Below are 44,989 nucleotides of genomic sequence, written 5' to 3' on the forward strand. Positions count from 1 at the left end.
AAGTTTTGACAATACGAAATCCTACTTAGGGGGCTAATTTATGAAAAGAATTGTACAAGAAGATGTACAAGCATATTTAAATACATTTCTAAACAAACCAGTATATATTCATTTAGAAACAACTACTGGCTCTTATTCGGCACATAAAGATGAAAAAAGCATGACAGTAGTTGCGTTTATTCGAAATGCAAAGGTGAAATATCATCAAGCTAAAATTACGGGTAATGGACCATATCGAATTGGATTGAAGCTAGAAGAAGGTTGGATCTATGCTGAAGGGTTAACAGATTGGGTGTATAACGAAAATAACCAATTGTTAACAGCAGGACATAATTCAGAAGGACAGTTAGCGATATCATTACAAATAAGTGAAACACCGTTTAAAAATTAAGATGATCGGCAAAAGGAGTGTATTTAATGAAAGAACATGTTCTAGTAATCTTACCACATCCTGATGATGAAGCATTTGGAGTAGCTGGATTAATCGCGCAAAAAAGAAAAGCAGGAATACCTGTTACATATGCATGTGGAACTTTAGGTGAAATGGGCAGGAATATGGGAAACCCTCTATTTGCCAACCGTGAAACATTACCAGAAATAAGAAAAAAGGAATTAATGGATGCTTGTGCTGCTATGGATATTCAAGATTTACGAATGCTCGGACTACGTGATAAAACATTAGAATTTGAAGATGATGAACAATTAGCTGATCTTTTTGAGACAATTATTGATGAAGTAAAACCAACATTAATTGTTACATTTTATCCAGGTCATGGTGTTCATCCTGATCATGATGCATGTGGTGCAGGAGTTATTCGTGCATTAAACCGTAAACCTATTGCAGAACGACCAATGACGTATTGTATGGCGATTACAAAAAATCGTTTCGAAGTGATTGGTCATCCTGATGTACAGATAAACATTACAGATGTAGCAGATATTAAATTAAATGCTTTAAAAGCTCATCGTTCTCAAACAGAAGGTATGTTAAAAGCAATGGAAGAGAAGTTCCTTAACAAAGATCCAGAGGTTATGCATTGGTTTGAAAATGAAGTCTTTTATACGTATAAGTGGAATAATTAAGTAGAAAGAAAAACCCTCAAATTTCTGAGGGTTTTTTGTTATGAATTGCCTAATGCAGATTCGTTTCTACGTTGAATAACAAATAATCTTGCTGAAAGGCCTACAGCACCTGCTGCTAGGCCTGATATTAAGCCGATCCAATAGCCGAATGCATCAAGAGAAGTAAACGTTGCTAAAAGATATCCTATAGGTAATCCAATGACCCAATATGATATTAGGGCCATAATAAATGTTACATTAACATCTTTATAACCTCTAAGGACTCCTTGTATTGGTGCTGCTATTGCATCAGAAAGCTGGAAGAAAATTGCGTAAATTAAAAAGTCTTGTGTTAGTTTTAAAACAGCAGAATTTTCTGTGTAAATTGATGCAACTTCAGGTCTAAAGAAATAAATAAGCGCAGCTGACAAAACGGATAAAAAGATAGCCATGCTAATTCCTAAATAACTATATTGTTTAGCATCTCTAATTCGTTTCGCCCCAACCTCATGTCCGACAACAATAGTAAGGGCCATTGAAATACTTAGTGGAATCATATATAGAAATGAGGCGAAATTTATTGCTGCTTGATGTGAGGCAATCGTAATTGTATTATATTGACTCATTAAAAGAGTAACAGCAGCAAAAATACTTGTTTCAAAGAAAATTGATAAACCGATTGGAACACCGATTTTTAATATTTCCATCCATGCTTTTATCGAAACAGAATAAAACGTTTTAAAAATACCGTATTTTTTAAAAGGAGATTGCTTCATAACAATGATCACTGCTATTGCTGTGATACACCAATATGTAATAGCTGATGCGACACCTGCACCGATTCCACCTAGTTTAGGAAAGCCTAGTTTACCGAAGATAAATAAGTAATTAAATACAAAATTAATTGGTAAAGAGCAAAGCGTAACGAACATAGTTATTCTTGTATATCCTAGTGCATCAATAAAACATCTTAATACGGCGTAAATAAATAAAGGTAAGATGCCAAGTGACAACGAAATAAGGTACCATTTTGCAATATGTGAAACAGGTTTATCTAATCCCATATTATTCAATATCGGATCTAAAACAATAACACCAAGTATAGTAACAATGATTGAAATCACAATACTGACGTATATTCCTTGTACAACCATATAAGGAACATTCTTTGTCTTTTTTGCACCTACTAACTGAGCAACAATCGGTGTAATTGAAAGTAAAATTCCACTTAATCCTGTGTAAACAGGTACCCAAAGGCTTGAACCAATCGCAACGCCGGCAAGGTCGTTTGGATGAACTTTACCTGACATTGTTGTGTCAAAAAAGTTCATAGCATAAAGTCCAAGCTGAGTAACAAGAATGGGAAATAAAATGCTCGAAAAATAAATAAGCTTTTCCCGTTTTAAACTGTTATTTTTCATTTATACATCCTCATTTCTACTTAATACCTTGAGAATTATATCATGAAAAATTCGTGGTATGTTACTTTGGTTGATTATCAGATTTTCTTGATTCACCTTTAAACATTTGATAATAAAAAAATCCTAATGAAATAACACCAAGAATGCTAAATGTATACTGCAAAATTTTATGTGTAATCATGTAAAACGCCTCCTATTATTAGTATGGTTTTTCAATTGGAAAAAATACACATGGACTTAGTTAACATAAGTTTTTTATCAATGAAAAGACTAAAGAAAAGGAGGCTTGATTACATATGCAAAATGAACACAACACATTTTCTTCTATTAAACATCATATTTCTTTTCACCTTGAACAAATTATTGAAGAAGCCGAGAAAATGCGATTATCTATAGGAGAAAAGGAGTATTGTTTATTATGTGAACTCGCCCAAATAAGGGATCGATTTAATGAAATACAATCAACTGCGTCTTTTTTCTATTTAAAGGCATATATTGCGGAATTTACGAGTCAGTACATAGAAATTGCTAAGGCGATTAAAAATCTATCGGAACGACGACATGGTGCGCTAATTGTTGTTGAGCGACAACAAAATGTAGATCATCTAATTCAAGAGGGAATACAATTAAATGCAACATTATCAAACCGACTAATTGAAAGCATCTTTTATCCCGGAAATCCCCTTCATGATGGTGCTGTTTTGATTAAAGGGGATTATATGATATCTGCTGCAAATGTTTTACCTCTATCTTCACAAAATTTTGGTCAAGAAAAGGTTGGGACAAGACACCGCGCAGCTATTGGTCTATCTGAATTAACAGATGCTTTAATATTAATTGTTTCTGAAGAAACGGGGAAAATGTCATTTGCTCTAGAGGGAACATTATATCCGATTAGCACCCCTGATTCGAATCTTCAATAAAGTATTTATTTCGTATAGCGAAATAAAAATATCGGTGTTATAGTTGACTTATATTGTGAATTATATTGGAAGAAGCTGAGAGCATGTGGAAAAATAAAAATGTTTGGATTTTGTTGGTTGGGGAACTTGTTGCCGGTCTTGGTTTATGGCTGGGGATTATCGGTAACTTAGAGTTCATGCAAAAATATGTTCCTTCAGATTTTATGAAATCAATGATTTTGTTTTTAGGATTATTAGCGGGTGTTATGGTTGGACCACTTGCGGGTAGAGTGATTGACAGTTACTCAAAAAAGAAAGTCCTAATCTATGCTGGAATAGGCAGAACTTTAAGTGTAATATTTATGTTTTTAGCACTAGAGTTCGAATCGATTATCTTTATGATTTGTTTTATGGTTTGCATTCAAATTAGTGCGGCCTTTTATTTTCCTGCCTTACAGTCTGTTATACCTTTAATAGTAGAAGAGAAGGACTACATTCAAATGAATGGAGTTCATATGAATGTATCGACTATCTCACGTGTTGCAGGGACAGCTCTTGGTGGAATTTTATTAGTAATTATGGATATTAGTTTTCTTTATATAGGGTCAATGATGGCTTATGTTACGATTTTAGCAACAACATACTTGTTATCATTTGAAGAACCTGAATCAAACAAAGTGAAGGGGAAAAAATCAGCAGGATTTACAGAAATAATACCAGTCTTGAGACGTACACCGATTGCCATGATGGCACTTGTGTTAACATTTGTTCCAGTATTGTTTCTAGGTGGCTTTAATTTAATGGTTATTAATATTAGTGAAACGCAAGGAGACGCTGCAATTAAAGGCCTTCTTTATACAGCAGAAGGTGTTTCATTTATGATTGGTGCTTTCTTCGTCAAACGAATTACACATCTTGTGGAGCCAATTAAACTAATGTTTATTTTCTCCTTTGTTATATCTTTGGCCCACCTTTCATTATTTTTTAGTGATGTAAAAATAATGTCACTTATTTCTTTTGGAATTTTTGGCTTTGCAGTTGGTTGCTTTTTCCCAATTGCTGCTACGATCTTTCAAACGAAAATCGATAAAGAATATCACGGTCGTTTCTTTTCGTTTCGAAATATGTTTGACCGCATCATGTTTCAAGTAGTTTTATTAAGTACAGGATTATTTCTTGATACAATTGGTCTAAAATATATGGTTATTGTTTTTGGTGTGATTTCTTTAGTGGCAGTATTTATTTTTGGTGTGCAGCATTTTAAGATTGGAGCAAATAAGAGATTACTAGATAATCAGAAAAAAATAGTTTAACAATTGGGTATGGGTCTGGAATGGACCCGGCCTTTTTTATTTAAATAATTTATAAATTTTAAATAAAGATGGTTCTTCATAAAAGAAATGATTGTCTACAAGTGTAATGTTTTGTATGATAAAAATAAAAGTTTTGTCTCTTTTTTCCTGTTATTCTGTAAAACTACTATTCAATGAAATTTTTATGTCATTTATTGTTGTTAATCTATTTATATATAAGATCTAGGAGGTACCTTTAAAGATGAAGCATAAGATATTAGGGTTAACAGCAACAGCTGTAGTTAGCTCCTCATTATTTGCAACTATGGCAGAAGCCGAAAGCATTAGTATAAAGAGTAATGATACTCTTTGGGGATTATCCCGCCAATACAATACGACAGTTGATCAACTAAAAAAAGCTAATGGACTAACAACTGATGTTCTTAGGATTGGACAAACTCTTCAGATTCCCGGGACAAATTCTTCTAAAGAAATTACTACTCCAGCACCAGAAAAATCAGTTTCAAAAACTGTTAGTAATGTACAATACATAGTTAAGGGTGGTGACTCCTTATGGGTTATTGCCAGATCATATAACACAACGGTATCAGAATTGAAGAAAGCAAATAATTTGAATAGTGATGTTATTTATGTTGGGCAGAAGTTAAACGTAAAACAGGAAACAACACAAACTAAACAAGAAGATGTTAAACAGAGTGAGCCCACAAAACAGCAAGTTATATCAAATCCGAACACATCTACATATACTGTTTCTGCTGGAGATTCTTTATGGAAAATCGCCAATAAATTTAACATAACAATTGCTGAACTAAAAGTATTAAATAATATGAAGTCAGATGTAATAATCGTTGGACAAGTTTTGAAGGTGACTGGAGAAGCTATTATTGATAACAGTACTGAAAATACGGCACCTCAAAATCAAAACAATAAGGTTGAAACAATGATTTCTGAGGCAAAGTCACTTTTAGGAGTACCATATCGTTGGGCTGGTAATACTCCTAGTGGTTTTGATTGTAGCGGTTTTATTTATTATGTATTAAATAAGGTTACTTCTGTATCTCGCCTTAGCACTGCAGGGTATTGGGATATGATGAAAGTAATAAATGAACCTTCTAGAGGTGATTTTGTTTTCTTTACTACATATAAAGAAGGTCCATCACATATGGGAATATATTTGGGGGATAATCAATTTATCCATGCCAGTAGTTCAGGTGTAAGTATTTCTAACTTAAATAACTCTTATTGGAAACAACGTTACTTAGGAGCTAAGCGATTTTAATGAAAAGAACCAAATTGGTTCTTTTTTGCTCTATTAAACTTTAGGAAATAGATCATTCTAACTGTAGAACCTAACCACAGCGTTTATTTCTTTAGAACCTGGCAAGAATGACTTATAAGCGCCATTATCTAGGAGGAACTAACGTTGAAAGGATTATCTATTGTTTTTATATCACTTATGACTCTATCCATTTTTATTGTTTTAGTAACAGAAAAAAATACTAATAACAACACTCATACTAAAAAGGAGTCAATTACTGCCTCTGAGCCTGAGTTAAATCAGCAAAAATTAGAATTAATCAACCAAAAAGGAAAAAATGTAGGAAATATCATTCTAAACGAAACAGCTGAAGGTGTAACCATTCGGTTAATTGGACAAAATCTACCACCAGGCAAGCATGCTTTTCATATCCATTCAATAGGAATCTGTGAAAAACCAACTTTCACTTCTGCTGGCAGTCACCTAAGCTTCTCAAATCATGAACATGGCTTCGATAATCCTAAAGGACAACATGAGGGAGATCTACCAAATATTGAAGTTGGAGCCGATGGGAAAATTGATATTGAGCTTCTTGCATCTTCTGTAACATTAAAAAAAGGAGAACAACTTTCTCTTTTGGATAAAGATGGGAGTTCCTTTGTTATTCATGAAAAACCAGATGATTATGTAACTGATCCTTCTGGAAATGCAGGGGATAGGATTATCTGCGGATCAATAAATACCAATAAAAGCATATAACTAAGAAAAAGCTACCTACATTCTTTAAAAGGGTAGCTTTTTGTTTTTATGATTAAAAGATATAAGACCTTTAATTATTTGTTTTCTTTGAATCTCAATATACTTTTTAGTATACTCATGGTTGATATAAACCGTATCAACTTAACTTTATATAGATGAAAGAAGGCGTACAATGAATAATTTACTAGCTTATCCATTACCGGAAGAAATTAAAGAAAGAATTCAAAATAGATCATTAAAACGAAAAGATGAACAAGACGCTTTATTAATTGGTAAAGGTGGTTATACTCCATCTGATGAATCGATTCTACTAGATGCAATGATCGCTCTTGCTCTTGGTAAAAATGTCTTATTAAAGGGTCCAACAGGTTCTGGAAAAACAAAGTTGGCAGAAACGTTATCATTTTTGTTTAATCAACCTATGCATAGTGTGAACTGTTCTGTTGATATGGATGCTGAAGCACTTTTAGGCTTCAAAACAATTGAAAATCGAAACGGTGAAACATCCATCGAATTCATTTCAGGTCCTGTTGTAAAGGCAATGAAAAAAGGCCATTTATTATATATAGACGAAATAAATATGGCAAAGCCAGAAACATTACCGATATTAAATGGTGTGCTAGATTACCGGAGAATGATTACAAACCCATTTACAGGTGAAGTTATCCGTTCACATGAGGATTTCGGTGTTATTGCGGCTATTAATGAAGGATATGTGGGAACGGTTCCATTAAATGAAGCACTCAAAAATCGTTTTGTTGTTATTGAAGTACCCTATATCCAAGGGGAAGAGCTAAAAATAGTTTTAGAGAATCAATCACAACTGTCTGATCAACGCTTATTAGAAACGTTTACTAGTCTTTCGTCAGATCTACTAACTCTCGTGAAAAATGGCCAGGTTTCAGAAGAGGCAGCATCGATCCGAGCGCTTATTGATACATGTGATTTAGCTTGCTATATGCCACCAAACCGTGCTGTAGAAAGAGGAATTGTTAATAAGCTTGAAGATGAAAGAGAAAAAGCCGCCATTCGAAATCTAGCAGAAACGTTATTCGAGTGAGGGTATAAAATTGAGATTTATAAAATTTAATGATCAACAGGTAGATTCTTTTTTATTTATGGCATTATCAGATTTAGCAAAGGGATTAACGAAAATTCCAGACATTGAGGTTGATTACAGCGTTCACTCATATCTAGATCCATTTGAAAAAAAAGTTTATATTAGTCATTTCTGGGACCACCGGGAGAAGGAAGAAACAGAACTAGCGTTAAAAAGCGATATTTATCTTAGAAGTATTGGTAATTATTATTATACTGATTTTAAAGAATTAGGTGTTTTTATTGAAAAGTCTTCAAAATTAAAGCTAAAGAGCTTTGCGAAGCAATTATGTATGCTGTTGGAGGACCTTCGATTAGAGGAAAAATGCAGAAGAGAAAGACGCGGTACGAAAAAAGCGTTTAATATTCGAAGAGAGCTTTATCGAAAACATTTTCAAAGTCAGTTAATTATTCATCAAGAGCGAAGTATTTTAACGGATGCGCTTTTTAATAGTATGTATTTAATACTAACTGCACAATCCACAATCGAGACTATCCCATCTTTATCTGAGAGTATTGACAGATCGATTCCTTATATTGAGTCAAAGCTTTTTCAAGTGTTTGATGTAGGTTCTACTAAGCAGGTTATTGATATTGTCTTAGAAATTGTTGATGTTTTAGAAGAAATATTGGAAAAAGATATGCTAAATACCTATTTTTATTTAGCGGAACTACCTTACAATAACTTTCTGTCTGGCAGCCTATATGATGAATTAAAAAGAAAATCTAAATTAAAAAACAAAGATGCGTTAGAAGATGCTAAGCAAGGCGATGAAGATGTACATGGTGACAAATTACCAACATGGCATAGTGAAACAAGCAAGCCTACAAAAAGTTTTCTTCAATTCGATTTAGAACAAGGAACAAATACGACGATAAATGGAGACGGTGCTCTACGTGAGGGAGAAGACGGTGACCAGGCTCTAGCGATGGTTCAAGGAACTTCAAAAAAAGCAAAAAGAAATGATTACTCCAAAATGGAAGCATTGGAAAATCAAAAAGAGGATCGAGCTAGTAGTGGGGATGCATCTTATGGTAAGGAAAATAAATATGCTGTACCTGTGTTTCAAGAAGCTAAAACTCCAACAATATCAGATATTGAGCAATATCAAAAAGATCGAATGGATATTCAGTTATATCAAAATAAGCTGAAGCTAATGATCCAAAAAACGCTGGAACATAAAAGAACAATGCCGAGGTCCGATCTTCAAATTGGAAGATTAAACAAAAAACTGCTCCGAATTATAACAGATGACAATCCGAAGCTTTTTTATAAAAAACAGGAAAAGTCTCCTGAGATTGATGCTGTTTTTACTCTATTAGTTGACTGTTCTGCATCCATGTTCGATAAAATGGATCAATCAAAGCTTGGGATTATCTTATTTCATGAAACGTTAAAATCAGTAAGAGTCCCACATAAAATTGTTGGATTTTGGGAGGACACGAACGAATCGACAAAAACACGACAGCCAAATCATTTCTATGAGGTAATCTCTTTTGAGACCTCTTTAAATCAGCAGTCAGGACCTGAAATTATGCAACTCTCACCAGAAGAAGATAATCGTGATGGATATGCTATAAGACATATGACAGAACAACTAATGAAGAAAAATGAAAAACAGAAATTTCTCCTTGTTTTTTCAGATGGTGAGCCCGCTGCGACAGGTTATGAACGCAATGGTATTATTGATACACATGAAGCGGTTTTAGAGGCAAGGAAACTGGGTATAGAAGTAATCAATGTATTTTTGTCAAATGGCGAAGTTCATGAAGCAACACAAAAAACAATACAAAATATATATGGAAAATATAGTGTTTTTGTCGACAAAATTGAAGAGCTCCCAGAGCAGTTATATCCACTACTGAAGAGATTGTTATTAAAAATGTTATAAAAGGATGATAAAGGTTGATCCGAAACGAGTATGCATGTCTGTAAGAGTATTTGTATAGATGTGAGAAAAGAATGAGTATCTCTACTATATAAACACTCACTGAAATTTCATATTGTGACAAAGTTTGCGAAATAGTAAAAACCTCTAATTTATTTATAAAAATAGAGGTTTTTATTGAAATTACATGGAGAAAATTAACCTGAAAAAGTAGGAAAGACATTAATAATAATTTCAAAATAAACATAAATTTCATTAATACTAAAAAAATATAATTAATTTACATTAAAATAATAAAAATTGTACTTTTTTCCTTGGTATATGTTGTATGATTGGAGTAAAGATAGTGATATATTTGTTGGATAATTCCAATTATTCCGAACAATTAGACACTCTAAGGAAAACCACAAGAAAAAAGATACATTTTTTTTCGATTTTTCTATTAACTATCTTGGAATGTGAAGGTAGCAATGTTAAAATAGCATTGGAAGCGTTTTAATATCATACTACTATACTCGTAAGAGTGGTTAATATCGTAGGATAATTTTATCCTTCCTACGTATCAGGAAAATCATTTCTGATCACTTATGAATCGTTGGGGGTAATGTTAGATGGCACAAGGCAATAGCAAGAAGAATTTCCCTTGGGAAGACTTCCATGGTCCTAACCTCGGCTATGTCATGGAACAATATGATCAATATAAACTTGATCCAAATTCTATTGATATAGAATTAAAAGAAATCTTTGATACCTGGGGTTCTCCTTCAATCACAACAAAAGACACGACAATGTCAGCTGAAAATGAAACAATCAGTACTGATAAAATGAAAAAAGTTGCTGAAGCAGTTCGATTAGTGACAAATATTCGTAGATATGGTCACTTAAACGCAGCAATTTATCCTTTTGAGGACCGAAATGAGAAGAATGAGTTTCTTCGCCTTGAAGAATATGATTTAACTGAGGAAGATTTAAAAGATATACCTGTAAACCTATTATGTGAAGATGCTCCTGCACATGTGACCAATGGGCTTGAAGCATATCAATACTTAAAAGAAGTTTATAAGAGAACGATCGCATTCGAATTTAGTCATGTTCATAACTATGAGGAAAAAACATGGCTTGTAAAAATGGTGGAATCAGGAGCGATCTTTGAAAATTTATCAAAGGAAAAACGTGTTTCTATCTTAAAAAGACTCACAGAAGTTGAAGGATTTGAACAATTCCTTCACCGTACTTTTGTTGGTCAAAAACGTTTTTCTATTGAAGGTTTAGATATGCTAGTTCCGGTACTTGATGAATTAATTTCAAATGCCGTTCAAGCGGGCACTGATACAATAAATATAGGAATGGCGCACCGTGGCCGTTTAAGTGTTTTAGCTCATGTACTTGGAAAACCGTATGAAATTATCTTTTCTGAGTTTCAACATGCACCTAATAAAGAATTGGTTCCATCAGAAGGTTCTATTGGAATTAACTATGGCTGGAGTGGTGATGTTAAGTACCACCTTGGTGCCAATAAACAAATAAAAGATGAAAGTACAGTGCGTGCTAAAGTAACATTAGCTAATAATCCAAGTCATCTAGAGTTTATCGATCCAATTGTTGAAGGATATACCCGTGCTGCACAGGAAACTCGTACAGAAAAAGGCTATCCAAAACAAAATGAAAATAATGCTATGGCTATTCTTATCCATGGGGATGCTGCATTCCCGGGTGAAGGAATTGTTGCGGAAACATTGAACTTAAATAAGCTGACTGGTTATCAAACGGGTGGCACAATACATATTATTGCGAATAATATGATCGGTTTTACAACTGAAAGTCGTGATTCCCGTTCAACCACATATGCAAGTGACCTTGCAAAAGGATATGAAATTCCTATTGTACACGTTAATGCAGATGATCCAGAAGCATGTATTGCTGCAGTGTTCATTGCAATGGAATACAGAAATAAATTTAAGAGTGACTTCTTAATCGACCTTATTGGCTATCGACGTTTTGGTCATAATGAAATGGATGAACCATCCATGACACAACCAAAACTTTACGAAAAAGTTCGTAAACATCCAACTGTACGTGAGCTTTATGCAAAATCACTACAAGGCGGAGGAATTGTAAAGCCAGAAGATGTTGAAAAGATTAGTGATGAAGTTCAAACAGTACTAGAAAAGGCATATCAAAAAGTTCCTGATAAAAAGGTAGCTCAAACACATGAAATTCAGTTACCGGAATTCGTTAACAGTGGCCTTCCTAAGTTAAAAACAGCTGTTGATAAGGATAAGTTACTTCAATTAAATGATGAGCTTGTAAAATGGCCGGAAAGCTTTAATGTGTTTTCTAAGCTTCAGAGAATTCTAGAAAGAAGAGCAAAAGCGCTTAAGGAAGATGGAAAAGTGGAATGGGCTTTAGGTGAAGCGTTAGCGTTTGCATCCATTTTAACAGATGGAACTCCTATTCGATTAACAGGACAGGATTCACAGCGTGGAACATTCGCACAGAGACATATTGTTTTACATGATGTTGATACTGGTGAGTTTTATTCACCATTACATCGACTAGATGACGCTAAAGCATCATTTGCAATCCACAATAGTCCATTATCTGAAGGATCTGTTATTGGTTTTGAATATGGTTACAATGTATTTGCACCAGAAACTTTAGTTTTATGGGAAGCGCAATACGGAGACTTTGCAAATGCAGCACAAGTATTCTTTGATCAGTTTATTGCTGCAGGTCGTGCCAAATGGGGTCAAAAATCTGGTCTTGTTATGTTATTACCACATGGATTTGAAGGACAAGGTCCTGAGCATTCCAGCGCTAGGTTGGAGCGTTTCTTACAGTTAGCTGCTGAAGATAGCTGGCAAGTTGCGAATTTAACAAGTGCAGCTCAATATTTCCATATATTACGTCGTCAAGCGGACTTGCTAAAGCGTGAAGAAGTAAGACCACTTGTTATTATGACGCCAAAGAGCTTACTAAGAAATCCACAAACTGTATCAGATCTAAATGAATTATGTGAAGGAGAGTTCAAGCCAGTTATTGAACAACCAGGACTAGGCACTTCTCCGGATAAAGTAAAAAGACTTCTTTTATGCACTGGTAAGGTTGCTACAGATTTAACTGATAAGTTAAATACGATTGAAGGCGATCTTGATTGGGTTCACATGCTAAGAGTTGAGGAACTATATCCTTTCCCTAAGTCAATTATTACATCCATTTTGGATCGTTTACCAGCTCTTGAAGAAATTGTTTGGGTTCAAGAGGAACCTCAAAACATGGGAGCATGGACGTTTATTGATTCAAAATTAAGAGAAATTGCACCAGAAGGAGTTCCGGTGAACTATATAGGTAGAAGAAGAAGACAGAGTCCAGCGGAAGGTGATCCGAATATTCACAAAAAGGATCAAGAACGGATCGTTACGGAAGCATTAACTTGGAATAATTAATTATTTGACCATTAATCATCATTTAAATTGAAAAAATGCGAGACTTGCTGTTATCATATTATCGCGTTAAATTGATATAGATGTAATAAAAGTGATTCTTTTAACAAGCAAGTTTCTCAAGGGGGAACCAACAATGGCTGAAATTAAAGTACCAGAACTAGCAGAATCTATTACTGAAGGAACGATTGCACAATGGTTAAAACAACCAGGTGATTTTGTTGAGAAGGGTGAGTACCTTTTAGAAGTTGAAACAGATAAAGTAAATGTTGAATTAACTGCTGAATTTTCTGGAGTTTTAAAAGAGCTACACAAAGAATCAGGTGATACTGTTCAAGTTGGAGAAACAATTGGGATAATTGATGAGAGTGGTGAAGCTTCTCCTTCACAACCAGAGCAAGCAGAGACTAAACAAGTAGCACCAGCGCCACAAGAAGCTCAACAAAACAATGTTGAAGTAACGGAAGATGATAAAAAACAACGTACAATTGCCTCACCAGCGGCACGTAAGTTAGCTCGTGAGCGTGGAATAGATTTACAACAAGTTCAAACAGTTGATCCACTTGGCCGAGTACGTAAACAAGATGTTGAAGCACACTCGGGTCAAGAAGCACCAAAACAAGAATCGAAACCAGCTGCACCAAAAGCTGCTACACCAGCCGTACAGGACGATAAACCTGGTAAACCAGTAGAAAGACAAAAAATGTCTAGACGTAGACAAACGATTGCAAATCGATTAGTAGAAGTTCAACAAACAGCTGCTATGTTAACAACATTTAATGAAGTAGATATGACTGCGGTTATGGAAGTTCGTAAACGTCGTAAAGACAAATTTTTTGAACAGCATGATGTTCGTTTAGGCTTCATGTCCTTCTTTACAAAAGCTGTTGTTGCTGCATTAAAACAATATCCACTTCTTAATGCCGAAATTCAAGGCAATGAAATTTTGGTGAAGAAATTCTATGATATTGGAATTGCGGTATCAGCTCCAGATGGATTAGTTGTACCAGTTGTTCGTGATGCAGATCACTTAAACTTTGCAGGTATTGAAGGAGAAATTCTTAATCTTGCTAAGAAAGCACGCGATAACAAATTAAGTCTTTCTGATTTACAAGGCGGAACATTCACGATTACAAATGGTGGTGTTTTCGGATCATTAATGTCAACACCTATCCTAAACGGACCACAAGTTGGTATTTTAGGCATGCATAAAATCCAGCTTCGCCCTGTTGCTATCGATGAAAATACAATGGAAAATCGTCCAATGATGTACATTGCCCTTTCATATGATCACCGAATTGTTGATGGAAGAGAAGCAGTAAGCTTCTTAGCAACAGTGAAAGAATTACTTGAAGATCCAGAATCATTATTATTAGAAGGATAAGTTTTTAATAAATCTAAGAAGGTTGGCACTAAATGTGTCAGCCTTTTTTCTTTTACCAGAAAGGATAAGTTTTTATGAATTAGAGTATATGAAAACTAAGGCTACTGACATTAGGACTTGGCGATAAGCCAGGTTTTTCTAATAATTCGTTTTACTAATTGAATTATTTTAAAATTTAATTTAAATTATCCTAGTAAAATGATAAAATGTGTATTTATATAATATATTTTTCAAAGGTTGATTTTATATTCTTTTGAAAGAAATCTTTGATCAGTAGGAATTTGAGGTGATGTTATGAATAATTCTGTAGAACAATGGTCGTCCAAGCTCTCTTTTATTCTTGCGGCTGCCGGGTCTGCAATTGGTTTAGGAGCGATATGGAAGTTTCCTTATGTTGCGGGGACTAGTGGGGGCGGTGTATTTTTTCTAATCTTTATTTTATTTACTTTACTAGTAGGACTACCACTTCTATTAGGAGAGTTTGTGATAGGTAGAAGTACGAAAAAAGATGCCATTCAAGCATACAAACAAATTGCTCCGAATTCCTCTTGGCACTTAATTGGACGACTTGGTGTAGTGACTTGTTTTATCTTGTTGTCTTTTTATAGCGTAGTAGGTGGCTGGATTTTAATTTATCTATTTAAAGCTGTTACAGGAAATCTTAGTGGCTTAACAGAGCAGGAGTATGGTGAGTTATTTGGTACTAGCATTTCGGATCCGATTTTAACCGTTTTTGCACAGTTATTATTTTTACTTATTACAAGTTTTGTTGTTTCTAAAGGTGTTTCAAATGGGATTGAAAAAGCAAGCCGAATTATGATGCCTGCTTTGTTTATATTATTTGTCATTTTAATTGTTCGTTCTATTACACTAGATGGCTCTATGGAAGGAATTATTTTCTTTTTAAAGCCTGATTTTACAAACGTAACATCTGAGACGATTTTATATGCGATGGGACAATCCTTTTTTGCCCTAAGTGTTGGAGTGTCAGTTATGGTAACTTATAGCTCTTATTTGTCTAAGAATGAAAATTTACCACAATCGGCAGTTTCAATCGTCGTTCTTAACTTATTAGTTGCGTTTTTAGCAGGATTAGCGATTTTTCCGGCCGTGTTTTCTTTTGGTTTAGCTCCGGATGCAGGCCCTGTGTTATTGTTTAATGTACTGCCCACAGTGTTTAATCAAATGCCGTTTGGAACAATCTTTTTGATCGCATTTTTATTATTGTTTTTATTTGCTACTTTAACATCTGCTTTTTCAATGCTCGAAATAATTGTAGCTCCAATCGCGAAGGGGAACAATTCTAAAAGGATAAAAGCTTCTTGGTTAGTAGGAATATCCATTTTTATCGTAGGAATTCCATCAGCACTATCTTTCGGACTACTTGGACATATAACCTTGTTTGATAAGTCTATTTTTGACGCAGCCGATTTCCTAGTAAGCAATATTCTTATGCCACTTGGTGCTCTTTTAATTTCAATATTTGTTCCATTAAAGATATCTAAAAAAGTTTTATTTGATGAACTGTCACAAGGGTCTTCTCTTAGCAAAAAGATCTTTACAATATGGTATCTACTATTAAAATATGTATCACCAATTGTTATTATCTTTGTCTTTTTAGATGCTTTAGGTATTATATAGAATAAAAAAGGCAGATTTTTCTTTATAAGATAATCTGCCTTTTTTCTATATTAAAATGGTTTCCATTTTAGTTGTTGTGCTTCATGAAAACGTCTCTCTACTTCACGCCAATTTACAACATTCCACCAATTCTCAACGTATTTCTTTCGTTCATTTTTATATTGAAGATAGTAGGCATGTTCCCAAACATCTAGTGTAAGTAAGGGGATAACATCCCATTGACTTAAGTTTTGATGCTTTTCTGCTTGAAGAATTTCTAATCTACGGGAACGTGGTGCCCAAACTAAAATTGCCCATCCAACTGCTTCAACATTTTTGGCTGCTTCAGAAAAGTGGCTTTTAAATTTTTCAAAACTACCAAATGTTTGATTAATCTCTCTCATTAACATACCAGAAGGCATGCCACCACCGTTAGGACTCATTACATTCCAGAAGATTGTGTGAAGGTAATGACCTGCACCATGAAACGCTGCTTCACGTTCCCAATGCTTAATTAATTCAAAGTTATTTGTTTGACGAGCTTTTTGCATTTCTTTTTCGGCTTTATTTAAACCATCAACATAGCTTTGATGATGCTTGTCATGATGTAATCTCATAATTTCACGATCAATATAAGGCTCTAATGCATCATAACTGTAGGGTAGTGGTGGTAACGTATGACCTCCGATTGGAACCGTTCCTGCTTCGTTATGGACGCGTAAAATGCTTTCTTGTTCATTATTTTCATCATCAAAGTAAGCTTCAAACTGTGTAAACAGACGATCAGCACGCTCATAAACTTCCTTATTATCAAGATGATCATCTTTGTTTAGTTGAGCTTGGAAGTTTTCAAGCTCACTTTTCCAATCTTCTAATGTATTTTTGTGATGGTTTCGGCTTAGTTCTTCATAGGAATGATGATAACTTTCTAAAATTTCCTCACACCATTTTTGCATGGATAAGATGTACTGCTCTGACATTATTTCTCCCTCCCTGACATCAGTCGTAGACAATATATGCACTTTTCCAAAAAGGTTGATCTTTTTTCTAAATAAACCTGTTATGATCTTTTTTGGTAGTGGGCAAGTGTTAGCAATGGAAAAAGAAGATTGTAGCTATGGTAAGTGATGTAAAAATGCCCTGGTAGTCCAATGCCGGTTGGATATGTTCTTCCTTCTTCAGTAAAAGAAGAATCGTTTATTAGATGAGATATACCTTTTTGTACAGATAAATTAGAAAAGGCTCTACTCTGAATTAATGCATCTAATGCCCATGATGTTTGTGAAGGGGTACTAAATGAAAGGGGTACATATCTTTTCTCCTCACTACTTGCACATGATTCACCCCAACCTCCATTGTTTAATTGTATGCTTTCTAGCCAGTTGATTGCCTTTTTTATAGCAGATGAATTTGGGGAGATACCAACAGCTAGTAGTCCTGTCACAGCTGCCCAAGTTCCATATATATAACAAACTCCCCATCTTCCATACCAAGAGCCGTTCTCTTCTTGATTGTCCATCAGCCACCTTATTGCTGCTTTTACACTTGGGTGTTCTTTTGTTAATCCAGCATAGTTACCTAAAAACTCTAGTACTCTACCTGTTAAGTCCGGAGTTGAAGGGTCAATAGCAGCATCCTCTGCGTTTTCTAAAGGAAGATACGTAAGGATTTCAAGATCTGTATTTTTTTCAAAGGCCGCCCATCCACCATCAGCATTTTGCATGGAGAGAAGATAAGTAACTCCTTTATACCAAGCATTGCGTACTTTTTGATCTTTACGAGCTTTCCTTGTTAATGCTCGTAATGCGGCTGAGGTATCATCATTGTCTGGATTAATCGTATTATTATGGGAAAAACCCCATCCCCCTAGCTTAATATTAGGGTTATGAATCTTCCAATCACCCTTTTTTGTATGTTGCATGGATAAGAGATATTGAACGGATTTGTTAATCATGGGTGAAGTACTGGAAACATTTGCTTCTTGAAGGGCATAGCTAAGTAAGGCTGTATCCCAAACAGTAGAGGTTGAGTTTTCTAGATGAATACCATCACAATTGGTTGAAACCAAATGCTTTAAACCGTTTATGGCATTTAATATCGTTGGAGAAGACTTTTTATAGCCTAAAGATAGTAGGGCATAAATCATGAAAAAGGTTGAACTAGCATAGCTGTAAAGAGTTCCATCAGCTTCAAGTCTTTTTAACATATATCGCTCTGCTTTTTGATAGCCTAACCGGTGTAAATATTCAGGTAGTTGCAGAAGTTTTTTCATTTCATTTGTAAACGATGAATTTGTACGTGTCGCAAATGGAAGTTCCCAGTTTTCGTTAGCAAAAGAAGAACGAATAATCAGGTGATTCAAGTTTGGTGTATAACTTGATTTAATCGTGTATTTTTTATTGGCAGCAACCATCATTGGAATAAAATGAATTCTGGCATAGTTACTGAATTGATAAAAATTTAAGGGAAATGAAGTTGGAATTAGAAGGAAGGTCATTGGTATATAAAATAGAGTTGGCCACGGATAAAGCCCATTTACAGCTAACATCCATTTCGTCAAAAAATGGGAATTACCCAATCCACCATTCTTACGGATAAATGCTTCAGCTTTTTTTAAGCCAGGATGTTCTTGTGTAAAGTAACCTGAATATAAAAGAGCACAATATGCTTGTATGGTAATAGAAAGGTTCCCACTTTTTTCATCAGAATAAGCCTTCCATACCCCTGAGTTTTTTTGTAACGAATAGATCCGATCTGCTAGTTGTTTTATTAGCTTTTCTTCATTTTTTATATCTAAGGCACGCAATGTCATAATCATAAAAGCGTCAGTCATTAAACCGCCTTCAAAACAATATTTCCAAGAACCATCTTTTCGTTGAGTAGTTCTTAATTTTTCGATCATTTCTTCTATCTTCTGATCAATACTTTCATTCGTATACATATATCCGTTCACCTCTCCATACATTATGCAATCATTCTGTGTGTTATGAAACTGAACGATTTTATCTGTTTTTCTACTATTCTTTTTTCCATTATCAGGTATAATAAATTATTATTCTATTAGAAGATGGAAGGGAACAGAATGTGGAAACAGTTAAAAGATGTTAGTCCAGTTACAATGAATATTCTAATCGGTACTTTATTTGGACGTTTAGCAACATCGATGTGTATACCGTTTTTAGCCATTTACTTAACACAGGAAAAACATGTATCACCGTCGACAACAGGTGCTATCATCGCAATTAGCTCTCTAGTTGGCATTGCATCAAGCTTTTATGGTGGATATTTATCAGATTTATGGGGAAGAAAAAGAGTTCTGTTAATCTCTGTTTTTGCTTGGGGCCTCGTTTTTGTAGGATTTGCTTTTACTCATTCTATTGTAGGTTTTTTTATGATGAATGCGTTAAACGGTTTATGTCGTTCTGTTTTTGAACCAACTTCCAGGGCCATGCTTTCGGATTTAACGGTTGAAAAAAATCGTTTAGTAATCTTCAATCTTCGCTATACAGCAATAAATGTTGGTGTTACATTTGGACCGTTAATTGGACTTAAACTTGGGGCAGCTGCTAGCACAACTCCATTTATATTTGCGGGAATAACGTATTTTCTATATGGAATTGTTTTACTTTATACGTTGAGAAAATACAATGACAATGTAAACATAACGAATAATAATCTTGTTCAGTTAAAAGATGCAGTCCAAATTGTCCGTAAAGATCATATTTTTTTATATAGTCTTGTTGGACTTGTATTATGTATTACAGGATATTCTCAATTTAGCTCAACATTGCCACAATACTTTTCAAGCTCGGAGTTATTCAAAAATGGAGCTGAATTATTTTCATATTTACTAACTTTAAATGCAATTACAGTTATTGTTTTGCAATTTCCGTTAATAAAAATTGGGAAAAAATATTCCCCACTTGTTTCAATTATGATTGGGAATGTTGTCATTTGCTTAGGACTTTTCGGCTTTGCATTTAGTCAAGAATTGCCACTATTAATTTTAATGATGATCATTTTTACAATTGGTGAAATCTTGATGTTCTCTATGACAGATTTACTTATCGATCAGCTTGCTAAGCCTGATTTAAAGGGAACATATTTTGGTGCTATGGGTTTTACACAACTTGGAAATGTCATCGGCCCATGGATCGGCGGTATTTTATTAGAGCAATTTGGCGCGAACAAACCATTATATCTTTTTGGTACACTAGTGATGATTACAATTATCGCTTTACCAATCTTACTATATGTAAAATATGAAATGAAAAAGAAAAGTGTGGCTGTTAAGGTTGCCATTCCACAATAATTGGCTTTTTAACTATTTTCGGATAAAATAAAAGAAGAAATTAGAGAGGTGATAGATATGATTCATAAAACATGGCAAAATTCTAAAGAAATTAAGAAAGTAAAATGTATTCATACGAATGCTGAAAAATATATGGTAGATCGAGCTTTAACAGCAGGAAAAGAGTATGATGTACAAAATGAAACAGAGGAATTTTTCTTTGTTATTGACAATACCGGTAAAGTCGGTGGATATTACAAAGACTATTTTGAAGTGATTTAATAATTCGTTAAGGAGTGACGGGAAACTGTCATTCTTTTTTATTTTCTTAGAAATACCTATTGATAACCTATATTATTTGACATGAACTATATTATTATTATAATTGATAATGATAACCATTGTGTTACAAATGTTATTTTTATATTAGGAGGGGTGACCTCAGTGGATTCAAAAGCGAAACTAATCCTTCATCCAGTAAGAATGAAAATTGTTCAAACCTTAATAGGAAACAAAGAGTATACTGTTCAGCAAATTGCAACAAGATTAACAGATGTACCACAAGCAACATTATATCGACATCTAAATAAATTATTAGAGGCTGAAGTTTTAAAAGTTGTAAAGGAAAACCAAATAAGAGGTACGGTCGAAAAAATCTATGCCTTAAATGAACATGAGGTATCTAATGAGAGAGATTTAACAAAAATATCTAAAGATGAACATTTAAACTTATTTTTAACCTTTATGACTCATCTACTTGGACAGTATGAAAGTTATTTAAACCAAGAAAATATTGATCTAATAAAAGATGGAGTAAGTTATCGGCAAGCTATGGTGTACTTAACAGATCAAGAATTTCAAGAATTTATGCAAGAACTTTCACAAGTGTACAAAAAAGTAATAGATAATGAACCATCAAATGATCGAAAAGCTCGACATCTGTCGACAATTTTTATTCCGGAAGCAAAAAAGTAGTTTTTGTCTGTCTATTTTTATTCTATAATAAGAAGAAATGTTATATGACGAAAGGAAAGACAGATATGAGTGAACAGAATCTTAGAATAAGAGATGCAAATCTGGATGATCTCCCAAAGATCGTTGAAATATATAACAGCTCTATTCCAGGGCAGCTTGCAACAGCTGATTTACAAGAGGTGACTGTAGAGAGCAGATTAAAGTGGTTTCATGAACATAACGCACACCAACGACCATTATGGGTGTTAGAAGAGGGTGGCACTATAGTTGGCTGGCTAAGCTTTCAATCTTTTTATGGGAGACCGGCTTATGATGCAACAGCAGAAGTAAGTATTTATCTTGATCCTTCCGCTCACGGAAAAGGCTACGCTCGTGTTTTAATGGAACGTGCTATAGCTCAAAGTCCTGAGCTGGGATTAAAAACGTTACTAGCATTTGTATTTGGTCACAATTCACCTAGTATTAAGCTTTTTGAAAACTACAATTTTGAAAGATGGGCGCACTTACCGAGGATTGCAAACATGGATGGTGTAGAACGAGATTTAGTTATTCTCGGTAAAAGAGTATGTGAATAAAAAAAAGAGGAAACATTGGGCCAATCAGGTTCATTGTATCCTCTTTTTGTTTTAAAAATAGGTAAAAATTTAAAATAGATTGAATAGATCAATCATTAAAACAAATACTGACATATATTGAAAGAAACTAAACATGTTGAGGTAGAAGGTGGATTATGCAAAAGATATTATTATCACATAATGATTTAGATGGGGTAAGTTGTGGCATTCTAGCTAAATTTGCGTTCAAGGAAAATGTTGAGGTACATTATCATTCTGTTAATAGTCTAGATTATCATGTTGAACAATTGCTTGATCAGCAGGACTTAGATAAGGAAGTATACATAACTGATTTATCTGTTAATAAAGAAAATGAGGCAAAGTTAGAAAAGTTTTATAAAAATGGGGGGCAGATAAGATTAATTGATCATCATAAAACAGCTCTTCATTGTAACCAGTATGAGTGGGGGATCGTGAAGGTAGAAGAAAAAGAAGGAAAGCTGGCTTCTGCTACATCACTTCTTTATTCCTACTTAGTTGAGAACAACATTATATCGTCTCAACCAATTTTGGATGAGTATGTTGAACTAGTACGTCAATATGATACGTGGGAATGGGAAAAGAATGAGAATATTCAAGCTAAAAGGTTAAATGATCTTCTATATATGCAATCAATAGAAGAGTTTGAAGCAAGCATGTTAGATAGATTGTTAACATTTGATCATTTTACATTTAGTGAGTTTGAAGAGAAAATTCTCGATATCGAAGAAAAGAAAACAGACCGTTACATTAGGCGTAAAAAAAGGGAGTTAGTGCAATCGTTTTTAGGTGATGTATGTATAGGGATTGTTCATGCTGAATCTTATCATTCTGAATTAGGAAATGAATTAGGAAAGGAACATCCCCACCTTGATTGTATTTCAATATTAAATATGGGAAATAAAAAGATTAGTTTTCGAACAATACATGATCATACTGATGTTTCTGAGATTGCCTCAAGATATGGTGGTGGAGGACATGCAAAAGCAGCTGGGTGTTCCTTAACAATCGATGCTTATAAAGAATTTATTGAAAAACCTTTTTCAATAAAGCCATTACGCACAGATTTCATTCACAATAAAATGAACCTGAAAAATCATTGTTCGCATTTCGAAAATGCTGAAAAGGATAAATTCTTGCTTTACAAAAATAAAGAAGATGTATGGAATATAGAAAAAAATCATAAATTACTTTCAAATCAATTCTCAAGCTATGAAGAAGCAGAGCGCTTTGTTAAAAGAACTTATTCTGTTCATTTATCAAAAGATGAGAAGCTCGTTCAATATTTATTAGATTCTTATGAGCGATCTAAGTAAGATAACAAAATAAACAAAAAGCAAAGCATAATTTGCTTTGCTTTTTTTATACAGAAAACGGAAAAAAATGCTCTTTTCCTCTTATGATTAACGATTAACTTGAACAAAATTCAGTTTATGCACTAGATTCAAGCGTTGATACCTCGGAATGGTGGACTAGTATGATATCATCAATCTCAGATTCGAGTTTTTTAAGCTCTACGTATCCACTGGTGTATGTATAAAATATTTCATATAATTCCTCTTTATAGATGACAATCTTCAAAACTACTCACCCTTGCCTTTCTTCTTTGATAGATATCTAATACCCGCTTGTCTAAATAAATAAACTAGGTATTAATGCCTATTTTTGACTAAGGATTGATAAAGTGTTTAATCTACAACAATGTATGCAATCATTGGAACTTGTTGACCATCATGAGAGTGCGTATCACAAATAAGACGATAAGTTCCTTGTTCCTTGAAATGAAGTGGAATAACTGTCTCCTCTCCTTTTTTAACAGTACCTTTGATATCAGTACCTTCTATATAAAAAGGATGTTCCTCACCGTTCACACCAATAATACTTAATGTAACATCTTTATCTTGTGGAATAACAATTGTACCTGGATCCCAACGATAAGCTTCAATTTTCTTACCATCTGATGTTGTTGTTGTGAATTCTCCGGTTACCATGTTTATAACAATGTTCGTATCTTTTTCAGCGCTATTTTGAAATGTTGGCACAACATCATTCGAGAAGTAATACAAGCTACCCATGACAATTGCGACAAAAAGAAAAAACAACCAGCTCTTGCGAATAAAAATAAACCGCATCATATCCCCCCTAAGCATGTCTCAATTTAACTATATGACTTTAGAAAGGAGAACTTGTCTAATTTGTACAAAAAGTTTATAGATAATCGGTAGGTGAGGGTAGTTTGAAAGTAATGAGGGTAATGTAAGGGGAAAGGGAGTTCTAATATTCTAGAGCTCCCTTTCATTTACATTATACTAAATGATATTGTTCAGCATTTGTTACAATTAATAAAGCTTTTCCTTCATCAAGTTTTTCTTCATATGTTTGTGCTTCATCTTCTGAAAAGCCTATTTCATATAATTGATTTCGGAGTTCGTCACCTTTTTTACTAAAAAAGTTTTCAACAGCTTGATTTAAACCTGTTTCCTCAATACCAATCACATTTGTTTCTGCTTTATCAGAAATTCTTTCTGTTCGTTCGTCATCATGTGTTAACACATAAAGGTCATTAGCTTGTACACCTTTATTTTTAAGATTATTTACAGCTTGCTCCAGATTGTCTTCATTTTGGAATTCTTCAATATAAGGTTTCATATACTAACTTCCTCCTTTAAAATGTTATAGTATTCTATTACACAAAATACGATGTATTAAACATAAAATGCATGTTACTAGTTAAGTTAGTAGTATTCTACTAACTTTTTATATTGTGATTAAAGAAAGAAAATTTCGGGTATATCATCTTCTTAAATTTTCCTCTTTTCTTATTGTTAGCATTATGTTATATTTATCTAGCGATGAGCTGAATTGTGTAAGTCGAAAAACATGCCGGAAGGCTAAATGCACGATGTGGCGTGCAGTTTTTCGCCTCAATACGCAGGAGACGTCTTTATAGGCGTCTCTTTTTATTATGTGAAAAGTCATTAAGTACCAATATATTATTGTCGTGACCTCTTAGAATTAACAGTTTGACTTGAAGAATTTCCCGAAATAACATATCGTGATAGGAAATATGAGAAGAAAGAGGTACAGGATGAATAATTCGATACTATTTATTGGTGCAGGTAGAATGGCAGAGGCAATCATATCTGGGCTATACCAAAAAAGCGATGAACAAATAAGTCATATCTATGTTTCGAACAGATCAAATCCAGAGAGACTAACTGAATTAGCTAAAAAGTATAAAGCTAATGCAATACATGATATTGAAAAGATTATTAAAAGAGTAGATGTTATTGTTTTGGCTATGCCGCCAGGTGAACATAGAGATATTCTGAAGAGAATAGGTCCTTACATAACCAATCAGTTTATTGTAACAGTAGCAGCAGGAATCGGACCTGCCTTCTTAGAGGATAACCTTCCAACTAACACTCCTGTTGGATGGATAATGCCAAATACGGCAGCTACAATTGGTCATTCCATTTCACTTTATACATATGGAAAGTTTGTTACAGATAAACATAAGAAACAAATGGAAATGCTAGTGAATTCCATCGGAGCATCACAATATTGCACTGAACAACAAATTCATGATTTAACTGCCGTTACGGGGAGTGCACCGGCTTTTGTTTATCTTTTCGTTGAAACACTAATAGAGTTTACTGAAATGATGGGGGTATCATCTGAAGTGGCTGAGAAATTAGTAAACGAAATGGTAATTGGATCTGCAGAGATGCTTAAAGGAAATCTTTCTGCGCGGGAACTAAGGGAACAAGTAACAACACCAGGAGGTGCGACAGCAGAAGGGATCAAGGTGTTACAAAATGGTCGGTTTACTCAACTTGTTCAACAGGCTGTTATTGCAACGAATAAAAAAGCAAAGGGAGAAGAATAACAAAAGGGCACGCAGAACCATTAACAGCGTGCCTTTCTTATGGATGATTATAATTAACCCCAGAGATGGTTACTATTAGTTAGATCTATTTTTATTACTATATAATTCTTGTTTTCTTCTAAAGCCGGTTACTAGTAAGTAAAATTGATAGCTTTTACGAATTTTTTCTAGTAGCCAATGAGGGAAAGGGATACGAATGTTTTTAAATAATGGTAGATAGATTAAATAGTAACCCCTTTTAAAGTGCTTCCACTTTGGGCAGGAATAGGTTTTTAGAAAGTCGGATACATCAACTATATATCCTTTACCATCTTTCATTGTAATATTCTTTCCATGTATATCAGTAGGATTTAATCCTTTTGATTTAGCAAAATGTATGGCTTTATCTACATCTTCAATGACAGTTTTTGGTATAAATGTTCCTGTATTAAAGGCTTGGTAAAGCGTAATTCCTTCTAATTTTTTAAGAACTAGATATCTTTCTCCATACTCATATAATCTTGAATATGCATTGTGTTCTCCAAGTTTTTTATAAACCATGATTTCTTCTGTAATCCCTTCACGGTTTTCAGCATAAACCTTTACTACTTTTCCGTCTAAAGAAGGATGAGTAAATACAGCTGCAAAATTACCTTTACCAATTAGTTTCCATCCGTTCGGTATGTTTTTTACAATAACGGGATCGAATGGATCTTTACTGTATACAAAAATATGCTTCATAAGTTGCTCATCAATCCAAGACATTTTACACCTCAGTTACCTTCATTGTTTTCTCACAATTTTCACTGTGGAAAACCTTCCTAAAAAACAATGCACTACATATTGCATGATTCGGCCTGAAATAAATAAAAATAAAATTCCATGTGAATACATGGAATTTTATTTTGAACAGTATTACTGTTGTGTATGAAATTATTCCTTTTTGTGGCTTACAGCGGAAAAATTCTCTAGAACAGGTAATGTGCGTTCTCCTTCAATCATTGCGTGTCCACAAAGAGGACAATCAGGCTCTTCGTTTGATTTAAAATTATCACGCATCCAACCATTACAATCTTCTGAACCACAAGTCCAAATTTTTAAGCTTACCTCTGGTGGTTTTTCAACTTGTTGTTGAAATCTCATATCAACACATCCTTTAGTAAGGAGATTTAGTACTAAGTACATTATACACATTTTTTCTAACAATATGTATAAATGTTAACAAATTCCTATGTTATTACCTTATTTCAAGCCTGATTAGCTTTATTTAATAACCTTCGTATTACTCTACTTCTTTTAGTTCTGCAACACTTACCTGTGAACGTTCTTCAAGTGGTCCTCTTAAATGACAAGTAACCATTCCTTGCTCTTCATGCAATTCATCAATCCAAACAGAACTACCATTATACATAACTTTAATATCAGCAGATGAAGATAAGATTTGTTTTACTCGATTCATATCCAATTGTATAACCTCCTAAAAATTTATCAACATTTTATTTTTACCTGTTTTATTCGCTGTTATACAATTTGGAAATTATTTTTGGATTTTTAACTTGTGTGATTCTCTGTTAATGAAAAAAGGACTTATTTTTTGATAAGTAAAGCTGCGCCAAATCCATTCTAATGGACCATAGTAGAAGTAAGATAACCATATATAACTAATTCCAAGCTGTATGACAAAGAGAGCTAAACTGATTAACAACCCTTCAGTAAGAGTTAGGGTGTTATACATGTGAAAAAAACGAAAAAAGGAAATGACCATTATGGATTGAGCTAAATAATTGGTCAGTGACATTCTCCCAACATATTGGAAGGGAGAAAGAATCTTCTTGAAAATAGTCCGACTACTAAGCAAATAGATCGCCGTGATATAAAAAACAGCAAGAAAAAGACCACTCAAGCTAGTAAGAAAATAGGTAATACTGTCGTCATCTAAGTTTGTGAGTATAGCTAGTCCATTCAAACATACTGTAATCAAGCTTAAAAATAAACTAATTTTCCACCAATTATTTATACGAACTATATTTCTATGGTTTCTCTCATATAGCTTCTCTTTTCCTGCGAACAAACCTAATAAAAACCAACCTAATACAGGAATCATGACAATTGGTAGCTGTTGAAGTATCGGCAATACTTCAATGTTAAAGCGAAACAATACCCACTCAAAATAAGGAGCTTCCTTATACATTTGAATATACTCTAATGCGATTTTACTTTGGCTCGCTGTTGGAATCGTAGAAGCAGAAACAAATATAGACGCGAAAAGAAATAAATGGTAAGCAAATAATAAGCTTATACTCCACATTGCAACCTTTTTGCTCGAAAGCTTATGGAAGAATAGGAGAAACACACTTGTTATCGCGTAAACATGTAAAATGTCACCATACCAAATAAAGATAAGGTGAATTATTCCGATCAAAAATAGAAAAAGTGTTCTTGAAACAAAGTTGGAAAGAGTTGATTTAATCATAAAAAGATAAAAACTCAATCCAAATAAAAAGGAAAAAATGGGGTAAAATTTCATTTGAATAAACAATTGCAAAAAGTAATAAAGTCCTTGATCAAAATCATCTTTATAAGAAGTTTTGCTAAACATCGTATCGATGAACTCTGGAGATTGAAAGCTCTTCATATTAACGAGAAGTATTCCAAACAATGCAAGGCCTCGAATTGAATCAATAAATTTGAATCTGTTTGTCATTCATTTCTATCCTTTCTTTCCTAAAAAGCATAAAATAAGGGAATTTACAAAAAATAATAGTAACTAATGATAAAGGTGGTTTTATTAACCATGGATTTGGATTTGATTTGGAAAAGCGTCATTATTGTGATTGGTGGGACAATCCTCTTAAGAATAGCAGGAAGAAAGTCAATCTCGCAAATGACATTAGCTCAAGTAGTGATTATGATTGGAATTGGATCTTTACTTGTTCAACCGTTAGTTGGAAAAAATGTATGGACAACATTAGTGGTTGGTTTAACCCTTGTCCTAACGCTTGTAGTAGTGGAATTTACTCAAATAAAATCTGATAAGCTTGAAAAGTTCATTTCAGGAAAAGCCAAAATCTTAATTAAAGATGGAAAGCTGCAAGAAGGCCAATTAAAAAAGCTTCGTCTTTCAGTTGACTTACTGGAAATGAAGCTAAGACAATCAAATGTTAATAAGATGGAAGATATTAAATATGCAACATTAGAACCAAATGGTCAAATTGGTTTTGAATTAAAAGAGAATAAAAAGCCAGCAACAAAAGAAGATATAAATATGATCTTACAGGAAATTCAGCAAATAAAGCAATCAATGGGGGTCATTCCATTAGACCTTAATATGCAGCAAAATCAACCATCAACACAGAATACGACTTTATTTACTGAAATAACAAAAGGTAAACACAGCCCAACACCTCCTAGTCATCTCCAATAAACTAGCTTTATCGTTCTTTTTTAACTGTCAGATAAAATCTGATGGTTTTTTATGTTTAAATTTGCATAAATGATTTATATTTTGTGCGATATAGAATTTTGTTCTTTGTTCTAATAGGATTAGCCTTTTCTTTAATTGACCTCTTATGAGAATACTTAAGCTCATAAAGCACATTTTTAAAATTCTTCTTTAAATAGGTTTAATAGTCTATACAACAATAAGAAAATCAAGAATTAGTTAAATGATATCGCTTACATTGTGGACTCTATCATCAAATATCTTCTTTTCCATTAATGTCTATCACCATACTTTATCACTCACATAAGTTGTAAATGTACTCAAGAAGATTGAGTGAGATAGATTTACGAACATGTATTGGTTAAAAGGAGGTGGAAGGATTGACTTATCAAAAAGGTGATTGGGAAAAAGACTTTGAAGAGGCAGTTAAACTTCACCAAAAGGCAATCGATGGAGATCAACAAGCAGCAAAAAAAGCTTATGATATTTTGAAAAAAATAAAGCTTCAAGCTATGAATTATAGCATTGTTGAAGCATATTTTGGGAGTTCATCTGCCCTAATAGCAAGAGATCACCCTGATTTAATTGAAAAAATGAACTTAGCAAAAAGAGGATTAAAAGCTCTCGATAAGGCAGTAAAGGCAGAACCAAATCACACAGAAATAAGAATACTACGCGCAAACGTTGCTTATAGATTGCCAGAAATGTATTTTAAGCGAACAAAAACAGCTATCGAAGATTTTCAGTTTTTAATTAGTGATTATGAAAAAAAGAAAACTGATATTTCAAAAGACCAATACTGTGAGTTTCTATTAAATCTAGGTAGTTCATATCAAACAATCGGTGATTCTGAAAATGCCGAGAATACTTGGGAGAAACTACTAAAAATAAATAGCGGAAAATATAAAAAGCTTGTTGAACAGGCTAGGAAAACAGGGGGTGAATAAACTTGAGTTTCAAAAAAAGAGAAGATTTATTGGAATCATTAATGAAAACAAATCCCTTTATGAATAAAGCAAAAAAAGTAATTAATAAAAAAGTTGCTCAGTATACCCAGCCAAAACCAAACAATACTGAAACAACAACTGCTAAAACTTGGAATCACCAAGTGAAAGAACAAACTACACCTACTCATGTTCCAACAAAAATTAAAAAAGAAGAAGATTTGTCGAATAAAACTAGTAAAAACCCTGTTCAAACTCAGTCATCTTTAGAAGAAGCTATTAAGGATCATGATGCAGGTATTAAGGGCAATAAACTAGCTGTAAAGAAAGCTTATTCATCACTAAAAGAGTTATCTAAAAAGCAGCCAAAAAATCTGGAAATAAAAGCTTACTATGGAAGTGCCACAACTCTTCTAGCTAGAGATGCAAATAGTGTAACAGACAAAATGAAATATGCATTAGAAGGTTTAAAACAACTAGACGAAGTAGTTGAAACATCTCCTGATCTTATTCTAGCAAGATTTTTAAGAGGGAATGTGTGCTATCGTCTACCTGAATTATATTTTCAACGAACATCTACTGCAATTGAGGATTTTTCTTACTTGGTAACTGCATTTGAAGTGGACTCATCAATTCTATCAGAAGCTGAGTATACAGAAGTATTAAAAAACTTAGTTGAAGCTTGTAAACGAACAAATCAACTAGAAAAAGCTACAAATTACCAGGAAAAATTAAAAGCACTTAAACATGGTGGACATTTTAATGAAGCTGAAGATAAAGCTAAACCGGTGGACAATAATTATGAAGTTTCTAATGAAGGGCTCACTGATGAAGCAATGGAATATTATAAAAAAGCATTATATGGTGATGCTGATGATGTGAAAGAAGCTCTTAATTTCTTTGATGTTTTTGTGTTAACCAATCCTTCACCAGAGGTAGAGATGATTTATATTGACCTTCAGTCTATGCAAGGTCGTGATTCTATTAACACGTACGAAATGTTCGGTTCAGCTATTAAGTCTATGAAGGCAATGGATAGCTTAATCAATGAACATCCGTCTTTGCATGAGTTACGTGCAATTCGTTCGAGGCACTGCTTGCGTTTACCGGAACTTTTCTTTAGAAGAGCTGCGATCGCTGTAAGTGATATAGAAACATTATTAAAAGCTGAAGATTATCTTAAAGAAGCGGGAGCAGACACACATCATCAACTACTATTTGATCTAGGTTTTGCATATGAAAAGCTAGATATGCTTGATGCTGCACATGAGACATGGAATAAGCTATTAAAGCTCAGACCTTCTAAAGATATAAAAGAGAGAGTTCAAGAGAAATTAAACATTCACTCTTATAAGGAAATTGATCTTCGGACCCTTTCTACTGTAACAAAAGAAAAGCTATATGAAGCAGCAAAAGAAATGCATCACTTAGGTGCAAAAGGTAGTAAGGCTGCAGCTAAACAAAGCTTAGAAGCATGGGAAAAAGCAAAAGATGCTTTTCCGGATTGTGAAATTGCTAAAACCTATTATGCAGCATCTGTTGCGTTAAAGGGCAAATTTGCAAGTGATCCACAAGAAATGTTTGGTGAAACAATTAAAGGCTTAAAACTATTAAAATCTTGCATTAAATCTGATGACCCAGAATTAAAATATTTGCGAGGCTGTATTTATATGTGTTTACCGGAAGGATTTTTCCATACTAGCGACAAGGCAGCTAAAGATTTTAAATCGGTTAAATCAGCATATGAAAACAATCGCGAAAATGCTCCAATTACAAAAGAGCAGTATTTAAAACTGTTGTATGATTTAGGGCATTTATACAAAAAAACTAGTTTCATAGACAAAGCAATGAAAACTTGGAAAACTCTTATGAAAGAAGATCCTCATTCAGAGTATGCTCGTCGAATTGCACATCAGGTAGGTGAAGAAGAATGAGCTCATTATTTGAGAAAAAAATCAAAAAGGTAAGAATGCCTTTAACGATTAAGCGATTTTTCAATGGCACCACTCATCCTGATCAAATGTCACAGCAACAGATTGACTCTTATCATTTAGAATCGTTAAAGCATATTGTTAAAAACGCATATGAAAAAAATGAGTTTTACAGACAAAAGTTAGATGAAGTGAATATGAAGCCGAATGATATTAAATCAGTAAGTGATTTAAGTAAGTTACCTTTCTTAACGAAAGATGAACTGCGCGGCAAACCCTATATTTTATTAACGGTAGATAAAAAAGATATTGCACTTGTTCAGGTTTCTACTGGTACAACGGGTGGAGAAGAGATTTATATGATGTATACGTGGAATGATTATTATTTACATGATCTTGCTCCACGCTATCCAAAGCTTTTTGAAGTAGATCCTGGCGATGTTTGCTTAAATGCCTTGCCATATGAAATGAGTGCAGCAGGTTTAGCTTTTCATAAAACATTTATGGAAGGTTGTGAAGCAACGGTTATCCCTGCTGGTAAAGGTGGAGCTTATTCAACACCTAAGAAAACATTGAAAATGATAAAAGATTTACAGCCTAATGTTGTTATTACAACGCCTTCATGGGCAATGTTGCTTGCAGAAGAAGCGGAAGAACAACAATTTGACTTGAAGAGCTTGCAATTAAAGAAATTATGGATCACAGGTGAAGGATGTTCACCTGCATTCCGTGAGCGTCTTGAAGAGCTTTGGGGAGCTACAGCTAATTTCTTTTATGGCAGCCTTGAATGTGGAGTGTTAGGTATTGAGTGCGACAGTCATGACGGCTATCATTTAGCTCAAGCACATGCAATTGTTGAGATTGTGGATCCGAAAACAGGTGAATCACTTGATGAAGGGGAGATTGGTGAAATTGTCGTAACAAGTGCTCTTCGTTATGATACACCAATTTTGCGCTTCCGAACTGGAGACATAGGCTATATTGAGTCTGAAACATGTTCTTGTGGTGTTACGATGCCTAAGTTCTATTTACGAGGAAGAGTTGTTGATCAAATCAAATATAACGGAACATCACTTTCACCATTTTATTTAGAAGAGTTCTTAATGCGTGAACCTGAAATTGGTAACTGGTTTGAATTTGTTTTAGCAAAAGAAGAAGATAATGAAGCAATCCACGTAAGATGCGAACTTGCTGAAGGTGTTGAAGCATCAAATCATCTAGCAGATTCATTAGAAAGTAAATTGGAGTTTGCATCTGGAATTCCATTTAAACTTGAGTTCGTTGATAAACTTCCAAGACCACAAGGTAAAACAGTACGTGTTGTTTATGAATAGAGGTGAAAAAATTGATTATTGATGCACATGCACATTTGTCTGACACTGAATACGGAAATACAGAGATGTATTTAAAAGTAATAAAGGAAGCAGGGATCGACCAAGGGGTGGCAGTACCTGGTGCGATGCTTGATGTTCGTAAAATGACTGAATATATTACAGGTAGAGCAAAGCCGGATAATCCTGTTCCTGACAATGAATATGTAGAAAAGGCTATTAAAGCAAATCAAAACATTCAAGGTTTTATCTGCATTAATCCTCACGACAAGGATGTTAACAAACAGCTGGAAAAAGGAAAAAAACAAGGATTTAAAGGTTTAAAGCTATCGCCTTTATCACACCAATTTTCCTTTGCCTCAAAAGGCATTACAAGTTTAGCTGATCTTTGTGGTGATTATGGTTTCCCGGTCTACTCTCATGTTGTTTATAGTCCTGGTGCTTCTACAGCAAAGTTTATTCAGCTTGCTAAACAATTTCCTAAAACGAATTTTATTATCGGACATATGGGATTTGGTCCTGCTGATCAGGAAGCGTTAGAGGCCGCAAAAAATTTATCGAATTTTTATTTAGAAACATCAACAGGTAATTTTCTTCACATCCAAGAAACAGTTAAGAAAGTTGGATCATCAAAAGTAATATTTGGATCAGAATATCCGTTATCACATCCTGGAATAGAGCTTGAAAAAATTATAAAGCTTCAAATAACAGATCGTGAACGTGAAGAAATCCTATCTCAAAACATTAAACATCTTTTACAGATGAAATAAGGGTGTGTTTAAGATGAACACACAAAATAAGATTGCTGCTTTGAATGAAGTACTAAACTATGCAAAAACATCACCATTTTACTCTACTCGAATTCAAAATCTACCACTACATTCACTAGAAGACATAAAAAATATACCATTCACAACAAAATCTGATTTAAGAGAGCAATCACCTTTTGGTCTTTTGCCAGCTTCTTCGAGTTCTTTGTCACAATACCATGAGTCTTCTGGAACAACAGGTACTCCAGTATCAGTATGGTATAACGAAAAAGATCTTGATGAAATTACGAGCGGTATCGCAACATGTGGTGCTTCTTTTAACGAAAGTGATATTGTTCTAATCCGATTTCCTTATGCACTTTCAACGATTTCACACTTTGTTCATCGTGCCGTGCAAAGGCAAGGTGGTTGTGTTGTACCTGCTGATAGTCGAACAACAATTACACCAATGTCAAAAGTCATTGATTTAGTAAAAAGGTTAAATGTAACGGTACTAGCATGTATTTCTTTACAAGCAATCATGCTTGCTGAGGTAGCAGAAATGCTTGGACTAAATCCGAAAAAGGATTTCCCTTCATTGAGAGCTATTTGTACTGCTGGTGAACCATTAACACCGTTTCGAAGAAAATTAATAGAGGAAATATGGGGTGTACCTGTTTTTGATAATTATGGAATGACAGAAGTAGGTACAACAATGGTTGATTGCTCATCACAACAATTACATGTATTTGAAGATTATTTTCATGTCGAAGTTCTCGCAGATGATTTAAAAACAGAGGTAAAAGCTGGTGAAATTGGAAATTTAGTCTTAACAACTCTTCGCAAACGGGCAACACCGATGATCCGATATGTAACTGGAGATCTAGTGCAAGTAGTAGAACATCCTTGTTCCTGCGGTAGAAATCGTTCTTTTATTATTAGAGGCAGAAAAGAAAATCTAATTACAATTGATAGTATGTCTTTTGATATGCATGAATTAGAGAAAATGATCACAATTTTACCAGCAAGGCGTTTTTGGTCAGCGGGTAAAATCAACTCTCATCTCTATATTTTTATCGAAAAAGAATCAAAAGATGATCGGATCTTAAGCAGTTATATTGATCAACTGAATGAAAAATACAGAGTTGCCATTTCTATTATTCTCTTAGATAAAGGAACATTATATGACAGATCAGATGATTTATCTTTTGGCATGAAAGCAAAGCCACACTACTTTTTAACAACTCAAGAAACAGAAAATTTATTAAAAATGAGCAGATTGGAAGGAGCTAATTAATATGCAACAAAAAGCTAGGCAAGTTTGGTATGACGGTAGAGGAGTTTCAGTTGAGAATATGGATGTTTGGGAGTTAATTAATCATTCTCCTATTGATAAGGTATTGGTTTCACTTCAACAACGTCAAGATGGATATTTTCCTCAAAAAATGACATTCATTACAGAAGTTAGCAGCAGTGAAGAATTAGAGCAAGTACCAGCAGAAGATGTCATTTTTTCTGATAGCCAAGAAGTATTAGCAGATGCGAAAAAACGTGGTCATCAAACATGTATTTTCTACTCAGTTGATAATCGTGAAATGTTAGAACGTTGTTCAAGAGAAGCAAGTGAATATGATTTTGCTGCAGTAGATTTTGATTTACCAACAAACATTCCACTTGAATTAATTATTGCTAGATTAGAAGAAAGTAACACCGTATTATTACGTGCTGTTAACACGGCAATTGATACAGAAATTGCATATGGAACGCTTGAAAAGGGTAGTGACGGTGTTTTATTCGCGACAACAAATGTTGATGAAGTAAAACGATTAACTGCATTTATGTCAAAACAATCGTTACCGAAATTAGACTTACATCCAATGGTTGTTACGGATGTTGTGCATGCTGGTATGGGTGTTCGTGCTTGTATCGATACAACTGGTATCATGACACAAGATGAAGGAATGATTATTGGTTCTACTTCAGGTGGAGGGGTATTTGTTTGCTCTGAAACACATTATTTACCATATATGAACTTAAGACCATTTCGTGTTAATGCAGGTGCAGTTCATTCTTATGTATGGCAGCCTGAAGATGCAGCGGAGTATTTAAGTGATCTTAAAGCTGGAGATAAAGTTCTTTGTGTGAATACAAAAGGTGAAACACGCGTATTAACAGTTGGTCGTATTAAAACTGAAGTTCGTCCAATGTTGTTAATCAAAGGGAAAGTAGGAGAGCGTGAACTGAATGTTGTTGTACAGGATGACTGGCACATCCGTATTATGAGTGCAGACGGCAAGCCTCGTAATGCTTCAACAATTAAGCCAGGTGATGAATTATTGTCTTATATTTGTGAGCCAGGACGTCACGTTGGAGTAAAAGTTAGCGAAACAATTATTGAAAGATAGAAAAATTGGAGGAATTTGTATGTCCGGTAAAGAAATTCGCCTGAAAAAATTATATCATCATTCCGATAAGTTACTAATTGTTCCGATGGATCATGGTATTACGATAGGTCCTGTAACTGGTTTAACGGAAATCAATTCAACAGTGAATGCCGTATTTGACGGAGGAGCGGATGCTGTTGTTGTGCATAAAGGACTTGTTCGCTATTTAACAGATGCATTAGGCTCCAATAAAGGTGAACTAATTATTCATTTATCTGCTTCAACTGCGTTAGCTCCAGAATCTCAAAGTATGCGAAAAGAGCTTGTATCCTCTGTAGAGCACTCGATTCGTTTAGGGGCTACTGCAATTTCAACTCATGTGAATCTTGGATCTCAATTTGAGGCGGAACAGATCAAGGATGTGGGTTTAATCGCTGAAGAATGTGACAAATGGGGAATGCCACTGCTAGCGATGATGTATGTACGTGACGGTTCAAAAGCGCATGAATTTGATCCTGAACGTATTCGTCATGCTGCCCGTGTAGCAGAAGAGCTCGGGGCAGACATTGTAAAAGTAAATTACAGTGGTTCACCGGAAACCTTCAGGCAGGTTGTTTCTGGTGTGAAAATCCCTGTTCTTATTGCAGGGGGAGAGAGATTAGGTTCAAATGATGATTTATTGACAATGATCGACGATGCTGTAAGTGCTGGTGCAAATGGAATTTCAATTGGGCGAAATATTTTCCAAGATGAAAATCCTGAGAAGCTGTGTGCAAACATTCGCTCAATTTTAAATCAATCATGAGGTGAGATATGGATAATCAAAAAATGAATGAAGCCATTGGAAGTTTATCATCTAAAATTGCTGATTTAAAAAAAGAAGGAGCAAGTGGCCAAGAGATCCAAGCTGCCGTATTTGAAATGCTACAAGGATTAGGCCTAAACATTCCACTTGATAAAATTACTCAAAATATGAATGGTGGCAATAAGAACAATGAATAAACATGAAGTAAAAGAAGTTGTTCAAGAGTTTAAGCAACAAATTAATGCTGCTCTTGAAGGGGAAAACCAGTCAGAAGACATTAAAGCTGCTGTCTATGAAATGCTAAAAGCTCTAAACGTTCAATTACCATAGAAATATGAATGTTTGTCAATAAAATCATCACATTCCTGAGGTTGGCTGTTTTATATGCCAGCCTCTTTTTCATTTTTGTTATAAAACGTTATTGAATAATTCCGGTAATCCTCATAATTTTGTGAAAGTTTAATGAATGATTTTCAAGATCTTAGCCAAACTATAGTGGTGGAAAAATTAAACTAGATTAAATTGGAGGAAGACATGATGCTAAAAAAACTAGTACTTGCAACTTTTGTTTTTTTATTAGCGATGCCGGCCGTGTCACATGGACAAATTAAAACATTTAAAGAACCACCATTTGAATTTTACAAAGTTTCTCCTGGCGATACTTTTTGGTACATAGCTCAAAGATATGGCTTAGATTATAAAAAACTAATGGAACTAAATCCAAATGTTGAGCCAAGAAACATGCATGTTGGTGAAGTTATTCGCTTAAAACCGTCTGCAGGAAGCGTAAGTAACTTCCAAGATCAAGTTGTCCAACTGGTAAATCAGGAGCGAGCTAAAGCTGGTTTAAAGCCATTAACACATCGAGCTGATGTGAAAAATGTAGCTCAAAAGAAAGCAGAAGATATGATTAATTCTAATTATTTCTCTCACACAAGTCCTAACTATGGATCACCTTTTGATATGTTAAAAACATTTGGCATTAGTTATTCATATGCTGGAGAAAACATAGCAAAAGGTCAAAAAACACCTCAGGAAGTAATGAATGCATGGATGAATTCTTCAGGACATCGAGCAAATATTTTAAAACCTGAATTTGATGCAATAGGTGTTGGCTTCTATCACGGAGCATGGGTACAAATGTTTATTAAAGGAAGATAAGGTAGAAAAACAGGGTCACTTTATAAATGATTCTGTTTTGAAGTACAAAATACGAATGAATATTGCTTTCGTGAAAAATTTAGCAAAGAAAAATGCTTGGAGACATATATGCTCCAAGCATTTTTTTAACCAAGATAAGCACTAGGTTAAGCGATTTCCAAACCCTCAAGAATGACCAGTAAATAAAATAAACGGAGAAATTTCTCTTAATGAGGAAAAAGCACGTAAAATAGAATAAATAGACGGAAAGATTCCGCCTATTTATGCGAAAAAGATGAAAATGGACCATTTTACGTTGCTTAAAAGCGGAAAAATTCCACTTATATCCACAAAACGAGTTCTATCTTTCAAAATAACTGGAAAAACTCCGCTTATTTAACGATCCGGTTACTCAAGAAAGTCTGCTTTTTATTGCTCAGAAGACCTTATCACCCACACCCTGGCAGTTAACGATCATTTTTAAGCACTTACGTTACTTTATTTACCCTGTTTTTTTGAATTATTTATTTTCTTTATCAAATACGTCTCTACCTACTGCTCCAACAGATTCATCTGTATTTGTTCTAGAATTAATTTCTTCATCGTTTTTATAAATACCATGTGATGGTTGTGTAGATCCTAAGTATTTTGCCTTATGTTTTGCTTCAGTTTTGATAAATTCATCAAAGTTTTCATTAACCATCATATCAACTCCCTTTTAGTTTTTGTTTCTTCTTTAGATTAACCATATGTACCTTTTTCATGACAATTTTTCAGGAATAGAAAGGGCACCATCGAAATGGTGCCCTATCCCCATCTATATTCAATTAAAATTGTTTACGTGTTTCGCCGCCTAGGTGTTGTTCAGCAAATGATACTAAGCGTTTTGTGATTTCTCCACCAACAGATCCATTTGCACGAGATGTTGTTTCGCCACCAAGATCTACACCGAATTCGTTTGCGATTTCGTATTTCATTTGGTCGATCGCTTGAGAAGCACCAGGTACTACTAATTGGTTAGAATTGTTGTTACTGTTGCTTGCCATGATAATCCATCTCCTTTTATAAATGTATTGTTTGGTGGGTTAGGTTGGAATTGCACCAATCCATTAACCATCTAGGTTAACCCCTGATAAATGAAGAAGATGTACTGCTTTGTTGCCTTGCTGTATCGTTGTTGATATTTAATATTGCACGATAAACAATATTTATTCTTTTTTATTGAAAGAAATTTTTTCCAATCCTGATGGGTAACAAATTAAGAATGTGGAATAATACGACAAGACGGCTATAAATAGGAGGGAATACAGTGCCAACTGTTCAATTGAATGAGAATAAAATAATTGCGTATGATGATTTTGGACAAGGAACACCGGTCCTTTTTATACATCCACCTGGGATGGGGCGGCATGTGTTCTATTACCAAAGGAAACTTAGTGAAAAAATGAGAATCATTGCTCCTGACTTATCAGGGCATGGAGATAGCTCACGGATAAAATCAAGTGAAGTTTCAATTCGTCATTATAGTGAAGAGCTTATCGAACTATTAAATAAGCTGAATCTTGAAGAGGTTGTTATTTGTGGTTATTCTGCCGGTGGAGTAATTGCACAAAATTTATGTATATCATATCCAAATCGGGTAAGTGGACTTATTTTATTTGGTGGATATCCAGCAGTTATAAATACAGCATTTCAGTGGGAACACAAGGCAGGCATGTACATGGTTAAACACCATCAAAAACTTTTAGGTCAATTGTTAGCTGTAAGTCATACAAAAAACAAAAAATTGAGGGAATTGCTTATTCAGCATATGGAGAAATGTCAACCTGGTGCTTGGTATAAATACTATCAAGTTGTATTAAGGAGCAATTTAATAAATGATATTCATAAAATTAACGTTCCTATTCTTTTGATGTATGGAACGAGGTCTGATTTAATTAATAAATATTTATCTTATTTTAAAAAAAGAACGAATAACCTTAGAGTTGTTTTTTTTAAACGAACAAACCATCAAGTGCCAACGAAAAGATGGAAATCTGCAAATAGAGAGATTTCATCATTTATTGCCACACTGAACAAAAATAAGTAATATTTGGTCTTGATTAAGAAAATTTACTTTTTTAGCAGGAATCGACTAATAAATGATTAATTATTTAGATAAAGATGTATGAACAAGTTGTGTTATTATATCTTTATGGGAAAACAATAAAGTGTATTAAGGGAGAGAGAAAGATGAATATAACTAAAAATACTTTTGGGGAGCTTAATAGCGAAAACGTATACAGCTATTCTCTAGAAAATGATCATGGCATGAAAGTGACATGTATAACATTAGGCTGTATTATTACTGATATCATTGTACCTGATAAAAATGGAAACTATGAAAACGTTGTCTTAGGTTTTGATGATATTGACAGCTATTTAAATGATTCACCATATTTTGGAACAATCGTTGGTCGTGTTGCTGGTAGAATCGGCAATGCTGAATTTGAGTTAGATGGTAAACAATATTCGTTACCGAAAAATGAAAATAATAACCATCTACATGGTGGACCAGAGGCATTTGACAGAAAACTGTGGGCTGCAAATGAATTTCAGCATGACGGAGAAGTTGGAGTTGAGTTTTCTTATTGTAGTCCAGATGGTGAAAATGGATACCCTGGAAACTTGACCGTACATGTAACGTACGTCCTAACAAATAATAATGAGATGAAGATTTCATACAGTGCTACATCAGACAAGAAGACTTTAGTTAACCTCACAAATCATACATATTTCAATTTAAGTGGAAATCTAAAAGATGATATCTTATCACATAAACTGCAACTAAAGAGCAATCAATTTCTTGAACTAGGTGAAAACTTACTACCAACAGGCGAATTTCTTGAAGTGGATAACACTCCATTTGACTTCAGAAATAGTAAAGCTATAAAAGAAGCGATTGCGGGAAATCATCAACAAATACAAATAGCGGGCAAAGGTGTGGATCATCCATTTTTATTAAACGATCATCATAATGAAGAAATCACTTTAGTTGAAGAACAGAGTGGGAGAAAATTAACAGTGGAAACTGATGAACAAAGTGTTGTTATATATACAAGTAATATGATGGACGATTCCTTTGAAATAAGAGGAACTCAAGCAAGAAAATATCTAGGTATTTGCTTAGAAACACAAGGGCTGCCTGATTCTATAAACTTCCCGCATTTTTCTCCGTGCGTCTTAGATGTTAATGAGGAGTACAAAACGTCTACAACGTATTCTTTTTCAGTACTATAATGATTAACAAGAAGAAGACCGNNCGGTCTTCTTCTTGTTAATCGCCATAAGGATATGGAACATGTATGCTGTCAATTGTACCGGGTTCATCTTGAATCGTATTTAATGATTCCACATATTCTTTTAACTCTTTTTTCATTTCATCTGGTGCACCCTCTTTTAAGTGCCAATTTCCAGGTTCATCTACAAAAAATTCACTCTTTACAAAACTAGGATACTTTTTTGACATGATTTCCCTCCATAAATCGATTCACATGATTATTTTTTCCTTTTTGGGTGATGACAACTCATAATTTTGAAAAATGATCTTGAGTTTCCATTTCTTTAAATGGAATATTTTCACTAGCTACTAAGCAAACTATGATATATGACAATTTGTGAAGGGACAGATACGATGATTTTTTACGCATGTGTAAAATATGATGAACATCATCCAGATACTTATAAAGGGATTGAAGTAACAACACTTGGTTCGAGTGATGTTATTGCTAACTTTGAATCTTATGACCCACTTCAGGATTACCATAACTTTGTTAGTTGGTCAGAAGGTGTAGGGCAGGATAACGTTGGATTTTGTGATAGCTTGAAGCATTTTGCAAAGGACTATGAAAGTGTTTCAGATGACGCCTCACAGGAAATGATGAGTATGATATATGGCGAACATTCAGACTGTGAGAATGGAGTAAATTACTATTAAAAAACTGATTTCATGTAAGGTGTTACCCCTACATGAAATCAGTTTTTTTGTTATTTATTTAGCGTTGTTTCTTTCTGTTTTCTTTCAGTATCCGCTGTTTTTTTTGGAATGGTGTGTGTTTTGGTAAAGAATTGATTAATAAATCCTGTTACACTGCGGTAATTTTCTTCAATCTTGTCAATAACATAACTAATTCGTTCGAATAGTGTTGCTTTTAAACTATCTACTTCACGTGAAGTCTTTAGACTGATTGCTTCTTGCTGTTCAAGTTTTTGTAGTATCGTTTTGTGGAATGCTTCCTGAATTTCAACTGTTTTTAAAATTTGTTCGTTAATCTCATTTTGTTCAGCCAATTTATTATTAAGGTTATCATGGTTTTCACTAAATTTCTCCAGTCTAATTGATAAGTTTTGAACCGCGGTATCCTGAATGGTTAATTGATCAACAATTGCTTGATTAAGCAGACCTTCATCTTCATACTTTTTTAACAACTCTTGATTAAACATTTCGATTGATTCAAATCTTTCCAGTAAAACTTTATAGGCTTCCTCCTGCTTATGGATGTTATCAAGCAGTGGAGTTGTTCTTTCTTCCTGATTTTCTATTTTTTTTGATAATTGGTCAAAATGTTGCTGTTGCTCAGCCTTTGTTTCAAGAACAAGTGTATTTACTTGTGTTGAAGCATTTCTCAATTGTGAATTTATGTTTTGTTGAGTTTGAATAAATTCGTGTAAATAGTTTCTGCGATAAGAGTCTTGGTTTGATGTAGCCTTAACTTCTGCTGAATGTTTATATAGTAAAGGATGTTGATCGTTTTTTATATAAACCAAAAAACTCACTCCTTTCTGTCAGTCTAATAGATGATGTTAACATCATATGCCGGTACCCAGCTTTATGATCTATATACTTTAAACTTTTTCGTTAAGTTGACTGCGTGTATGCTTGTGAGAGCTTCTTATTTACCTAAAAATAAAAAAATAGGAAAATTTTCAAAAAAGTAGGGAATAGTAAAATAGAAATCAGAGTAAAAGGTGGGGTAAAAAATGAGTATGGAATGGTTTGATCGAGTTAGTAGTGAATTACAGGACCATTTGGAGTCGATTTGTGAAAAATATGACCAAGAAGGACATATGTCAATTGATCGCGGAGCAAAGCATCCTAGAATTGAATTTTTCGTAGAAACAGAGGATGAAGATCGTGATTATTTCTGTACGTTGTTTTTTGATCCTCACAACGAAGAATTTTATATTGAAACGTTCGATCTTGAGTACGAGCAAACATCTAGAGCAATATTAGGAGATATTGAAGATATTGTAGATGCTGTGCATGAAAGCTTCCATCTTTATATGAATGATGATGACTTCGATGATGTTGTATACTTAGATGACGAATATGAAGATGATGAATATGAAGATGATGAGGATTCAGACATATTCGAAGAAATTGATGTTGAGTGGGAAACACCAGAAGTTACAGCCTTTATGTATGAAGATGAAGTGGAAGTTACTTATCAATTTGGAGTTGTCCAGGAAACTGGTGATGGAGTTCTTCGTCGAATAAACCGTATTAAAACTGACGATGATGATATGATAAAAGATGAAACTAATTTTATCTTTAGTAAAGAAGAAGCAAGTACAATTATTGCGATGATAGCAAGTCATATGGACTCGTTATCGGAGTTTGATTTGGAATAAATACAGCGAAACTCCCCTTTAAAAGGGGGGTATTTTTGATTGGAAAAATGTCTCTTTAAGATTCTATCTTTTTGTTAAGTAGTCAATAAAAACATCCCGAATAGTTTCACCAGTAAAAATAACTTCTCCTGCTTTAAAAGCTGAAAAACCATCCCCTCCATAAGCAAGGTAATCACTTGTTACAACAGTATATATTTTATCTGGTTCTATATCTTCTCCTAGAGAATCTTTTAGCTCAATTATTTTATTATTTATGTGAGTCTTTTGATAACTAATACCATTAGATTGTAAGAGATTCTCTTTTTCGTAAGTCCATTGTTGATTTAGTATGTTTATCATTTGTTGTCCAGTTACTTGCATTTTTACTAATTTGTGATTAAAAGGTAATGATCTATAAATATCTTCAAGTGTAATATTTCCTTTATTTAATGAAAACCTAATACCTCCGTGATGCAGAAATGCAATGTCACTATTTGTTTTTTCTAGCATCGCCGAAACAATCATGCTCCCAAGTGCTGATTGTCCTTTTGAATTCTTTTTTCTAGAAAGATCACGAGGGATAGATGAAATGATTTCTTTTGTTTGTCTAGAAAGCTTTTTCTCGTAATGAGTCAACATGTTTACTACCGTCTGGTCTGGGTTAATAAGAGAATGGAAGGTTAAATGAATGTCAGCTTCTTTGTTAACAATCTGACCGTTATCTACAGTATATAAAGA

At 34.0% G+C, this 44,989-nt stretch carries 46 protein-coding genes; 32 read left to right on the top strand and 14 right to left on the bottom strand.

The window, feature by feature from the left end; genetic code table 11:
• The first annotated feature begins 40 nt into the window (after positions 1–40).
• Complete coding sequence (locus tag COD11_RS23220; RefSeq protein WP_098799284.1) at positions 41–391, top strand: YojF family protein; 351 nt, start codon at positions 41–43, stop codon at positions 389–391.
• A 26-nt stretch (positions 392–417) separates the two neighbouring features.
• Positions 418–1,083: a bacillithiol biosynthesis deacetylase BshB2 gene (gene bshB2, locus COD11_RS23225; RefSeq protein WP_098799285.1), complete on the top strand. Its 666-nt coding sequence runs from the start codon at positions 418–420 to the stop codon at positions 1,081–1,083.
• A 38-nt stretch (positions 1,084–1,121) separates the two neighbouring features.
• On the opposite strand, the gene COD11_RS23230 is transcribed toward bshB2, so the two are convergent.
• Positions 1,122–2,483, bottom strand: coding sequence for an MATE family efflux transporter (locus tag COD11_RS23230; RefSeq protein ID WP_098799286.1), 1,362 nt, complete (start codon positions 2,481–2,483; stop codon positions 1,122–1,124).
• A gap of 296 nt (positions 2,484–2,779) precedes the next feature.
• On the opposite strand from COD11_RS23230, the gene cdaS reads away from it, so the two are divergent.
• From cdaS to COD11_RS23275, 9 genes are all read left to right on the top strand, one after another.
• Positions 2,780–3,406: a sporulation-specific diadenylate cyclase CdaS gene (cdaS, locus tag COD11_RS23235; protein ID WP_098799287.1), complete on the top strand. Its 627-nt coding sequence runs from the start codon at positions 2,780–2,782 to the stop codon at positions 3,404–3,406.
• Positions 3,407–3,489: 83 nt separating this feature from the next.
• Positions 3,490–4,698: an MFS transporter gene (locus COD11_RS23240; protein WP_098799288.1), complete on the top strand. Its 1,209-nt coding sequence runs from the start codon at positions 3,490–3,492 to the stop codon at positions 4,696–4,698.
• A 241-nt stretch (positions 4,699–4,939) separates the two neighbouring features.
• On the top strand, positions 4,940–5,977 hold the full coding sequence (locus tag COD11_RS23245; protein WP_098799289.1) for a C40 family peptidase: 1,038 nt from the start codon (positions 4,940–4,942) through the stop codon (positions 5,975–5,977).
• Positions 5,978–6,121: 144 nt separating this feature from the next.
• On the top strand, positions 6,122–6,715 hold the full coding sequence (locus tag COD11_RS23250; protein ID WP_098799290.1) for a superoxide dismutase family protein: 594 nt from the start codon (positions 6,122–6,124) through the stop codon (positions 6,713–6,715).
• Positions 6,716–6,887: 172 nt separating this feature from the next.
• Positions 6,888–7,775: an ATP-binding protein gene (locus COD11_RS23255; RefSeq protein WP_098799291.1), complete on the top strand. Its 888-nt coding sequence runs from the start codon at positions 6,888–6,890 to the stop codon at positions 7,773–7,775.
• Between the two features lie 10 nt (positions 7,776–7,785).
• Positions 7,786–9,705 (top strand): vWA domain-containing protein, encoded by a 1,920-nt coding sequence (locus COD11_RS23260; RefSeq protein WP_098799292.1) that lies wholly within the window; start codon positions 7,786–7,788, stop codon positions 9,703–9,705.
• Positions 9,706–10,313: 608 nt separating this feature from the next.
• Positions 10,314–13,148, top strand: a complete 2,835-nt coding sequence (gene sucA, locus COD11_RS23265) for a 2-oxoglutarate dehydrogenase E1 component (protein ID WP_098799293.1) — start codon at positions 10,314–10,316, stop codon at positions 13,146–13,148.
• Between the two features lie 133 nt (positions 13,149–13,281).
• On the top strand, positions 13,282–14,529 hold the full coding sequence (gene odhB, locus COD11_RS23270; protein WP_098799294.1) for a 2-oxoglutarate dehydrogenase complex dihydrolipoyllysine-residue succinyltransferase: 1,248 nt from the start codon (positions 13,282–13,284) through the stop codon (positions 14,527–14,529).
• Between the two features lie 294 nt (positions 14,530–14,823).
• Complete coding sequence (locus COD11_RS23275) at positions 14,824–16,170, top strand: sodium-dependent transporter (RefSeq protein ID WP_098799295.1); 1,347 nt, start codon at positions 14,824–14,826, stop codon at positions 16,168–16,170.
• Positions 16,171–16,220: 50 nt separating this feature from the next.
• Here the strand turns inward: COD11_RS23275 and COD11_RS23280 are convergent, their stop codons facing one another.
• Positions 16,221–17,132 (bottom strand): superoxide dismutase, encoded by a 912-nt coding sequence (locus COD11_RS23280; RefSeq protein WP_483296313.1) that lies wholly within the window; start codon positions 17,130–17,132, stop codon positions 16,221–16,223.
• Positions 17,133–17,209: 77 nt separating this feature from the next.
• Positions 17,210–19,090 carry a terpene cyclase/mutase family protein gene (locus tag COD11_RS23285; protein WP_098799297.1) on the bottom strand — a complete coding sequence of 627 codons (1,881 nt, stop codon included), beginning with the start codon at positions 19,088–19,090 and terminating at the stop codon, positions 17,210–17,212.
• 141 nt (positions 19,091–19,231) lie between these two features.
• On the opposite strand from COD11_RS23285, the gene COD11_RS23290 reads away from it, so the two are divergent.
• The 5 genes from COD11_RS23290 (at position 19,232) to COD11_RS23310 (ending at position 23,324) form a co-directional block, all read left to right on the top strand.
• The gene (locus COD11_RS23290; RefSeq protein WP_098799298.1) at positions 19,232–20,461 is read left to right on the top strand and encodes an MDR family MFS transporter; all 1,230 of its coding nucleotides are present in this window, start codon (positions 19,232–19,234) and stop codon (positions 20,459–20,461) included.
• A 57-nt stretch (positions 20,462–20,518) separates the two neighbouring features.
• On the top strand, positions 20,519–20,722 hold the full coding sequence (locus COD11_RS23295; RefSeq protein ID WP_098799299.1) for a DUF6501 family protein: 204 nt from the start codon (positions 20,519–20,521) through the stop codon (positions 20,720–20,722).
• A gap of 162 nt (positions 20,723–20,884) precedes the next feature.
• Entirely contained in the window at positions 20,885–21,415 is a 531-nt protein-coding gene (locus tag COD11_RS23300) for a helix-turn-helix domain-containing protein (protein ID WP_231307697.1), read from the top strand.
• A 44-nt stretch (positions 21,416–21,459) separates the two neighbouring features.
• A complete protein-coding gene (locus COD11_RS23305) occupies positions 21,460–21,990 on the top strand; it encodes a GNAT family N-acetyltransferase (protein ID WP_255301693.1) in 531 nt (176 codons plus the stop codon).
• A 155-nt stretch (positions 21,991–22,145) separates the two neighbouring features.
• Entirely contained in the window at positions 22,146–23,324 is a 1,179-nt protein-coding gene (locus tag COD11_RS23310) for a DHH family phosphoesterase (RefSeq protein ID WP_098799301.1), read from the top strand.
• A 372-nt stretch (positions 23,325–23,696) separates the two neighbouring features.
• Here the strand turns inward: COD11_RS23310 and COD11_RS23315 are convergent, their stop codons facing one another.
• Together COD11_RS23315 and COD11_RS23320 are read right to left on the bottom strand one after the other, a co-directional pair.
• The gene (locus COD11_RS23315; RefSeq protein WP_098799302.1) at positions 23,697–24,140 is read right to left on the bottom strand and encodes a cupredoxin domain-containing protein; all 444 of its coding nucleotides are present in this window, start codon (positions 24,138–24,140) and stop codon (positions 23,697–23,699) included.
• Between the two features lie 172 nt (positions 24,141–24,312).
• Entirely contained in the window at positions 24,313–24,657 is a 345-nt protein-coding gene (locus tag COD11_RS23320; RefSeq protein ID WP_098799303.1) for a YflT domain-containing protein, read from the bottom strand.
• 439 nt (positions 24,658–25,096) lie between these two features.
• Between COD11_RS23320 and proC the strand changes: the two genes are divergently transcribed.
• Positions 25,097–25,897, top strand: a complete 801-nt coding sequence (proC, locus tag COD11_RS23325) for a pyrroline-5-carboxylate reductase (RefSeq protein ID WP_098799304.1) — start codon at positions 25,097–25,099, stop codon at positions 25,895–25,897.
• A 75-nt stretch (positions 25,898–25,972) separates the two neighbouring features.
• Here the strand turns inward: proC and COD11_RS23330 are convergent, their stop codons facing one another.
• The 4 genes from COD11_RS23330 to COD11_RS23345 all read right to left on the bottom strand — a co-directional run bounded on the left by COD11_RS23330 (position 25,973) and on the right by COD11_RS23345 (position 28,580).
• A complete protein-coding gene (locus tag COD11_RS23330; protein WP_098799305.1) occupies positions 25,973–26,641 on the bottom strand; it encodes a serine/threonine protein kinase in 669 nt (222 codons plus the stop codon).
• 168 nt (positions 26,642–26,809) lie between these two features.
• Positions 26,810–27,019 (bottom strand): cold-inducible protein YdjO-related protein, encoded by a 210-nt coding sequence (locus tag COD11_RS23335; protein ID WP_098799306.1) that lies wholly within the window; start codon positions 27,017–27,019, stop codon positions 26,810–26,812.
• A 139-nt stretch (positions 27,020–27,158) separates the two neighbouring features.
• Positions 27,159–27,341, bottom strand: a complete 183-nt coding sequence (locus tag COD11_RS23340) for an H-type small acid-soluble spore protein (RefSeq protein WP_098799307.1) — start codon at positions 27,339–27,341, stop codon at positions 27,159–27,161.
• A gap of 72 nt (positions 27,342–27,413) precedes the next feature.
• Positions 27,414–28,580 carry a DUF418 domain-containing protein gene (locus COD11_RS23345; protein ID WP_098799308.1) on the bottom strand — a complete coding sequence of 389 codons (1,167 nt, stop codon included), beginning with the start codon at positions 28,578–28,580 and terminating at the stop codon, positions 27,414–27,416.
• Between the two features lie 90 nt (positions 28,581–28,670).
• On the opposite strand from COD11_RS23345, the gene COD11_RS23350 reads away from it, so the two are divergent.
• From COD11_RS23350 to COD11_RS23395, 11 genes are all read left to right on the top strand, one after another.
• A complete protein-coding gene (locus COD11_RS23350) occupies positions 28,671–29,300 on the top strand; it encodes a DUF421 domain-containing protein (RefSeq protein WP_098799309.1) in 630 nt (209 codons plus the stop codon).
• 398 nt (positions 29,301–29,698) lie between these two features.
• Positions 29,699–30,265: a tetratricopeptide repeat protein gene (locus COD11_RS23355; protein WP_098799310.1), complete on the top strand. Its 567-nt coding sequence runs from the start codon at positions 29,699–29,701 to the stop codon at positions 30,263–30,265.
• 2 nt (positions 30,266–30,267) lie between these two features.
• Positions 30,268–32,196, top strand: a complete 1,929-nt coding sequence (locus COD11_RS23360; protein WP_098799311.1) for a tetratricopeptide repeat protein — start codon at positions 30,268–30,270, stop codon at positions 32,194–32,196.
• The gene (locus tag COD11_RS23365) at positions 32,193–33,527 is read left to right on the top strand and encodes a phenylacetate--CoA ligase family protein (protein ID WP_098799312.1); all 1,335 of its coding nucleotides are present in this window, start codon (positions 32,193–32,195) and stop codon (positions 33,525–33,527) included. Before COD11_RS23360 ends, COD11_RS23365 begins: the two co-directional genes overlap by 4 nt.
• Before the next feature lie 11 nt (positions 33,528–33,538).
• On the top strand, positions 33,539–34,294 hold the full coding sequence (locus COD11_RS23370; RefSeq protein ID WP_098799313.1) for an amidohydrolase family protein: 756 nt from the start codon (positions 33,539–33,541) through the stop codon (positions 34,292–34,294).
• Between the two features lie 13 nt (positions 34,295–34,307).
• Positions 34,308–35,570 carry a phenylacetate--CoA ligase family protein gene (locus COD11_RS23375; protein WP_098799314.1) on the top strand — a complete coding sequence of 421 codons (1,263 nt, stop codon included), beginning with the start codon at positions 34,308–34,310 and terminating at the stop codon, positions 35,568–35,570.
• A 1-nt stretch (position 35,571) separates the two neighbouring features.
• Entirely contained in the window at positions 35,572–36,678 is a 1,107-nt protein-coding gene (locus COD11_RS23380) for a 3-dehydroquinate synthase II domain-containing protein (RefSeq protein ID WP_098799315.1), read from the top strand.
• A gap of 19 nt (positions 36,679–36,697) precedes the next feature.
• Complete coding sequence (locus COD11_RS23385; RefSeq protein ID WP_098799316.1) at positions 36,698–37,462, top strand: 2-amino-3,7-dideoxy-D-threo-hept-6-ulosonate synthase; 765 nt, start codon at positions 36,698–36,700, stop codon at positions 37,460–37,462.
• Between the two features lie 8 nt (positions 37,463–37,470).
• Positions 37,471–37,659, top strand: coding sequence for a hypothetical protein (locus COD11_RS23390; protein ID WP_098799317.1), 189 nt, complete (start codon positions 37,471–37,473; stop codon positions 37,657–37,659).
• Complete coding sequence (locus COD11_RS27115) at positions 37,652–37,792, top strand: hypothetical protein (protein WP_176551220.1); 141 nt, start codon at positions 37,652–37,654, stop codon at positions 37,790–37,792. Before COD11_RS23390 ends, COD11_RS27115 begins: the two co-directional genes overlap by 8 nt.
• Positions 37,793–37,999: 207 nt before the next feature.
• Positions 38,000–38,623, top strand: a complete 624-nt coding sequence (locus COD11_RS23395; protein ID WP_098799318.1) for a CAP domain-containing protein — start codon at positions 38,000–38,002, stop codon at positions 38,621–38,623.
• A gap of 499 nt (positions 38,624–39,122) precedes the next feature.
• On the opposite strand, the gene COD11_RS23400 is transcribed toward COD11_RS23395, so the two are convergent.
• The gene (locus tag COD11_RS23400; protein WP_098799319.1) at positions 39,123–39,305 is read right to left on the bottom strand and encodes a hypothetical protein; all 183 of its coding nucleotides are present in this window, start codon (positions 39,303–39,305) and stop codon (positions 39,123–39,125) included.
• 124 nt (positions 39,306–39,429) lie between these two features.
• On the bottom strand, positions 39,430–39,648 hold the full coding sequence (locus COD11_RS23405; RefSeq protein WP_098799320.1) for an alpha/beta-type small acid-soluble spore protein: 219 nt from the start codon (positions 39,646–39,648) through the stop codon (positions 39,430–39,432).
• A gap of 263 nt (positions 39,649–39,911) precedes the next feature.
• Here COD11_RS23405 and COD11_RS23410 point away from each other — a divergent pair, with 263 nt between their 5' ends.
• Both COD11_RS23410 and COD11_RS23415 read left to right on the top strand, forming a co-directional pair.
• On the top strand, positions 39,912–40,691 hold the full coding sequence (locus COD11_RS23410; RefSeq protein ID WP_098799321.1) for an alpha/beta fold hydrolase: 780 nt from the start codon (positions 39,912–39,914) through the stop codon (positions 40,689–40,691).
• A gap of 143 nt (positions 40,692–40,834) precedes the next feature.
• Entirely contained in the window at positions 40,835–41,881 is a 1,047-nt protein-coding gene (locus COD11_RS23415; RefSeq protein ID WP_098799322.1) for an aldose epimerase family protein, read from the top strand.
• 37 nt (positions 41,882–41,918) lie between these two features.
• Here COD11_RS23415 and COD11_RS23420 read toward each other — a convergent pair whose 3' ends face one another.
• Positions 41,919–42,110: a hypothetical protein gene (locus tag COD11_RS23420; protein ID WP_098799323.1), complete on the bottom strand. Its 192-nt coding sequence runs from the start codon at positions 42,108–42,110 to the stop codon at positions 41,919–41,921.
• A gap of 165 nt (positions 42,111–42,275) precedes the next feature.
• Between COD11_RS23420 and COD11_RS23425 the strand changes: the two genes are divergently transcribed.
• Positions 42,276–42,578, top strand: coding sequence for a hypothetical protein (locus COD11_RS23425; protein WP_098799324.1), 303 nt, complete (start codon positions 42,276–42,278; stop codon positions 42,576–42,578).
• Between the two features lie 50 nt (positions 42,579–42,628).
• On the opposite strand, the gene COD11_RS23430 is transcribed toward COD11_RS23425, so the two are convergent.
• Positions 42,629–43,408 (bottom strand): hypothetical protein, encoded by a 780-nt coding sequence (locus COD11_RS23430; protein WP_098799325.1) that lies wholly within the window; start codon positions 43,406–43,408, stop codon positions 42,629–42,631.
• Between the two features lie 213 nt (positions 43,409–43,621).
• Here COD11_RS23430 and COD11_RS23435 point away from each other — a divergent pair, with 213 nt between their 5' ends.
• A complete protein-coding gene (locus COD11_RS23435; RefSeq protein WP_098799326.1) occupies positions 43,622–44,272 on the top strand; it encodes a hypothetical protein in 651 nt (216 codons plus the stop codon).
• 63 nt (positions 44,273–44,335) lie between these two features.
• Here the strand turns inward: COD11_RS23435 and COD11_RS23440 are convergent.
• A partial coding sequence (locus tag COD11_RS23440; protein ID WP_176551221.1) for a 5'-nucleotidase C-terminal domain-containing protein occupies positions 44,336–44,989 on the bottom strand: 654 nt, incomplete at its 5' end.

Source organism: Bacillus sp. AFS040349 (genome assembly GCF_002577655.1).
Taxonomy (GTDB): domain Bacteria; phylum Bacillota; class Bacilli; order Bacillales; family Bacillaceae; genus Metabacillus.

Bases quoted from the DNA above. Each gene is read 5' to 3' on its own strand.
- proC (WP_098799304.1), top strand. From the start codon at position 25,097: ATGAATAATTCGATACTATTTATTGGTGCAGGTAGAATGGCAGAGGCA.
- COD11_RS23275 (WP_098799295.1), top strand. From the start codon at position 14,824: ATGAATAATTCTGTAGAACAATGGTCGTCCAAGCTCTCTTTTATTCTT.
- COD11_RS23295 (WP_098799299.1), top strand. From the start codon at position 20,519: ATGATTCATAAAACATGGCAAAATTCTAAAGAAATTAAGAAAGTAAAA.
- COD11_RS23305 (WP_255301693.1), top strand. From the start codon at position 21,460: ATGACGAAAGGAAAGACAGATATGAGTGAACAGAATCTTAGAATAAGA.
- COD11_RS23335 (WP_098799306.1), bottom strand. From the start codon at position 27,019: ATGAGATTTCAACAACAAGTTGAAAAACCACCAGAGGTAAGCTTAAAA.
- COD11_RS23380 (WP_098799315.1), top strand. From the start codon at position 35,572: ATGCAACAAAAAGCTAGGCAAGTTTGGTATGACGGTAGAGGAGTTTCA.
- COD11_RS23345 (WP_098799308.1), bottom strand. From the start codon at position 28,580: ATGACAAACAGATTCAAATTTATTGATTCAATTCGAGGCCTTGCATTG.
- COD11_RS23375 (WP_098799314.1), top strand. From the start codon at position 34,308: ATGAACACACAAAATAAGATTGCTGCTTTGAATGAAGTACTAAACTAT.
- bshB2 (WP_098799285.1), top strand. From the start codon at position 418: ATGAAAGAACATGTTCTAGTAATCTTACCACATCCTGATGATGAAGCA.
- COD11_RS23425 (WP_098799324.1), top strand. From the start codon at position 42,276: ATGATTTTTTACGCATGTGTAAAATATGATGAACATCATCCAGATACT.
- COD11_RS23330 (WP_098799305.1), bottom strand. From the start codon at position 26,641: ATGTCTTGGATTGATGAGCAACTTATGAAGCATATTTTTGTATACAGT.
- COD11_RS23240 (WP_098799288.1), top strand. From the start codon at position 3,490: ATGTGGAAAAATAAAAATGTTTGGATTTTGTTGGTTGGGGAACTTGTT.
- COD11_RS23245 (WP_098799289.1), top strand. From the start codon at position 4,940: ATGAAGCATAAGATATTAGGGTTAACAGCAACAGCTGTAGTTAGCTCC.
- COD11_RS23435 (WP_098799326.1), top strand. From the start codon at position 43,622: ATGAGTATGGAATGGTTTGATCGAGTTAGTAGTGAATTACAGGACCAT.
- COD11_RS23385 (WP_098799316.1), top strand. From the start codon at position 36,698: ATGTCCGGTAAAGAAATTCGCCTGAAAAAATTATATCATCATTCCGAT.
- COD11_RS23405 (WP_098799320.1), bottom strand. From the start codon at position 39,648: ATGGCAAGCAACAGTAACAACAATTCTAACCAATTAGTAGTACCTGGT.
- COD11_RS23290 (WP_098799298.1), top strand. From the start codon at position 19,232: ATGTGGAAACAGTTAAAAGATGTTAGTCCAGTTACAATGAATATTCTA.
- COD11_RS23320 (WP_098799303.1), bottom strand. From the start codon at position 24,657: ATGAAACCTTATATTGAAGAATTCCAAAATGAAGACAATCTGGAGCAA.
- cdaS (WP_098799287.1), top strand. From the start codon at position 2,780: ATGCAAAATGAACACAACACATTTTCTTCTATTAAACATCATATTTCT.
- COD11_RS23285 (WP_098799297.1), bottom strand. From the start codon at position 19,090: ATGTATACGAATGAAAGTATTGATCAGAAGATAGAAGAAATGATCGAA.
- COD11_RS23420 (WP_098799323.1), bottom strand. From the start codon at position 42,110: ATGTCAAAAAAGTATCCTAGTTTTGTAAAGAGTGAATTTTTTGTAGAT.
- COD11_RS23350 (WP_098799309.1), top strand. From the start codon at position 28,671: ATGGATTTGGATTTGATTTGGAAAAGCGTCATTATTGTGATTGGTGGG.
- sucA (WP_098799293.1), top strand. From the start codon at position 10,314: ATGGCACAAGGCAATAGCAAGAAGAATTTCCCTTGGGAAGACTTCCAT.
- COD11_RS23315 (WP_098799302.1), bottom strand. From the start codon at position 24,140: ATGCGGTTTATTTTTATTCGCAAGAGCTGGTTGTTTTTTCTTTTTGTC.
- COD11_RS23400 (WP_098799319.1), bottom strand. From the start codon at position 39,305: ATGGTTAATGAAAACTTTGATGAATTTATCAAAACTGAAGCAAAACAT.
- COD11_RS23390 (WP_098799317.1), top strand. From the start codon at position 37,471: ATGGATAATCAAAAAATGAATGAAGCCATTGGAAGTTTATCATCTAAA.
- COD11_RS27115 (WP_176551220.1), top strand. From the start codon at position 37,652: ATGAATAAACATGAAGTAAAAGAAGTTGTTCAAGAGTTTAAGCAACAA.
- COD11_RS23220 (WP_098799284.1), top strand. From the start codon at position 41: ATGAAAAGAATTGTACAAGAAGATGTACAAGCATATTTAAATACATTT.
- COD11_RS23365 (WP_098799312.1), top strand. From the start codon at position 32,193: ATGAGCTCATTATTTGAGAAAAAAATCAAAAAGGTAAGAATGCCTTTA.
- COD11_RS23255 (WP_098799291.1), top strand. From the start codon at position 6,888: ATGAATAATTTACTAGCTTATCCATTACCGGAAGAAATTAAAGAAAGA.
- COD11_RS23310 (WP_098799301.1), top strand. From the start codon at position 22,146: ATGCAAAAGATATTATTATCACATAATGATTTAGATGGGGTAAGTTGT.
- COD11_RS23415 (WP_098799322.1), top strand. From the start codon at position 40,835: ATGAATATAACTAAAAATACTTTTGGGGAGCTTAATAGCGAAAACGTA.
- COD11_RS23230 (WP_098799286.1), bottom strand. From the start codon at position 2,483: ATGAAAAATAACAGTTTAAAACGGGAAAAGCTTATTTATTTTTCGAGC.
- COD11_RS23395 (WP_098799318.1), top strand. From the start codon at position 38,000: ATGCTAAAAAAACTAGTACTTGCAACTTTTGTTTTTTTATTAGCGATG.
- odhB (WP_098799294.1), top strand. From the start codon at position 13,282: ATGGCTGAAATTAAAGTACCAGAACTAGCAGAATCTATTACTGAAGGA.